General features: G+C 57.0%; 50 protein-coding genes and 1 riboswitch (1 of these 51 running past the window's edge). Of the genes, 14 read left to right on the top strand and 36 right to left on the bottom strand.

Annotation, left to right across the window (positions count from 1 at the left end; genetic code table 11):
• The 5 genes from FD37_RS05550 to FD37_RS05530 form a co-directional block, all read right to left on the bottom strand.
• On the bottom strand, positions 1 to 331 hold the 5' portion of the coding sequence (locus FD37_RS05550) for a DUF1634 domain-containing protein (RefSeq protein WP_045807475.1). 47 nt of this gene lie to the left of the window's left edge; the window shows 331 of its 378 coding nt (coding positions 1-331); its start codon is at positions 329 to 331; its stop codon lies beyond the left edge, outside the window.
• A complete protein-coding gene (locus tag FD37_RS05545) occupies positions 331 to 1179 on the bottom strand; it encodes a sulfite exporter TauE/SafE family protein (RefSeq protein WP_045807476.1) in 849 nt (282 codons plus the stop codon). The genes FD37_RS05550 and FD37_RS05545 overlap by 1 nt, the downstream gene beginning before the upstream one ends.
• A 335-nt stretch (positions 1180 to 1514) precedes the next feature.
• A complete protein-coding gene (locus FD37_RS05540; RefSeq protein WP_056964032.1) occupies positions 1515 to 2372 on the bottom strand; it encodes a LysR family transcriptional regulator in 858 nt (285 codons plus the stop codon).
• A gap of 11 nt (positions 2373 to 2383) precedes the next feature.
• Positions 2384 to 3274, bottom strand: coding sequence for an alpha/beta hydrolase (locus FD37_RS05535; protein WP_056964029.1), 891 nt, complete (start codon positions 3272 to 3274; stop codon positions 2384 to 2386).
• Positions 3264 to 4556, bottom strand: coding sequence for a PTS transporter subunit EIIC (locus FD37_RS05530; RefSeq protein WP_056964026.1), 1293 nt, complete (start codon positions 4554 to 4556; stop codon positions 3264 to 3266). The genes FD37_RS05535 and FD37_RS05530 overlap by 11 nt, the downstream gene beginning before the upstream one ends.
• Positions 4557 to 5863: 1307 nt before the next feature.
• Between FD37_RS05530 and yicI the strand changes: the two genes are divergently transcribed.
• Positions 5864 to 8155, top strand: coding sequence for an alpha-xylosidase (yicI, locus tag FD37_RS05520; RefSeq protein WP_045807481.1), 2292 nt, complete (start codon positions 5864 to 5866; stop codon positions 8153 to 8155).
• A gap of 82 nt (positions 8156 to 8237) precedes the next feature.
• On the opposite strand, the gene FD37_RS05515 is transcribed toward yicI, so the two are convergent.
• The 3 genes from FD37_RS05515 to FD37_RS05505 all read right to left on the bottom strand — a co-directional run bounded on the left by FD37_RS05515 (position 8238) and on the right by FD37_RS05505 (position 11351).
• The gene (locus tag FD37_RS05515) at positions 8238 to 9329 is read right to left on the bottom strand and encodes a hypothetical protein (RefSeq protein WP_056964023.1); all 1092 of its coding nucleotides are present in this window, start codon (positions 9327 to 9329) and stop codon (positions 8238 to 8240) included.
• A gap of 232 nt (positions 9330 to 9561) precedes the next feature.
• Positions 9562 to 10668, bottom strand: a complete 1107-nt coding sequence (locus FD37_RS05510; RefSeq protein ID WP_056964021.1) for a hypothetical protein — start codon at positions 10666 to 10668, stop codon at positions 9562 to 9564.
• Positions 10669 to 10877: 209 nt separating this feature from the next.
• The gene (locus FD37_RS05505) at positions 10878 to 11351 is read right to left on the bottom strand and encodes an S-ribosylhomocysteine lyase (RefSeq protein WP_045807484.1); all 474 of its coding nucleotides are present in this window, start codon (positions 11349 to 11351) and stop codon (positions 10878 to 10880) included.
• 198 nt (positions 11352 to 11549) lie between these two features.
• Between FD37_RS05505 and FD37_RS05500 the strand changes: the two genes are divergently transcribed.
• Positions 11550 to 12557, top strand: a complete 1008-nt coding sequence (locus FD37_RS05500) for an LCP family protein (protein WP_045807485.1) — start codon at positions 11550 to 11552, stop codon at positions 12555 to 12557.
• Positions 12558 to 12762: 205 nt separating this feature from the next.
• Here the strand turns inward: FD37_RS05500 and FD37_RS05495 are convergent, their stop codons facing one another.
• From FD37_RS05495 to FD37_RS05470, 6 genes are all read right to left on the bottom strand, one after another.
• Complete coding sequence (locus FD37_RS05495; RefSeq protein ID WP_056964019.1) at positions 12763 to 13605, bottom strand: DUF1129 domain-containing protein; 843 nt, start codon at positions 13603 to 13605, stop codon at positions 12763 to 12765.
• 861 nt (positions 13606 to 14466) lie between these two features.
• Entirely contained in the window at positions 14467 to 14730 is a 264-nt protein-coding gene (locus FD37_RS05490) for a metal-sensitive transcriptional regulator (protein ID WP_045807487.1), read from the bottom strand.
• Entirely contained in the window at positions 14730 to 15056 is a 327-nt protein-coding gene (gene trxA, locus FD37_RS05485; protein ID WP_056964017.1) for a thioredoxin, read from the bottom strand. The genes FD37_RS05490 and trxA overlap by 1 nt, the downstream gene beginning before the upstream one ends.
• Before the next feature lie 127 nt (positions 15057 to 15183).
• Positions 15184 to 16596: an FAD-dependent oxidoreductase gene (locus FD37_RS05480; protein ID WP_045807489.1), complete on the bottom strand. Its 1413-nt coding sequence runs from the start codon at positions 16594 to 16596 to the stop codon at positions 15184 to 15186.
• 548 nt (positions 16597 to 17144) lie between these two features.
• Positions 17145 to 18032 (bottom strand): alpha/beta hydrolase, encoded by an 888-nt coding sequence (locus tag FD37_RS05475; RefSeq protein WP_045807490.1) that lies wholly within the window; start codon positions 18030 to 18032, stop codon positions 17145 to 17147.
• Between the two features lie 666 nt (positions 18033 to 18698).
• On the bottom strand, positions 18699 to 19553 hold the full coding sequence (locus tag FD37_RS05470; RefSeq protein WP_056964015.1) for a DegV family protein: 855 nt from the start codon (positions 19551 to 19553) through the stop codon (positions 18699 to 18701).
• Positions 19554 to 19973: 420 nt separating this feature from the next.
• Between FD37_RS05470 and FD37_RS05465 the strand changes: the two genes are divergently transcribed.
• On the top strand, positions 19974 to 21350 hold the full coding sequence (locus FD37_RS05465) for an Nramp family divalent metal transporter (protein WP_045807492.1): 1377 nt from the start codon (positions 19974 to 19976) through the stop codon (positions 21348 to 21350).
• Between the two features lie 757 nt (positions 21351 to 22107).
• Here the strand turns inward: FD37_RS05465 and FD37_RS05460 are convergent.
• The 4 genes from FD37_RS05460 to FD37_RS05445 form a co-directional block, all read right to left on the bottom strand.
• Positions 22108 to 22857, bottom strand: coding sequence for a glucose 1-dehydrogenase (locus FD37_RS05460; RefSeq protein WP_045807757.1), 750 nt, complete (start codon positions 22855 to 22857; stop codon positions 22108 to 22110).
• A 246-nt stretch (positions 22858 to 23103) separates the two neighbouring features.
• Complete coding sequence (locus FD37_RS05455) at positions 23104 to 24528, bottom strand: NAD-dependent succinate-semialdehyde dehydrogenase (protein ID WP_056964013.1); 1425 nt, start codon at positions 24526 to 24528, stop codon at positions 23104 to 23106.
• 288 nt (positions 24529 to 24816) lie between these two features.
• Positions 24817 to 25383: a TetR/AcrR family transcriptional regulator C-terminal domain-containing protein gene (locus tag FD37_RS05450; protein ID WP_045807494.1), complete on the bottom strand. Its 567-nt coding sequence runs from the start codon at positions 25381 to 25383 to the stop codon at positions 24817 to 24819.
• 483 nt (positions 25384 to 25866) lie between these two features.
• A complete protein-coding gene (locus FD37_RS05445; RefSeq protein WP_056964011.1) occupies positions 25867 to 27069 on the bottom strand; it encodes an NAD(P)/FAD-dependent oxidoreductase in 1203 nt (400 codons plus the stop codon).
• Between the two features lie 381 nt (positions 27070 to 27450).
• On the opposite strand from FD37_RS05445, the gene FD37_RS05440 reads away from it, so the two are divergent.
• Positions 27451 to 28110 carry an SDR family oxidoreductase gene (locus FD37_RS05440; protein WP_056964010.1) on the top strand — a complete coding sequence of 220 codons (660 nt, stop codon included), beginning with the start codon at positions 27451 to 27453 and terminating at the stop codon, positions 28108 to 28110.
• A 384-nt stretch (positions 28111 to 28494) separates the two neighbouring features.
• Here the strand turns inward: FD37_RS05440 and FD37_RS05435 are convergent, their stop codons facing one another.
• Positions 28495 to 28782, bottom strand: coding sequence for a hypothetical protein (locus tag FD37_RS05435; RefSeq protein WP_045807497.1), 288 nt, complete (start codon positions 28780 to 28782; stop codon positions 28495 to 28497).
• A gap of 232 nt (positions 28783 to 29014) precedes the next feature.
• On the opposite strand from FD37_RS05435, the gene FD37_RS05430 reads away from it, so the two are divergent.
• The 3 genes from FD37_RS05430 to FD37_RS05420 all read left to right on the top strand — a co-directional run bounded on the left by FD37_RS05430 (position 29015) and on the right by FD37_RS05420 (position 31410).
• Positions 29015 to 29710 carry a response regulator transcription factor gene (locus FD37_RS05430; protein ID WP_045807758.1) on the top strand — a complete coding sequence of 232 codons (696 nt, stop codon included), beginning with the start codon at positions 29015 to 29017 and terminating at the stop codon, positions 29708 to 29710.
• A complete protein-coding gene (locus tag FD37_RS05425; RefSeq protein ID WP_056964007.1) occupies positions 29707 to 31071 on the top strand; it encodes a sensor histidine kinase in 1365 nt (454 codons plus the stop codon). Before FD37_RS05430 ends, FD37_RS05425 begins: the two co-directional genes overlap by 4 nt.
• A gap of 90 nt (positions 31072 to 31161) precedes the next feature.
• Positions 31162 to 31410, top strand: coding sequence for a hypothetical protein (locus tag FD37_RS05420; protein WP_045807499.1), 249 nt, complete (start codon positions 31162 to 31164; stop codon positions 31408 to 31410).
• A 137-nt stretch (positions 31411 to 31547) separates the two neighbouring features.
• Here the strand turns inward: FD37_RS05420 and FD37_RS05415 are convergent, their stop codons facing one another.
• Positions 31548 to 31892 (bottom strand): hypothetical protein, encoded by a 345-nt coding sequence (locus FD37_RS05415; RefSeq protein ID WP_235807854.1) that lies wholly within the window; start codon positions 31890 to 31892, stop codon positions 31548 to 31550.
• 439 nt (positions 31893 to 32331) lie between these two features.
• Here FD37_RS05415 and FD37_RS12785 point away from each other — a divergent pair, with 439 nt between their 5' ends.
• Positions 32332 to 33507 (top strand): hypothetical protein, encoded by a 1176-nt coding sequence (locus FD37_RS12785; RefSeq protein ID WP_156652727.1) that lies wholly within the window; start codon positions 32332 to 32334, stop codon positions 33505 to 33507.
• Positions 33508 to 33574: 67 nt separating this feature from the next.
• Here FD37_RS12785 and FD37_RS05405 read toward each other — a convergent pair whose 3' ends face one another.
• The 8 genes from FD37_RS05405 to FD37_RS05370 all read right to left on the bottom strand — a co-directional run bounded on the left by FD37_RS05405 (position 33575) and on the right by FD37_RS05370 (position 42765).
• Entirely contained in the window at positions 33575 to 33997 is a 423-nt protein-coding gene (locus FD37_RS05405) for a hypothetical protein (protein WP_045807502.1), read from the bottom strand.
• A 105-nt stretch (positions 33998 to 34102) separates the two neighbouring features.
• Positions 34103 to 35503, bottom strand: a complete 1401-nt coding sequence (locus tag FD37_RS05400) for a DHA2 family efflux MFS transporter permease subunit (protein ID WP_056964003.1) — start codon at positions 35501 to 35503, stop codon at positions 34103 to 34105.
• Positions 35504 to 35517: 14 nt separating this feature from the next.
• Entirely contained in the window at positions 35518 to 35931 is a 414-nt protein-coding gene (locus FD37_RS05395; protein ID WP_045807759.1) for a MarR family winged helix-turn-helix transcriptional regulator, read from the bottom strand.
• A gap of 482 nt (positions 35932 to 36413) precedes the next feature.
• Positions 36414 to 37331, bottom strand: coding sequence for a magnesium transporter CorA family protein (locus tag FD37_RS05390; RefSeq protein ID WP_056963999.1), 918 nt, complete (start codon positions 37329 to 37331; stop codon positions 36414 to 36416).
• 234 nt (positions 37332 to 37565) lie between these two features.
• On the bottom strand, positions 37566 to 38321 hold the full coding sequence (gene pnuC / locus FD37_RS05385; protein ID WP_045807504.1) for a nicotinamide riboside transporter PnuC: 756 nt from the start codon (positions 38319 to 38321) through the stop codon (positions 37566 to 37568).
• Between the two features lie 347 nt (positions 38322 to 38668).
• Positions 38669 to 39142 (bottom strand): MarR family winged helix-turn-helix transcriptional regulator, encoded by a 474-nt coding sequence (locus FD37_RS05380; protein WP_045807505.1) that lies wholly within the window; start codon positions 39140 to 39142, stop codon positions 38669 to 38671.
• Positions 39143 to 39373: 231 nt separating this feature from the next.
• Positions 39374 to 41014 (bottom strand): alpha-glucosidase, encoded by a 1641-nt coding sequence (locus FD37_RS05375; protein WP_056963997.1) that lies wholly within the window; start codon positions 41012 to 41014, stop codon positions 39374 to 39376.
• Between the two features lie 356 nt (positions 41015 to 41370).
• Positions 41371 to 42765 carry an FAD-binding oxidoreductase gene (locus FD37_RS05370; protein WP_056963995.1) on the bottom strand — a complete coding sequence of 465 codons (1395 nt, stop codon included), beginning with the start codon at positions 42763 to 42765 and terminating at the stop codon, positions 41371 to 41373.
• Between the two features lie 152 nt (positions 42766 to 42917).
• On the opposite strand from FD37_RS05370, the gene FD37_RS05365 reads away from it, so the two are divergent.
• Positions 42918 to 43397, top strand: coding sequence for a pyridoxamine 5'-phosphate oxidase family protein (locus FD37_RS05365; RefSeq protein ID WP_056963992.1), 480 nt, complete (start codon positions 42918 to 42920; stop codon positions 43395 to 43397).
• 195 nt (positions 43398 to 43592) lie between these two features.
• On the opposite strand, the gene FD37_RS05360 is transcribed toward FD37_RS05365, so the two are convergent.
• The 3 genes from FD37_RS05360 to thiE all read right to left on the bottom strand — a co-directional run bounded on the left by FD37_RS05360 (position 43593) and on the right by thiE (position 46622).
• Positions 43593 to 44252 (bottom strand): ABC transporter ATP-binding protein, encoded by a 660-nt coding sequence (locus FD37_RS05360; RefSeq protein WP_056963990.1) that lies wholly within the window; start codon positions 44250 to 44252, stop codon positions 43593 to 43595.
• 12 nt (positions 44253 to 44264) lie between these two features.
• Entirely contained in the window at positions 44265 to 45731 is a 1467-nt protein-coding gene (locus FD37_RS05355; protein ID WP_056963988.1) for an ABC transporter permease, read from the bottom strand.
• A 258-nt stretch (positions 45732 to 45989) separates the two neighbouring features.
• A complete protein-coding gene (thiE, locus tag FD37_RS05350; RefSeq protein WP_056963986.1) occupies positions 45990 to 46622 on the bottom strand; it encodes a thiamine phosphate synthase in 633 nt (210 codons plus the stop codon).
• Between the two features lie 151 nt (positions 46623 to 46773).
• Positions 46774 to 46864, top strand: a riboswitch (TPP riboswitch).
• Positions 46865 to 46958: 94 nt separating this feature from the next.
• On the opposite strand from thiE, the gene thiS reads away from it, so the two are divergent.
• From thiS to FD37_RS05325, 5 genes are read left to right on the top strand one after another with little or no spacing between them, the layout of a single operon-like run.
• A complete protein-coding gene (thiS, locus tag FD37_RS05345) occupies positions 46959 to 47159 on the top strand; it encodes a sulfur carrier protein ThiS (protein WP_045807511.1) in 201 nt (66 codons plus the stop codon).
• An 11-nt stretch (positions 47160 to 47170) separates the two neighbouring features.
• The gene (gene thiF, locus FD37_RS05340) at positions 47171 to 47818 is read left to right on the top strand and encodes a sulfur carrier protein ThiS adenylyltransferase ThiF (protein ID WP_056963984.1); all 648 of its coding nucleotides are present in this window, start codon (positions 47171 to 47173) and stop codon (positions 47816 to 47818) included.
• Positions 47819 to 47839: 21 nt separating this feature from the next.
• Complete coding sequence (locus FD37_RS05335; protein WP_056964138.1) at positions 47840 to 48613, top strand: thiazole synthase; 774 nt, start codon at positions 47840 to 47842, stop codon at positions 48611 to 48613.
• Between the two features lie 32 nt (positions 48614 to 48645).
• Positions 48646 to 49851 carry a M20 family metallo-hydrolase gene (locus FD37_RS05330; protein WP_225436334.1) on the top strand — a complete coding sequence of 402 codons (1206 nt, stop codon included), beginning with the start codon at positions 48646 to 48648 and terminating at the stop codon, positions 49849 to 49851.
• The gene (locus tag FD37_RS05325; protein ID WP_045807514.1) at positions 49848 to 51104 is read left to right on the top strand and encodes a dicarboxylate/amino acid:cation symporter; all 1257 of its coding nucleotides are present in this window, start codon (positions 49848 to 49850) and stop codon (positions 51102 to 51104) included. The genes FD37_RS05330 and FD37_RS05325 overlap by 4 nt, the downstream gene beginning before the upstream one ends.
• 66 nt (positions 51105 to 51170) lie before the next feature.
• On the opposite strand, the gene FD37_RS05320 is transcribed toward FD37_RS05325, so the two are convergent.
• The 5 genes from FD37_RS05320 to FD37_RS12590 all read right to left on the bottom strand — a co-directional run bounded on the left by FD37_RS05320 (position 51171) and on the right by FD37_RS12590 (position 57025).
• Positions 51171 to 52364 (bottom strand): AI-2E family transporter, encoded by a 1194-nt coding sequence (locus tag FD37_RS05320; protein ID WP_056963979.1) that lies wholly within the window; start codon positions 52362 to 52364, stop codon positions 51171 to 51173.
• A 132-nt stretch (positions 52365 to 52496) separates the two neighbouring features.
• A complete protein-coding gene (locus FD37_RS05315) occupies positions 52497 to 53138 on the bottom strand; it encodes a hypothetical protein (protein ID WP_056963977.1) in 642 nt (213 codons plus the stop codon).
• 12 nt (positions 53139 to 53150) lie between these two features.
• Complete coding sequence (locus FD37_RS05310; protein ID WP_056963975.1) at positions 53151 to 54515, bottom strand: GH25 family lysozyme; 1365 nt, start codon at positions 54513 to 54515, stop codon at positions 53151 to 53153.
• A 581-nt stretch (positions 54516 to 55096) separates the two neighbouring features.
• Entirely contained in the window at positions 55097 to 55756 is a 660-nt protein-coding gene (locus FD37_RS05305; protein WP_225436333.1) for a hypothetical protein, read from the bottom strand.
• Between the two features lie 27 nt (positions 55757 to 55783).
• Positions 55784 to 57025 carry a GH25 family lysozyme gene (locus tag FD37_RS12590; RefSeq protein WP_082605132.1) on the bottom strand — a complete coding sequence of 414 codons (1242 nt, stop codon included), beginning with the start codon at positions 57023 to 57025 and terminating at the stop codon, positions 55784 to 55786.
• Positions 57026 to 57671: the final 646 nt, after the last annotated feature.

Genomic DNA, 57671 nt, shown 5'->3' with positions numbered 1-57671 from the left:
CCGTCGTGGTAATCCAGACGTAGAGGTGATCACGCTCCTTGTAGAACGCGTAAATGGACACGATGACCCGCAGGACCGGCGTCAAGATCAGGCAGTACGTCCCCAACATCATGATGGCGTACGGCTTGAACTGCAGGGTGCCCAACAGGATGGCCCCCATCCGCAGCGGAATCGTGGTGCCCGGATACCCGGACGTCCCGGTGACCAGGAACAACACAAGTCCGATGGTCATGATGATGGCGGACACGATGACCCCGACTTGAAGAATGCGACCAATAATGGTCTCGACTTCGGCCATTTCACGGGCCGTTGCTGGTTGTTTATCTGCCATTATAAGAAGTGAACCCCCAATCCCTTAAAGAGCATCTGTAACCCAATGTATAAAATAATGGGAATAAAGACGATTCGAATCCACCGTGCGGGCAGGACCTGCATGATCCGTGACCCGATGACGGCCCCCACCAGAATCCCAAGCGCCATTGGCACGGCGATGCTTGGCAGGATCGACCCGTTGAAGAAGTACACGGTGGCACTGGCCGCCGCGGTGACCCCCATCATCAGGTTTGACGTGGAGCTCGACGGCTTCAGCGGCATCTTCATGAAGGTGTCCATGGCCATGACCTTGAAGGCCCCGGAACCGATTCCCAGCAGGCCACTGGCCACCCCGGCACCGTACATCACGGCGAACCCCGCGGGCACGTTTTCCACCTGGTAATCGACGTCCTTCATTTCCGCCTTGTCGAAATAACTGCCGTTTAGCTTCAGCTTGGTGGCAATCTTATCGGGCTCGACCCGTTGAAGGACTTCCTGACCCCGCCGCAGCTTGCGGTACATGTTCCAGCCGGAGAAGACCAGCAGCGCGCCGAACAACAGGTACAGGTACTTCGGGTCCAGAACCCCGGTCAGCAGGGCCCCGGAAATGGCCCCGATGGTCGTCGCGATTTCCAGAAACATGGCGACCCGTAAGTTCAGGACGTTGTCCCGTAAATAGGCGATGGTCGAGCCGGAACTCGTGGCGATCACGGCGATGATACTGGCACCAATTGCATACTTGATGTCTAACCCCATTCCCAGGGTCAGAATGGGCGTGATGATCATCCCGCCACCGATTCCCAGGATGGACCCGGCAATTCCGGCAAAGATACCCACGCCTAACATAATTAAGGCTGTTTGAACCATAAGTGCAACATTCCTCCGATTCCTTTAATCTACGACAATGATTATCATCCATTCGGGGAACGGGGGCAAGTGTCTGGCTTAGTCATTAAAACACTAATTTATAATATTTTCACAATCAGCAATACTATCATATCACCTTTTTTAGTATCTATTTTGATTCTTTGAGAATAAATAAACTTAATCGTAATTTTCTCCCATCAGTCCTTACGCGGCCCGCCAGCCCACAGAAAGCCCCCCGTCATCGCAAAGAAATCGTTCTCATTCGAAAACGGGATTGCCATATTTAAAAAGTATGGCAATCCCGTTTAACTTGTATTTAGCATATATTAGGAGTCTCAGTAACTATCAATGAAGCGTTGGAGGAGCGGACTGGGCGTGATCTGTTCCGGCCAGACCAGCTTCAGCGTGGTCCGCCACGGCTGGTAGCGAATCGGGCGCAGGTTGGTCTCCGGCCCGCTGGCCTGTTCGGCGACCGATTGGGGCACCACCGCCACCCCCATCCGAGCCTCGGCCCACTGGACCGCGGTCCGCGCGTCGTCACAGGTGCAGGCGATGAACGGCGCCATGTGTTTCTCGTGAAAGGTCGCCTCAAAGAGGTGCTCGAAGCGCCGGTACACGATCAGTGGTACCGTCGCCAAGTCCTCGACGCGCAGGGTCGCCCCCCGGAAGTGGTCGTACTTCTTGGGAACCACCGCCACCATCGACTCGGTCTTGAGGTCCTTACTGGCCAGGCGGGGCGCGGTGAACGGCGTGCGCACGATGGCCACGTCGATCAAGTGCTTCTCCAGCCGGTCGATCAGGCCATAGGTGTTGTCCTCGAACAGGCGGATCTGGACCTTCGGGTAGTGCCGGGTCAGCGTGCGCAGCTTGGCGTTGGGCGTGGCCCCGATCGACGAGGAGATGACCCCGACCGACAGCACGCCGGCGAGCCCCTGCCCCAGGGAACGGACCTGGCTATCGGCGCGGTCCCGCAAGTCCAGCAACTGCTGGGCGTAGTCGCGTAGCAGGACCCCGGCCGGCGTCAGCGAGGTCCCGTTCGACGTTCGGTGCAGGAGCTGCACCCCCAGTTCCTCTTCCAGCTGTTTCAGTTGGTAGCTCAAGGGCGGCTGGGCCATGTGCAGCTGCTGGGCGGCGGCCGTGATCTGACCGGCGTTGGCGACCGCTAAAAAGTATTCTAGTTGACGAAAGTTCACTGCGTCTCCTCCTAAGGTTCGTCGGGTTCCCCGTCTTCACTGCGGGACAACCGTGGTTGATTTTGATACCGGTCCTTGCTGGGCAGGGTTTCCTGGAGCAGGTACTGCCGGATCAGCAGGACGATCTGCTTGTTCTGCGGCAGATCCGAATGCGTCGTGTTGTCCCCGGTCACCGTGATCTGCGTGTAGTGCGCGACCTGGTTCTGGAAGACGTACTTCCCCTGTGCCACGCTGTTGGCCGGCACCGTGCCGTCACTGGAATAGTTTTCCGTGCCGGCGACCGAGTAGACCGTCAGCTTCTTCGGCAGGCGTTTCCGGCCCGCGACCAGCTCGTTCAAGATGGCCGTCCGGCTGGTGGTGCTGTTGGACTCCATGTTGTACGGCGTGGCGATGGTCATCAGCCGGTCGATCGTGACGTTCTTGGTCTCGGCAAAGTACTTTTCCAGAAACACGCTCAGAATCAGGCCGCCGTTGGAGTGGCCCAGCGCGTTGAAATGGTTAAAATGATACGTTTTGACCAGGTCCTTGAAGGCAAGGTTCAGCCACTGGGCCTGTTTATTAATATTGTCATATCCGTCGTGGTTGTTTTCAAAGGCGACCACGATGAACGGCTGGTTGTCACCCCGCCGAATACTACCGGTATAGGACAGCTGGCCGTTGGTCGCGACCTTGACCTTCAGGACGCTGTGCGCCGTCTTGGTCTCCTTGCGCAACTGGGTGATCAGCGCGTCGAAGCGGTCCTGACTGGCACTCGACCCCGGCACTAGGATGGTCGGGTTCAGGGGCGTCCGGTAGTTCGACCGGTAATGGGTCACCCGTCCGTGCATCCAGGCCGTGCTGGGGAAGAAGATCCCCAGGGTCACAACCAGTGCGATGATTCCCCAAAGCCATTTACGCCGCATGGTCGTCACGCTCCTCTTCTTCGGGCTGCGGGTCCTGATTCAATAACCGCACGAACGGCAGGTAGATCAGCACGGACACCGCCAGGCACACGATGCTCAGTGCCAGCGCGCGCCAGTCGCCCCCGGTCCCCATGTAGGCCATCAACGGCCCCGGCGTCGTCCGCGGCATCGGGTAGGCCATCGGCGGTACCCATTTCCAGGTGATCGCACACCAGGCCAACAGGATGTTGACGGTCGGCGCGGCGATGAACGGAATCAAGAGAATGGGATTGTACAGGACCGGCAATCCCAGCAGGGTCGCCTCGTTCAGGTTCACCAGGTTTGGCAAGAACGTCTGGTTGGCGATGCGGCGGTAATGCGCGTGGGTCGACCCCAGCCAGATGGCGATGATCAACGCCAGCGTCATGCCGGCCCCGCCGAAGTTGGCGTAGGCGTCCCCCAGGGTGTGCAGGGTGATCGGGTGTGGCAGGTTCCACACGGAATCGTGCTGGACCGCGGTCGCCAGGTTCTGCAAAGCGGTCACGGAGCTGTTGCCCGCTAGGCTGACCGGTCCGATCAGCCCCAGCCACCAGAGCAGGTTGTTAAAGGCCGTCACGGCCAGAATCATCACACCTTGGTGCCCGGGATTACTGATCATGGCCCGCGTGGCCTGGTAGACCAGGCCGTTCAGCCCGCCGGTGGTCAGCCAGCTCATGCCGTAGCCAATCGCCACGGTCAGGACCATCACGACCACCAAGAGCCACGCGACCCGGCCGGTCAGGGTAAACTGCATGAACCAGTGCCAGCCCGCCAGGCGTTTGAGTAGCCAGCTGGCCAGCCAGCCGATGAACAGGCCGACCAAGATGCCCAGGAAGATTCCCTGCGGCCCCAGGTTGTTCTCAACGAACTGCCCCCCGCTGCGCCGGGTCTGATCCAGCATGTCGTAGTTTACGTTTAACGTCAGAAAGGCCAGCGCACTGAGCAGCCCAACCGCCAGACCGTTCCGGTGATAGGCCCGCGCCAAAAAGTAGGCGGTGGTGAAGGCAATCATCACAGCCACGACATTGTTAACCACCAACCCCATTACCTGAAAGGCCTGGCGCCACAGCGTCAATCCCGGTAACCAGGCGCCGATGTGGTAGATGCGAAAGAAAAAGCCGTTCGCCGCCAGACAACTCTGGCCGATGGCGCTGATCAGCGTCATCACCAGGATAAAGGGGTAGGCCACCTGAAGGGCCTGGCGAATGACGCGCATGGCCCGCCATTGCCCGATTCGCTGGTTGATTCGCCACAATCCTTGCATGCAAGTTCCTCCTCCGTGAAGCTTCTACCTTCCATTATACGAACTTCCGGAATCCCCGGCAGGTAGACGCCTTATAAATTTATTTATATCGAATCAGTATTGTGCTCGTTGAGATTAGTAGAAGCTGTCGATTGCTTCCGCTCAGCTGGGCCGTGACGACCGTGGGCACGACTTCGAGCCACGGGAAAGCCCCCCGTGTCTTGAAGCTCGGCCTTGTGGTAAGTCAGCTGAGAAACGCTGACCAACCACAATTTCACGGTCTGGGCCCATCTGAGCTCCAGCAATCTTGACGGTGGTGGGAAAAAATACCCTTTAGTCTTAATTGCCGCCATGGTAGCATCAGTGTTTTTCCCATATTCAGCATGGGAAGCGCACCCCGTCAGAACGTCCATTCAATGCCACCACCGCTTTCTAATCAACTGACACGACACGTCTATCGCCATTCCCAACTCATAGGTGAAGATTGTCGATAACTGCGCTCCACGCCGGCGAGCAAGATGGTCGTGGTGGGCACGACCATCAAGTCGCCTCTGTTGCGCTCACATGGCTAATAATGGCGGCATCACGCGTTTCACCAATACCACGTTGCTGCGGTGAAGGTTGGGATAAATGGTGAGAATCCCATGGCTATCAAGATTACTGGTCCCGGGCCATGAAGTTTATGGAGAGCAGCGATTTTCAGCGACTGGCCACAAGGTCATCCTTCAAAAGCTGGTCATCACGGTCATCTGAGTTACAGCAATTTTATGCTGGTCTCTCCTTCGTAAAAATGCTTTGTCTTACTGGCGCGGGCTAGATGTGCGCGACCAATCGGCAGTGCTTCGTCAGGGTGACCCCACCCTATCAGCAGCACAGAGGCGGCTTACTCGCCGGCGTGGCGCGTTGGCTAGCTACACCAGTGACTGGAAACCAGTTGAGTTAGTCCCAGGATAAAACATCTGACGCGCCAGCACCACCCTCATTTGCGAAAAGGGGTCCCTGGCACCGCGCGGATCAAAACCGACCGGCCTGGGGCGGTGAAACCATTGAAAAGTCACTTTTCGATTGTTCCAATAATTTGGAGCAAAAGGAAAGTGACTTTAAGAAAGTTTTCAGTTTAAATCCCGTTATAACACCATCCCTATCAGAACAGGCTTTTGCTCTCCCCGGATAAATTCTTTTAATGAAAAGTTCACTTTACTATTGTATGCGTTTTCAAAACATGTTAATATGTTGCTGTAAACAACCAACCAATATCGATTGGTTTGGCCATTACATAACTAACACAATGTCTTCGTTTTTAAAAAAATTAAGAGGAAGTGGCTATTTTGAAGTTTACGAATGGTTATTGGCTGACTCGCGACGAATACGACGTTAACTCACCAGCTGAAGCATTCTCTGCAAAACAGGACGGTAAGGATTTAACCGTCTACGCACCTTACAAGCGGATCAAGACGCGTGGGGACGAACTCAACTTAGGGATGACGACGATCAAGTTGACCTCCCCCGTTGAAGACGTCATCGGGGTTAAGTTAACCCACTTTGACCAAGACACGCACGGCCCATCCTACAAGCTCAACAACCTGGACCCCGACGTCCAAATCGATGTGACCGACAAAAAGGCCTCATTGAAGAGCGGTAAGTTGGCCGTTACCCTGCCATTGCGCGATGAATTCGACATGTCCTTCACGGCTGACGGTCGCGAAGTCACCTCATCTCATTTCAAGGCCCAAGGCGAAATCTTGAACCACGACACCGGTGTGCACTACATGCGTGAACAACTCTCCATCGGCGTGGACGAAAAGATCTACGGGTTAGGCGAACGGTTCGGTAACTTCGTCAAGAATGGCCAAGAAGTCCGGACGACCAACCAAGACGGTGGGACCGGTTCCGAACAATCCTACAAGAACATCCCGTTCTACATCAGCAACGAGGGGTACGGGGTCTTCGTTGACCAACCACAAACGGTTGATTATGAAATCGCTTCCGAAAACGTTGACCGGGTTCAATTTAGTGTTGAGGGGCAATCCCTGCAGTACTACGTGATCTACGGCCCAACGCCCCAAGAAATCTTACACAAGTACACCCAACTGACCGGTGGTATCCAATTACCACCAGCTTGGTCCTTCGGTCTCTGGTTGACCACGTCGTTCACCACCGACTACAGTGAAAAGACCGTTATGAAGTTTATCGACGGGATGCAAGAACGTCACATTCCGCTAGACGTCTTCCACTTTGACTGCTTCTGGCAAAAGGGCTTCCAGTGGAGCAACATGGAATGGGACCGCGACGAATTCCCAGACCCAGCCGGCCTGATCAAGCGGATCCACGACAAGGGCATCAAGGTCTGTGTCTGGTTAAACCCTTACATCGCCCAACAAGGCCCAATGTTTGAAGAAGGCAAGAAGAAGGGCTACTTCATCAAGCGTGAAGATGGCACCGTCTGGCAATGGGACCTCTGGCAAGCCGGGAACGCCTTCGTGGACTTTACCAACCCCGACGCTGTTAAGTGGTACCAAAGCAAGTTAAAGGCCCTGCTCGACATGGGTGTGGACTGCTTCAAGACCGACTTTGGTGAACGGATCCCCGTGGACGACGCCGTCTTCTTCGATGGCTCCGATCCAAAGCGCGAACACAACTACTACACGTTACAATACAACCAAGCCGTTTACGACATCATGGCCCAAGAAAAGGGTCAAGAAGAAGCGGTCGTCTTCGCCCGCTCCGCAACGGTCGGCTCCCAGAAGTTCCCTGTTCACTGGGGTGGTGACTGCCTGTCCAACTTCAAGTCCATGTCCGACACCTTGCACGGTGGTCTCTCCTTCCTGAGCTCCGGCTTTGGCTTCTGGAGTCACGATATCGGTGGGTTCGAAGACGGTCCCGACACGCCAACGCCAGACCTGTACAAGCGTTGGTCTCAATTCGGCCTGTTATCTTCCCACAGCCGTTACCACGGCAGTGACGTTTACCGGGTGCCATGGAACTTCGATGACGAAGCCGTGGTCAACACGCGGAAGTACGTCAACTTGAAGCTTTCCCTGATGCCATACCTGTACACCCAAGCGGCGCACGATGCGGCTTACGGGAACCCGCTGATGCGGCCAATGTGGTTCAACTTTACGGACGACTACAACACCCACACCATCGCCAACCAGTACATGTTCGGGAGTCAACTGTTGGTCGCCCCTGTCTTCAACCCTGAAGGCAAGGTGCACTTCTACCTGCCAGCCGGCAAGTGGACCAGCATCATCGACGACAACGAATTCTACGACATCCCTGAAGGCGGCAAGTGGCTCACCAAGACCTACGATGAATTGAGCCTGCCAGTCTTGGCACGGCAAAACACGATTCTGTTACGGAACCCTCAAGCGGTTCACGCCGAATACGACTTCACCAAGGACCTGGACATTCACCTCTTCGACATGGTGGAAGGCTCCACGACCGTGGCTGTCGTTAACGAAAAGGGTCAAGACGCAGGTCACGTCACGGTTGACCGTTCCGGCAACACGCTGACCGTCACGACCGACGGCTTAACCGGCTCAGCTACCATCTACGTTCACGAAAACGGCCAGATCACGAAGACCGCTCTGAACGGAACAACCGCTGAGATCACGCTTTAATTTAAACCACGTTTAACCACTAAACGGCGCGCCAATTTGTGTCAGATTGGCGCGCCGTTTTTGTGTGCTTAAAATGGGACCGTCACCAACTCGTGGTCGTACTTTGCAGGATCTCCGGGTCGTGGTTGGTCAGGAGCGTCGCCCGACCCGCCGCCGTGAAGTTCAGGGCCTCGAACTCCCGGGTGCCGGCAAAGCCGGTCCAACGCACGTCGCTGGCGGTCAAATGCCCGCTGCCCCCGAGCCCGCTGACTGGCAGGCTGGCGATCGAATCGTCCGAGACCAGGTACAGCCGGTCGTTTTGCGGGTTGTAGGCCATGCTCTGCACCCGCGTGCCCGGTCCGTGGTCCAGCACCTGGCTGGTCAGGCGGAAGTGGACCCGTGTGGCCCCGATTGTGCCCTGGTACAGGTAGATCTTCGACGCGGACGGACGGGTCCAGAAGTAGGCTCGACCCTGCTTGTCGAAGGTCAGCACGTGGCCGCCCGGAACGGCGAAGTGGCCGTCGCGCAGCCGGAACCGCAGTTGGCGAACCGGCCGCAACGTTTGCGGACTGATCCGTTGTAGGACCCCCTCTTGGGTGATGGGGACCCGCGGCGCGGATTCGCGGTCCTGCCACATATAAAACTGGTGGTCCCGCCAATTGTAGGCGAGCGACTGGCCGTGCCCGGTGGTGAATGCCGGGCCGATTTTGATGGCCCCGGCGATCGCCGTCTCCCGCGGGTTCCCCGCCATTTTCGCCGCAAAGACTTGCTGGAGCTGGCGCGGTGTCACCCGCAACTGGGCCAACTTGGTCTGGTCAAACCGCACGATGCGGCCGCGGTTCTCCCAGGTGGTCGGGCAGTAAACGATGTAGACGTACCGCCCCACCGTGACCATGCTTTGCGGGTTGCCCCAGGATTCACCGTGATATCCCGGTAGCGGCAACAGGTACTTGGTGGTAAACGTCACCGCCGCCCCCTGATTGGACGCGATGGTCTCGCTTCCGTGCAGATTCGGCGATGGCGCGTAGGACCTGGGCACCGCCTTAAAATGGACCAGATCATCGTTTAAGACCCGGGTCTTGCCCGTGGTCAACGCGCCCGTGGCCTGGTGAACGGTCGCCGCTTGGACCGGCAGCGCCGGGGCCCCCACCAGGCCCACCATCAGAGTCATTGCTAGTAATCGTCGCCAACGCATGACGCCTCACTCCCCCCGTTGAACTGGTCCCAATATACCCCCACCCCACCGATCATCGGCACCGAAAACTTTCAATTAGGGTACTGACCTAACCGCCTTGACGACGCGCCGGCGGGCAGACCGTGGACGCAAAAAAACCAGCCAGGAAATTCTCAACTTCACGAGGATTTTCTGGCTGGTTGCTTTTTATGAACTTTGGGAGCGCCAAGAACCGTTGGTGCGCGGCGGTTCGTTACCACTTGGTCCCCGTGCTCTTTAAGATCTCGGGATTGTGGTTGCTCATCAGGTAGGTCCGGCCGTTCGGCGTGAAGGCCAGCGCCTCGAACTCCCGCCGGGGCGTGAAGCCGGTCCAGCGCACGCGCTTGCCCGTCAGGTGGCCGTGCCCCCGCAGGCTTTTGACCGGCAGACTGGCCACGGAATCATCGGAGACCAGGTACAGCCGCCCGTTGTGTGGGTTGTACCCGATATTTTGTACCCGCGGGCCCGGCGAGTGGCGCAGGACCTGATGGGTCAGCCGAAACGAAACGTGGTGCAGCGTGATCTTGCCCTGGTAGAGGTTGACCCGGTGCGCCGAGGGCCGGGTCCAGAAGTAGGCGCGGCCCTGCTTGTCAAAGGCCAGCACGTGGCCGCCCGGAACGGCCAGGTGACGACTCCGCAAGCGGAAGCGAATCTGGTGGTTGGGCCGCAACGACCGGGCGCTGATCCGGTTGATGTAGCCGTACTGATTGGTCGGGACCCGCGGGGCGGATTCCCGGTCGCACCACATGTAGAGGTGGTGGTCCTTCCAGTTATAGGCCAGCGATTGGCCGTGGCCGGTGATGAAGGCCGGCCCCACCTTGATGGCCCGCCGAATCGCCGCCTCTTGGTGACTGTGTTTGGCCGCCTTGGTGTACGCGCGTTGCAGCTGGCGCGGCGTGGCCTTGAGGGCCGCCAACTTGGTGCGGTCGAAGCGCACGATGCGGCCGCGATTCTTCCAGGCCGTCGGGCAATAAACTACGTAGAGGTACCGGCCGACCAGGGCCATCCCCTGGGGGTTGCCCCACGCCTGGTGCCGGTAACCCGGATTCGGCAACAGGTAGGCCGTCTTAAAGGTGACCGCGCGGCCCTGCGCCCGCTTGATGACGTTTAAGTTGTGGAGGTGCTTCGCGTGGCGGTAGTGCCGTGGTTGCGACCAGGTCTTGACCCGGTAGTCGTTCAACAGCCGCGTGCGGGTCGCAATCAGCCCGGATGAGCGTTGATGAACGACGGGCATCGCGTGCGCCACACCCACCGAGGGCCCCCATAGCCAACCCAGGGTCCCCACCAACAGGACACCCCGCCAAAACTTTCGCCAACACATTAAAAATCCACTCCCTATATCTTTTTCTCCATTATGTATCCTACCCGATTCGGGCGCCCTTGCCTAGCCCAAGTTGTCAAGGTCAACGGCGTAACCGTGCTGGAGCGTTGGTCCCCCACATCGCCGACCAATCGGCAACGACCCCACCACAAAAAAGCGGGCCGCCATCGCTGGCCGCTCGCTTCGGTAGGTTTTGGGTGGGGCGTCTGTTAGATGACTTCGCGGGTGAACGGGTCCTTTGAGATTCCCTTGTCGAGGATGTCCTTGCACCATTCCTTCGCGGAGAAGAGGCTGTGGTCCTTGTAGTTCCCACAACTGTACTTGTCGGTTCCTTGAACGTCTTTCCATTCCGTGTCGTACGCGATCCGGTGGAGGGACGCCTTGAGGGCCTTGGCCACTTCTTCAGTGGATTGTTCGCCCCAAGTGATCAAGTGGAACCCGGTCCGACAACCGAACGGTGAGCAGTCGATGACGCCGCTCATCTCGTCCCGTAAGTAACCGGCCAATAAATGTTCGATGGTATGTAACCCGGCCGTTGGAATGGCGTTCGTGTTGGGTTGCACGAGCCGTAAATCAAAGTTCGAGATCACGTCACCCTTTTGACCCGTCTCGCGCGTAATCAACCGCACGTATGGGGCCTTCACTGCCGTATGATCGAGCGTAAAGCTTTCTACTTTTGCCATATGTTTGCCAACTCCCTTTAACATTTCTAGTGGTGGTACTCCTCTACTGTACACCATTCGGGGGGCCCTCGCTAATTATTTTCAACTTACTAAAGACTCCTAAGAAAGGACAAAGATTGTCCGAATCGCGCGTTCAAATCATCTCATTGTTTTCCGGAATGCTTATACTGGAGTTGAATCGTCAGAGGGGGGATTTACATGAATGAAACGCCAGAAGAACCATTACCACCACGGGAGGAAGCGCGGCACGTCAACCACTCACGCAAGTTGAAGTGGCTGATTGCGCTGCTGTGTTTACTGTTACTAGCCGGCGGTCTGTACGCTTGGTTTGCCTACCACAACGCGAAAAACACGTTCTCGCAAACCTACCGGGCCCTGCCCACCAAGCCGAGTGACACGGCGTTGACCAGCGGCAAACCCTTCGCGGTCCTGCTGCTGGGAACCGACACCGGGGCCCTGGGGCGGCACGACGTCGGACGGACCGACACCATGATCGTCGCCACGATCAATCCGAAGAAGCAGACTGCTAAACTGACCAGTATTCCGCGGGATACCCTGGTCAACATCTACGGTAGTCAACAAGATGATGAAAAGATCAACGCCGCCTTTCCACTGTACGGGCCGGAAACGACCATCAAGACGGTCGAGCACCTGGTCAACATCCCCATCCACTACTACGTCCTGCTCAACATGGGCGGCCTGGAAAAGATGATCGATGCCGTGGGCGGGGTCACCGTCACGCCACCGCTGACGTTCCATTACCAACAGGCCAACGTGGTGAAGGGCAAGTCCATTCACCTGAACGGGGCCAGCGCGCTGGCTTACTCGCGGATGCGGGACCAAGACCCGCTGGGCGACTACGGCCGGCAACAGCGGCAACGCCAGATCATCAAGGCGTTGGTCCTGAAGGAAGCCAGTCTCAAGTCCTTACCACGGTACCAAAACGTGCTGAGCTCGCTGAAGAATAACCTGCAGACCAACATGACCTTCCAGGACCTGCTGTGGATTCGCACCAAGTACGGCCACACCAGCCGGCACGTGCAATCCCAGACCCTGCAGGGCAAGCCGGCCGTGATTAACGGCATCGACTACCAGATCGCGCCGCAAGCCACGATTGACCAGGTCTCCAAGGGCTTACGGGCCGACCTCGACCTGCCGGCGGTGAACACCTTCACCACCGATGCCTTGGAGCCAGCCGGGTTCTGACCGAAAACAACTGAAATGCTGGAGTGGGCGTTTAACTAGCTCACCTAACCCAATAAAAAGAGTCTGAGACATGCTTAAAGTCCCAGACTCTTTTGTGTTCTCCAACTATTATCTCGTGTCGAAACGCGCGCCAAAAGGCAGCTGGTTCCGCTTAACACCGTTCATGCTCGCCAGTTAACCGCCTTTTGTCCCACTCTATTTCCGGTTAATCATCAGAATGGTGGGTCATCCGGAGCGCCTGTCGCTGCCGCCAGATGTGCCAGCCACTGACCAGGATGCTGACGTCGCCCACCAGGGTCCCGGCGCCAATCATCAAGGTCCCCGTCGAGGTCGCCATCAGCCCCGCCGTCGGGGCCATCCGGGCCAACAGCCCCAGCACCGTCATGATCCACAGCGCGGCGATCAGCGCCGGCAGCCAGGAATCCGGGTGCCGCCGTTGGTCCCAGAGGATTAGGCCGGTCAGCACCACGGCGAACAGGAGCAAGAAGATGCTGCCGCCCTTGCGCGTGATGTACACCAGCCCCACCGCGGGTAAGGACCGGCCGACCAGGTTCAGGGCGACCAGAAGCGCCACGACGATGACGCCCCAGCCAATCGCCCGGCCCCGTGGCCCCAGGTTCGGCGTCAGCCAGATGCCCAGTGCGAGGGCCACCACCAGCAAGACCAGTTGGACGCCGACCGCTAAGAGTTGGAGCGGGACGGCGGGCAGGATGATGGTCGGCAGGACCAGCCCGACGACGAAGAGCCCTAGTGGGAACCACAGGTCGTGCGTCCACCACCAGGGACGGCGTTTGGGCCCCTTCATCAGCCGCTGGGCGGCGGCGATGGGGTCGCCATGGTAATAGGCTGCGGCGGTCTGTCCCTGCTTCTGCGCCGCCACCAGCGCCGTTAATTGCGTGTTTAAATATTCCTGAAGCGTCTCTTCATCCTGCAGGCGCGGGTCTTGCCGTAAGAGGGGCTCCAGCTGGTCCCAAAACTGCAGGTTCTCCGGGGTCAACTGGGTCCGCAAGGCCGTATTTTCTTGAACAATGACTGAGGTTTCTGGCACACCAGTCACACTCCTTTCGTGGGGTCCGGGGACGTCCGCCCCGGCCGCATCGTTTCTTCTTCTATGATAGAAAACTCCCCGCCGAATTGCCACCCATTTTACAGAATCGGCCGGAATCTAAAATGATACAGTGTTGTTAACAACCGCTTCACGCCGGCGAGCAAGATGGTCGCAGGTACGTTGCCGAGGCCAGCGCCTACCGGTCGGTCAGCCTGGGGCTGGAACGTAGCCGACACGACTTTTAGCCTTAGGAAGAACACCTAAGTCTAAAAGCTCGGTCTTTCTGTAATCCGGGCAACCCACCCGGATAACAGAAACGAGGCTACTGAGCCCCATTCTGATCTCCCTCTCGGCTAACAACGGCGTGCCTGGTCATCGTGATGAAGTGGCAATATCCCAGACAGTATAGGCGTCAGCTACCTGCTTACCCCCCTCAGATAACCAGGTTAACGCGGTGAGATGTTTCCATTATCCTAGGTTCTACCCGTTGTGCTGAAGGAGACTCCCCCCGTCACGGTTATCGTGCGAGCTAATGGTGGTGGCCCCACCAGACGACTTTAGAGAGTCACCACGATAGCTGCCAGCTCATCTCGTTAATGATGGGTATTCCACCATGTGAGCGGAACAGAGGCGACTTGATGGTCGTGGTGAAATTGATGTTATCTGGCGTCTTGGGCCAGGTTACATCAAGGCCGAGTTCCGGAGACCCGTGGGTTTCGGGGCTTCGGAATCGTGCCCACCACGATCATCTTGCTCGCCGGCGTGGAGCGGCTGGCCTCATCCTCTGATGGGTCAACGCAAAAAGGTTGCCTCCCCTCAAGGAGCACAACCTTCTCATGACTCAATCAAAATGAACGTGGATTAATGGTTCTTAATCACCAATTCCAGGGCCGTGGCCAATTGTTCCTGTTGCTGGTCGCTCAACTGGTCTTCGTCCACGCACTGCTTCACGTTTTCGGCGACCACGACGCCCATGATGCGTTCCACACCCGAGCGGACCGCGGCCAGTTGCGTCAGGATGTCCTGGCAGTCGCGCCCCTCGTCGACCATCTTCAGGATACCCTGCAGCTGGCCGTCCGTGCGGCGGAGCCGGTTTTTAAGCTTGGTGGCCGTCGTCTGTGCCATTAGGCCGTCGCCTCCGCCAACTTACCGTCGAGGTACTTCTTCAGCGCCGCCTTCGGGTGGAACCCGACCACCTTTTCGGTCGGCTTGCCGTTCTTGAAGACCACCAGCGACGGGATGCTCATGATGCCGAGCGACTGGGCCAGTTCCTGGTTCTGGTCCACGTCCAGCGACGCGAACTTCACCTGGCCAGCGTAGTCCTGGTCGAGCTGCTCGAGGACCGGCGTCTGCATCTTACAAGGGCCACACCAGGTCGCCCAGAAATCGACGACGGTCAACGCTGTGTCGTCGCCCACGTGTTCAAAGTCTTTTGCCGTAATTGCTTGCATTTGTGAGTCCTCCCATAAAATGAATAAACCCATTATACCCTAGGGGGTATTTAAACACAACCTTCTTCACTCAGCGCAGAAAAAACCGGCCCCGCCGTAAAGGCAGTGCCGGTCAGTTTATCGTTCCTTATTTTTCGTCGGCGGTATCGGGCACCATGTTGGCGGGTGCGGTCAACCGGGGATGGTTGTTGCCCCGTTCGATTTCCTTTTCCACGGCCATCTGAGCGACTAGGTTCAGGTAGTTGAAAGGATCGTCGAAGTTTGGCTGGAACAGCATGTCCACGAAAGCCAGATCGTCGATGGTGTTGCGGTTTTGAATCGCGATCGACAGCGCGTTGGCGGACTGGGCCACCTCGTGCTTACTGTAGAGTTGCGCCCCTAAGATCAGGCGGCTCTGGGTATCGTAGACCAGGTTGATCGACAGCTTATCCGTGGACGGCATGTATTCCGGCCGCCAAGTCCCCTCGAAGGTCACCATGTCGGCGTGTTCGAAACCAGACTTCTTGGCGTGTTCCAGGGTCAGCCCGGTGGAGGCCAGCGTGTAGCCAAAGATGTTCATGGCGGACGTAGCCTGGGTGCCCATGTACTGTTGGACGTTGCCGAAGACGTTCATCCCGGCCAGCATCCCCTGCCGCACGGCGTTGGTGGCCAACGGCGTGTAGGCCGGCTTGCCGGTTGGGTTGAAGTTAACCACGCAGGCGTCCCCACAAGCGTAGATATCGGGGTTCGACGACTGAACGTAGTCGTTGATGATGATGGCCCCATGCTTGTCCATGTCGACTTGGCCGCGCAAAAGCTCCGTGTTCGGCACGAACCCGGTGCAGACGATGGCCAGGTCGGCGGTGAAGTCGCCATCGGTGGTTTCGATGATCAGCTGGCCGTCATCGTCCCCGGTAAAGGACGTGACGCGCCGGTTCATGTAGACCTTGACGCCCTTGTCTTCCAGCATATCCACGATGCGGTCGGAGAAGTTCTTGTCCACATAGTGATTCAAGATAATGTCCCGGGACTGGAAGAGTTGCACGTCGTGATCCGTCCGGGCGTAGCTTTCGGCCAGCTCCGTGCCGACGTACCCGGCCCCGATGATGGCGATGCGTTTGTTGGTCTTCGCCGTTTCGTAAATGGCCTTGGCTTGGTCGTAGTTCTTGCAGAGCAGGACCTTGTCTTCGTCGATCCCAAAGATTGGCGGAACTGTCACGGTCGAACCCGTTGCCATGATTAACTTATCGTAAGTATCGTTGACTAAATCGCCGGAATCCATGTTCACAGCTTCCAGAGTCTTGGCTTCAGCGTCAATCTTCAACACGTTGTAGCGCGTCTTGATAGTGGCCCCCAGCTTGGTCAGTTGCTCTGGTGAGGAATAAAACATGTCTTCTAGATGCTTAACTTGTCCGTCCAGGAACAATGAAATCCCACAAGACAAGAAAGAAACGTTTGTATGCCGCTCATAAATAGTGACATCCGTATCCGGGTGATCACGCAAAATTTGTAACGCCGCATTCGTTCCAGCGTGTGTACTCCCAACAATGATGACTTTCATGTTTACCCTCCTACAAATCGAAAAAAGATTCTACGGCTAGTCTACTTGAAAGTTAGCGAAAGATAAACGACTTGGCTCGTAAAATGATTAAATTTATACCCAAAATCTCACACATCCTAAAAAGTGACGGGAGCATGTGCAGAATGCACACTTACAGTTTGAGCAATCCCACCCCCGCCCTTCTCGAATCCCGGCGAATGCCCCAAGGGGTGATATAAATCCATTTATACCCAAACCCATCAGGCCCAATCGCCGTTTAACCAGCGGACGGTTATCGTTCAGCAGCGACCCGAACCCAAGACCGTGGCACCAAGGGAACCGGACCACCCTCTAACCAGTTCAGCGTAGGCGTCACAATTCGCTTGCGAAAGTCGCGCAAACCCGCTATGATACCCGTAGTTAGTTCGTGATACGTTCTGACCTTAAGCACTGTGAATAACCTAGGAATCAGAGTTTTTAGATGCACTCCCCCCAAAACAAGTGATTTATTAGCAGATTCCTAATGAGAAAAACCCCCGAACGATCCGCATGTCGTTCGAGGGTTTTTATTATCGATTTTTTAATGGCGCGGCCGCGGGTTTGAACAGGAAGTCGAAGACCAACTGCTGGACCCGCGGGTTGTCGTGCAGACGACTGTGCTCGGCGCTGGCGCCCAGGAAGCCGACCTCCCGGAAGCTGGCCGGGATGTTCCGCAACAGGTAACGCAGCGAGCGGGCCGAGGCCGTCGAGATGTAGCGGTCCGAGTGGGTGCCGTCGTTGAGGTCGCCGTAAATGTTCAGGACCGCGGCGTCTTGGGGGAAGTCCTGCCGGTGCTGGTAGAGGTCCGCGTAGCTGGGCAGCCAGAAGTTCTTGGGATAGACCACCTTGGGCCGCCCGTCGGCCAACAGGAAGTTGGTGTTGTGACTCTCGTTCATGCCGATGACCCCGTTGAAGGGACCGGCAATCGTCACCAGCTTACGCAACCGCGGTAACCACGCATCCTGGCTGTACGCCTCAGCGTACGCGACCAGGGCCACGCTGCCCGCCGAATGGCCGACCGCGTTATAGGCCTGGACCCCGTGTTGGCCGCGCAGGTAGATCATGACCTCGTGTAGCCAGCGCACCTGAAAGGGCAAGCGGGCCTGGTTGTTGCCAAAGGTGATCTGAATCAACGGGTGGACCACCGTGTCGTCCCACCGGCCCCGGATCTTGAGTTTGCCGGCGTGCGTGATGTGAATGGTCAGCATCTGGTGGTACCCCGTCTGGACCGCAGCCTGTAACATCGCTGCCATGGTTTTGGAGCTCCCCCGCAGGCCGTGCACGAAGATCGTGGGGACCTGCGGCGTGATCTGTGGCCGTTGTCGCTGCCACCGGGCCAGTTTGCGGTGGGTCCGTAACCGCCCTAGCGCACTGGTCGCGCCCGAAATCATCGCTAATTCTACTAAACTTAAGTCCATTAACTCGTTGTCCTCCTGAAGCCGGTGTTCTTCACCAGGCCGCTGCCTGATGGTTACGGTGGGGGCCGTGGCGCCGTTCACGCCGATAATGGGACGCTGCTTACGTCCCCTCACCGTGGCTGACCCACTAGTGACCCACATTGTTATTTATCCTAACTATCGTGCTTTCTCCATTATACGGCCAATTTCGGGTTTGTCAGGTGTTTTTTCACAAAATAATTGGTGACCCGGGGGCCGTCAGAGCGTGACGCAACCGCAAACCGCGGGTTTCACCACCGCCAACTGGTTAAATCAAGCCTAATATGAACCACTCAGGCTGTCAAATAATGGTCATTTATTATTAATATATTTATTGAACCAATTGATTGCGCCGCAACCCTACCTGGGTTACACTACAGTCAGGTCAGCAAGGAACGCTTGCCGACTCGCAGCAAATTCTTATTATTCTTACGCGAGCAGAACTTAGCACTCCCCCAAAGTCTTAAATTCCTGCTCGTACCCCCCTCAAGCCATGATAGCCTCGTTGCCGTCGTGGCCTTTTTTGTCGTTTCACAAGTGACAGTTCATTCTACGATTCATGAAGGGTGACACCCATCGGCGCCTGTAACGGCGATGCGAGATTTCGCAACCGTTACAGGTGCTTTTTTCAGCTTCAGGTAGCCGTCATCAGTCGCGCACCTGGACCCCGACGCCAATCAGACCAGGCCCCGTGTGGACGCCCAGCGCGGGCGATACGTCGCCGCTGTACCACTGGCTGACTTGGGGGAACTTGGCCTTGAGTTGCGCCAAGACGTCCTCGCGCAGGTCGGGATTGACCCCGTCGACCACGGACACGCTCACGTGTTGGCCGTCCCCGATGGCGTCGCCGACCAGACTGATCAGCTTGGCAATCGTCCGTTTTTCACCGCGCACCTTCGCAATCGGGTAATAGACCCCCTCGTCATCACAGGAGATGATGGGCTTCACGTTCAGCAGGGTCCCGGCTAAGCCCGCGACCCGGCCGATCCGGCCCCCGGCCTGCAGATACTTCAGGCTGGGCACATAAAAGAAGACCTTGGTCTGGTTGGTGACCCGTTCGACCTCGGCCACGATCTGGTCAAAGCTGCGGCCTTGGTCGCGGAGCTCCGCCGCGTAGATGGCCGCGAAACCGCTACCGATGCCGACACTGCGGGTGTTGACCACGTGGACCACCAACGGCGAATCTTCGGCCAACAGTTTTAGTTCTTGGTAGGTCCCCGACAGCTTGGCCGAAATGCTGACGGCAATCACGTGGGTGTACCCCGACGCTTCAATTTGATGGTAGGCTTCTACGACCCGTTTTCCGGTCGGACTGGACGTCGTGGCCGGTTCGGTCGCTTGCCGGCGATAGAATTCAGCCGGTGTAATCGTGATGCGGTCCTCGTAGACGCGGTCGCGAAAGATCACGTTCATCGGGACCAACGCCATATCGGCCGCCTGCAGGACGGGCGTGGGCACGTCCGAACAGGAGTCGACTAAAATCGCAATTTTCTCGGTTTGCATACTGGTTCCTCATTTCTACTAGTTTCGAATGCGCACTGGTCAAAAACATTATAACGCAATCAGCTAGTATTTAAAACTAGATGATTAAATATCAGGGTATAGGTTTACTAATGATGCATTGAAATGGTTCGTCATCGAAATTTTTTCTCGTGCCACCTCAAAATTAATATTTAACCCATGAAATCGTCACCAACTGTTCATTATCTAGCAAAAATCGCGTCACCGCCGGGGTCCCTAAGCCCGTAAACGGTTGACTTTACCCGGATTTAGCCTATACTTACAGTTGAAATTTTGCGGGCTACGTGTGGGTTAAAACGATTTAGCACTTATTCGATCACCCACCGACGGCCGTAAGATTCAGAAAGGCAGAAGTCATGCGACTACCTGAATTTCTAGACAGATAGAAAAGAGGGGTTTTATATGAAGAAACATGAAACCGATGCAACGACCAAGCACCACATGCTCGAATCGACCGGCAGCGACCAGAAGAGTCTGGACGAGGTCAATGGGAGCGTCGACGTGCCCCAAAACGCGGGATTCTGGCGAACCCTGGCCGCCTACACCGGCCCCGGGGCCCTAATTGCCGTGGGGTATATGGACCCCGGTAACTGGATCACCTCCATCGCCGGGGGGGCCCAGTATAAATACACGCTGTTGACGGTCGTCCTGATGTCCAGCTTGATTGCGATGCTTCTCCAGGCCATGTCGGCCCGACTAGGAATCGTGACCGGGAAGGACCTGGCTCAACTGACGCGGGAGCGTACCGGTAAATTTACCGGGATTCTCCTCTGGATCATCACCGAGCTGGCCATCGTGGCGACCGACGTGGCGGAAATCATCGGGTCCGGGATTGCGTTAAAGCTCTTGTTCGGCTTCCCCCTGCTAGTGGGGATCCTGATCACCGCCGCCGACGTCTTACTCCTGTTGGTCCTGATGAAGTTGGGCTTCCGGAAGATCGAAGCCATCGTGGCGACCCTGGTGGCCGTGATCCTCTTCGTGTTCCTGTACGAAGTGATCCTTTCCCAGCCCCACATGGGTGAGGTCGTCAAGGGCTACCTCCCATCGAGTCACGTGGTCACCAACCAAGGGATGCTGTACCTATCCTTGGGAATCGTGGGGGCAACGGTGATGCCCCATGACTTGTACCTGGGGTCATCAATTTCGCAAACGCGGAACTTCGACCGGAACAACCGCAAGAGTGTGGCTCAGGCCATCAAGTTCACGACCATCGACTCCAACATCCAATTGACGCTGGCCTTCGTGGTCAACAGTCTGTTACTGATCTTGGGAGCGGCCCTGTTCTTCGGGACCGACAGTGACCTTGGCCGGTTCGTCGACCTGTACAACGCCTTAAGCAACAGTCAAATCGTTGGCGCGATTGCCAGTCCGATTCTGAGTATGCTGTTTGCCCTGGCGCTGTTAGCCTCCGGGCAAAGTTCCACCATTACCGGGACGCTGGCCGGGCAGATCATCATGGAGGGGTTCATCAACCTGAAGATGCCGCTCTGGGCACAACGGTTGCTGACCCGGCTGATCTCCGTGACGCCCGTGGTCATCTTCGCCCTGTACTACCACGATAACGAAGCTAAGATTGAAAAACTGCTGACGTTCTCGCAAGTCTTCCTGAGTATCGCGTTACCGTTCGCGATGATTCCGCTGGTGATCTTCACCAGTAACCACAAGCTGATGGGTGAGTTCGCCAACCGTACCTGGATCAAGGTGCTGGCGTGGATCATCACCGTCATCCTGATTATCTTAAACGTTTACCTGATTCTCAACACCTTAGGCCTCGCCTAAACGCCAAAACGGTCACCGGAATTCCGGTGACCGTTTTTTTATGCAACGAATTGGGTAATAGCCAGCGCTCCACGCCGGCGAGCAAGCTGGTCGTGGTGGGCACGATTCCGAAGCCCTGCAAGAATCGCAGGTCTCCGGAGCTCGGCCTTGATGTAACCTGGCCTAAAACGCCAGGTAACATCAATTTCACCACGACCATCAAGTCGCCTCTGTTGCGCTCACCCAGCGGGGATTGCCTAAATAACGGGAAAGGCTGGCTACGAAGCGGAGACGCCCACGTTGAGAGCCGCCAGCTATTGCCTCGCCATCGTCAAGACCGCTGGTGCTCGGATAGACTCAACCCGTGAAATCGTGGTTGCTCAGTGTTCCCCTCAGTCGGTTGACTATCATGCCGCAATTCAAATCATCGGTTCCTTAACTCACGGCCACCACGACAACTTAAAAACGACCACCGATTCAGCATCGGTGGTCGTTTTCTTGATATCACAAGACCAATTGTCAGTTTCATGTGTTCGATAAGCTCGCTGCTAGTGGGAGCCGGAATGTTGCGGATAGGACCGGGTGTTGTGAAGCTGGTTTAGGACTTCCACGCCGATCCGTGATCAAACCATCTTTTGACGTTCCTGGTTTGGAATACGATTGCCATCATAGCACGCCCAGCAGGCATTTGCAATCCCCTGGACTATTCATCTTGATGATGAGTCATTGACGAACTGGTTCAGTCAGCGACCACTAGCAGGGTCCGCGCCGCGAATGACTAAGCGCGTTGACCACCATCGACGGTGAATTCCGCCCCGTTGGCGAAGCCCGATTCATCGCTGCCCAGGTAAACGCAGACCTCACCGATATCCTGCGGCTTGCCCATGTGGCCGACCGGAATCGTCTTGATCAGCTGTTCCTTCGCGGCAGCTGGGACGATCGACGTGTCGATCCAGCCCGGGTGCACGGAGTTGACCCGGATGTCCAGGCCCCGTTGTGCCAGGTTCAGGGCCGTGGCGTGTGTCAATAGCCGCGTGCCCCCCTTGCTAGCGGAGTAGGCCGGTGCCGTTGGCAGGCCTACCAGGCCAGCCACGGAGGAAACGTTGATGATGGAACCCTTGGCATCGTTGTGGGCCTTCATCGCGTTGATGGCGGCCTTTTCACCCAAGAAGTTCGCGGTCAGGTTGATGTCGATGACCTTTTGCCAGTCGGCCAGTGAGACGTCTTCAATGACCGGCATCATCGGGCCGATACCGGCGTTGTTGACCAGAATATCCAGCTTGCCGAACTTGGCGATGGTCGCGTCGATGACCTTCTGCCAGTCGGCTTCCTGTGCAACGTCCTGTTGTACAAACAGACTAACGTCTTCGCCGAACCGCTTAACAGCGGCGGCCCCGCCGTCAACGTTGTGGTTAGCGGTCAGGACGACCTTGGCCCCCTCACGCACGTAGCACTCCGCGATTCCCAGGCCGATGCCGGCAACCCCACCAGTAATAATGGCAACTTTATCCTTTAAACGATCTGACATGAACATGCACCCTTTCCAGTTCTTTTTTCTTTGTTCAGAGTATCACACTCACCCCGAAAAATAAATTAATTTCACGGGACAACGGTTAAGCGCATCATCACAACCTGGCGAGGGACAAGCGACCATTCGGCGACGCCAAGAAGCCCTGACTCCAAATAAAAAGGACCTCCCGAAAAATCGGAAGGTTCCTTCCTGCTTTTGAAAGTAATGACGATTTTGAACACTTCAATCTAGTCAGTCACCGTTTTACAAATCGTGGTAGTGAGCCGGGGCGACCAGACCCCCAAATTCGTTGTCGTTCGGAGCGTCACGCTTGACCACGAGCTCCTGGTTTACGAAGCTCATAATCCCGTTGTGGCCCAATTCACGGCCGAAGCCGGACTTCTTGACCCCACCAAATTCCAGTTCAGGCAAGGAACTGAAGAAGGTGTTGACGAAGACCTGACCGGTTTCCATCCGGGAAGCTAACTGTGCCCCGTACTCGCCGGTGCCGGCAAAGACGATGCCGCCCAGCCCCAGGTCCGTATCGTTGGCCAGTTCGACGGCTTCATCGTCATCCTTGACCTTGTAGACCTGCGCCACGGGTCCGAACATTTCCTTACCGTAAGCCGGGTTGTCCTTGGCGATGTCCGTTAAGATGGTTGGCGGGAAGAATTGCCCGTCATCTTCGGCCGGTTCGTGGACGAAGTAGGCCGTGGCCCCGCCCTGTAAGGCGGCGTCGACCTGTTCTTGGAGCTTCTCCTTAGCCCGCTTCGAGTTCATCGGTGCTAAGGTCGTGGCTGGGTCCATCGGATCGCCCATCTTGACGGCGGCAAAGGACTTCTTCAAATTTTCGAGGAATTCATCGTAGTGGTTCTCGGTCACGATGAACCGCTTGGACGACGTGCAGACTTGACCGGCGTTGTAGAGCCGGGCCCGCGGTGCAATCGCGTTGACCTGCTCCATGTTGGCGTCGTGGGCCACGATGAACGCGTCGGCCCCACCCAATTCCATGGTACTCTTCTTGAGGTGCTTCCCGGCGGCTTCCGCCACGGCGGTCCCGCCCCGTTCGGATCCGGTCAGAGCAACTCCCTGGACCCGAGAATCTGCGATGACGTCTCCCACTTGGGCGTAAGACAGGAAGAGGTTGGTCAACGAGCCGTCCGGCGCCCCCGCGCGCTTAACGGCGTCTTCGAACGCTAACGCTGAGGCCGGGGTGTTGGCCGCGTGTTTGTAAACGATGGGGTCCCCCACCGCAAAGTTCGGGGCGAAGATCCGCATCATCTGATAATACGGGAAGTTCCACGGTTCCACGGCCATCAAGACCCCTAATGGGTGATTTTCCAGTTGGGCCTCACCCGCAATGGAGTCGATCTTCCGGGGCATCAGAAGCTCCTCGGCATGGTCAGCATAGTAGTCGGCAATCGAGGCACACAGCAGGACTTCACCCTGGGCTTCGCTAAACAACTTGCCCATTTCGGTCGTCAGGACCTTGGCCAGGTCGTCCTTTTCGTCCCGGAAAAGTTGGGCCAAACGGTGTAAGACCGGTGTCCGGGTGCCGACAGGGTCGTTACGCCAGCGCTTATAGAGTTGTTGCGCCTGGGCGAGACTGGTTTCGATATCTTCGGTCGTTGCTTCGTCGTAGGTTTGGATCAGTTCATTGGTATATGGATTAATGGTTTGGTAAGCCATGGTTGAGTTCCTCCTAAGTCACACATTCTCGGTTCACAATGTAACCTCTTACATTTATGCATGATACTCGTTATAGCGGCGGAGTACCAGTGGTTTACTTGTGATGATTTATTCAAGTAAAGTTAGTGAAGAATCCCCTGTTGCCGGTAAATCAACCTTTCGTCGAATGTGCAACCGGTTGAAGTGGTCTACCAATTTTTTAAAATTTAGTGGCGGTCGGAGCACCCTCATGGTCGATTGGACCCCATCAAAAAAACGCCCCTCCGCAGAGAAGCGTTTCGCTGTTGCTTAACTCAATTTCCAGCGGTCCAGAATCCCGTTGAACAGCCGGTTGGCCGTCGTCATCTGGTCGAGGACCGTCCGCGGACTGGCCTTGAAGTTATCGTTGGCCCACTTGTTGATGATTCCGATGGCCCCGGCCGCAATGAACTCGGCAGACGTGTCGATCACGTCTTCCTTCAGGTACCGGTACTCGGGCATCGCGTGCAGCAAGATGGATAACCGGGCCGCGACGAACTCGTTCGTCGACTGCCGCCAGACCCCGTCATCGTAGGGGTAGGCATTAAGAAATAACTTCGAGTGATCCGCAATTCGTTCCAAGAGCTGAATCGTTTCGGGGCGCCAGTTTTCCAGCGTAATCGTCACTGGCTTATCGTGCCGCGGGGCAGCGACGATGAACTGCTGGTACACAAATGCCAGGAGCTCATACTTATCCGCAAAGTAATAATAAAACGTCTTACGGTGTACTTCCGCTTCGTCCGCAATTTCCCGAACCGTTATCTTGTCAAACGTATTGTGGTTCAACAACGAAGCCAAGGACTCCGCAATTCGTTCCTTAGTTTCTGATGCCGCCATCGTGATACCTCCAATCATCCACGTAGTTTTTTATAAACCTCAAATTTTTAAGTGTTGGATCGTTCGTTCACTGACCCTACTGACTTTATCAGCAGACTACGTGTCGTTACTCGACGACTGTGCTTCCCCGGCAAACCGTTCACCCGGTGCGCAGTCGGTATGTAAATAAATAGCGTGGTTGCACGCCATTGAATAGGCCTAATTATAGCATAACTCCCGTTCTATTGTACGACACTTTTGCGCACAATGAACCTGTAAATCGTCCCTTTCAGCTAAAATTTTATCCAAAATACGTCAAACGTGCGGCTTTAACCGTTTACTCTATCGTATTTTGGTAAATTCGCCAAATGAGAGATGGCCGCCGGTTTCTCACCAACCATTCACGTCAAAAAGAAGCCAGTTCGGCATTGTGACCGTTTTACCTATTTTAGCATGAGAAAAGCGGGTAGGCTACTCCGCCCACCCGCTTTTTCTTAAAAACTTTTAATGATAGAGGTCGAACCGCCCCTTGGCAAAGACGGTGCTCAGATGCGCGCTTTCCATCAACGAACGGTCCGTGATGATCTTCTTCAAGGCGGAGGCGACGTACCCCTTGACCTTCCGGTTACCACTGCCGATCTCGCCGATCCCGTCGCGGTCACTCAGCGATGCCACGGTTCCGCTAGACTTGTAGACGAACTTGCGCGTCTCGTGGCCACGTAACTGCAGGCCAATGTTCTTGGCCGCTTGGGTCCCGGCCGCCAACGCAATTTGCGCGGTCGTCGGGTAAGGGCGGTTGCTGTCCGGATCCATGACCGCGGCCACGTCACCCACGATGTAAACTTCCGGATGATCCTTCAGGGACAGGTCGTCGTTGACCACGACCCGGTTCCGCCGTTGCTCAAAGCCGGAATCCGCAATGACCTGCGACCCGCTGACCCCCACGGTCCAGACGATGGTGTTGGCCTGAACCTCGTGTTCCTGGTCGTCACCATCCGTGTACAGTACCGCGTTGGGCTTGATTTCCGTGATGCTGGAACCCAGCCGCATGTCGACGTTGTGCTTGTCCAAAAAGCGCATCGCGTAGTCGCCCAGCGACTTATCGAACATCGGCAGGATACTGGTCATCCGTTCCAAGCAGACCAGCTTGATAGCCGGTGTGTTGTACTTCGTTTGCAACTTCGGCAGAGATTGCGTCAGTTCCCCCAGCAGCTCGATACCCGTGAACCCGGCACCACAAACGGCGACGGTCAGGTCGTTCGGGTCTTTGGACTCCGCGTAACCCTTGATGGTCTTCTCCAGGTGCTGGTAAACGGCTTCCGACGTGGCCAGGTCGTCCATCGGTAACGCGTTTTCGGTCGCGCCCTTCAGGCCGAAGGTTTCGGACTGGAAGCCCAACGCCAGGATCAGGTAATCGTACGTGATCGGTTGGTGGTCCGCCAGCGTCACCTGCTTCTGGTCCACGTCCACGTTCGTGACCGTGTCGCGAATGAAGGTGACCCGGTTGCCAATGATGTCGTTGATCTCGTACGTGATCTTCTCGGGTGCGATGGTCCCAGCCGCGACCTCGTGCAGGTTGGTCTTTTCGGTATGGGTCCCCGACTTGTCAACTAAGATGATTTGATTGTCGCTGGGAACTTCCCGCTGTAAGAATTTAATGGCCCGCATGCCCGCGTAGCCACCGCCTAGAACTAAAATCGTTGCCATAATTAACGACTCCTTTTCTGATAAGTTCACCCACCGATAGTTAGCCGTGATACTGGCCTAAATTAAACCGTTTTCAATTTGGCGTTTATCGCCCGTCCCCCCATCGGAACTGCGACAACCTAGCTATCTGGGATCTTTGAATCCATTATACGGCTTATCACTTGAAAAACCAGCCAAAACGGTTCGCAATCTACTTCACAAATCGTTGAGGGCCTTCGCGACCATCGAAAGTTGCTTCAGAGTCACATTAGCTGACAAGTGCCCGCAAAACCTTTAAGGTGAACATTAGTTAAGTTAACAAGATGTGGGCCTCCCCGATTCGTTTCGAACGTGACGGATGCCGGCATGGCGTTAACCACCATCTAAGGAGGTTCTTTTTTCATGACAACACTTGTGATTGGCGCCCACGGCCAAGTGGGCCAACGCATCGTCCAGCAGCTCGCCGCAACGGGGGAGACCGTCTTCGGTGGCATTCGGAATGCCGAACAGGCGGCCACCATTGATAAACTGGGCGGTCAGGCCCGCATGTTCGACCTGATGGGCTCGGCCGACGCCATGGTTCCCGCCATGCACGGCATCGACACAGTCGTTTTCTCGGCCGGTTCCGGCGGCAGCACCGGCGACGACATGACCCTGAACATCGACCTCGACGGGGCCATTAAAGCGATTACCGCGACCGAAGAGGCCCACATTCAGCGCTTCATTATCGTCAGCGCCATGGGGACCGACGACCGCGAATTCTGGGCCAACTCCAGCATTCGGCCCTACTACGTGGCGAAGTACTACGCTGACCAGTGGCTCCAACACCGGACCAACCTGGCCTACACCATCGTCCGGCCGGGCATCCTGACCGATGACGAGCCCACGGGCAAAATTGCGTTGAATCCCGAAAAGACGGACAACACGCGCATCACCCGCGCCGACGTGGCCGCCACGGTCACCGCGGTAGTACGGCACCCGTTGCCCCACCAGATCATCACGCTGGTCAACGGCGAAACGCCGATCGAAACGGCCGTTCAACAGGCCGCCGCGCTGCAATAGGATCAGCCACCACGTCACTACCAGCGCTCCGCAGTTATTGAGACTGTGGGGCGTTTTTGGATGGTCGTCCCTCCTTGAATTGACGCGAGCGGTGGGGCTGTCTACCACTTACGCCATCATTCCGGTACACTAAAGGTCAGCCGAATTGGAGGCGGCATTCCATGCTAGAAATCCTTAAAGAAATTTTCGTTGGCCTGGTCCTGCTCGGCATGCTCTGGGCCCCGCTCTCCCTGTTCAACGACTTCTTCAACCACAAGTCGTAAGCGAACGGGGACTCAAAAAGCCCCACCGCGGTCTCTCAACGTGGTGGGGCTTTTTGGCTTCTATTCTGCTGATGAGGCAGACTTTTTTGCGAAACGTTTGGGGGAAGAATGGGTCACTTCATTATTTCAGCTGTTGGTCGCGGTGTTGTTGGTCAAGGTTCAGGGCACTGGCATCCACGGTCGTTTGGACCTGGTTGGCGATGGCCTTGGTGCTGGTCCGCTTCAGGTGGATCCGGTTAAATTGCATCGTGGCCACTGGCCGTTGATCCAGTGTCACCGTGGCCTGGACGGGTTCTGCCGTAACCGTGGTCCGGGTGGCCGCCGAAGCACCGGCGGAAGTTGCCATCAAAGTCGTTACCGTCATCGTTCCCAATAAAACCTTTTTGAATACGTTGTTTAATTTCGTCATATCTACCACTCCTCAATGGATTCATATCAGCTTTGCGCTTTCGATGTATTAGTTATACCATGCATTTAGCGGCTAAATCTTGAACCTTACTTAAGGTTAAAATATGAATTTCTTATTTTTGACTTAGCCCCGTATGCTACTATACGGGTAACCCCGAAAGAATCTCAGTCGAAACGCGGCGGTACCGGGTTTTTCCCCCGTCACGTTTCACCCTAAGGAGACTGTTCGTATGATGAAAAATACTATTCTATTAGTTGAAGACGAAGAGGGCCTGGCCAGTTACGTGGCCAAGGAACTCACCTTTGAAGACTTTACCGTTCTGACTGCGGCCGACGGCGAGGCCGCGTGGGACATGTACCAGGAACACCGTGACGAGCTGCTACTGGTTCTGCTCGACTGGATGCTGCCTAAGATCGATGGCATGGCCGTTTTACGTCGGATTCGAAAACACGACGACCTGCCCGTGATCATGATGACCGCGCGTGACTACCTAGGTGATAAGGTCACCGGCCTCGATAACGGCGCCGACGACTACATCACGAAGCCCTTTGAAATCGAGGAGCTATTGGCCCGCATCCGGGTCATCCAGCGCCGGGCCGCGCACCAAAGCGGCCTGGACCAGACCTACCGGATCGCCGACCTGACGTTGGTGACCAAGACCCGGCAGGTCACTCGCGGTGACACCAGCATCCAGCTGACCCAACGAGAATATGATCTGCTCCTCTTCTTAATGCGGCACCCCGGCCAGGTCTTCACCCGTGACGAACTCCTTGATAACGTCTGGGGCGTGGACTTTTTGGGTCAGCAGAACGTGGTCGACGTGTACATCGGCTACCTGCGGAATAAAATCGACACGGCCGACACCCCCAACCTGTTCCACACGATTCGGGGCGTCGGCTACAGTCTGAAAGCGGATGATGATGAATGAAAGCTCCCCAAGCCCCCCGCTCCTACGCGGATATTATTCGCCACTCCTTCACCAGCCTACTCCTGACGATTGGCCTGGTCATTGTCCTGACGGTCTCGATTACCCTGACGGTCGACCAACTTTTCCGGGCCCAGGAACAGGCCGCCCGACTCAGTGCCAACCTGCAGACCACCCAGGTCAGTAATTTTGCCGACTGGCTCACGGTCAACCGGGGGAGCGGTCTGAATTCCCACAACACCTTTATCCTGATCAAGAACGCCGACGGATCGACCACCTCGTTTCTCCCCGGTGCCCGCAAAATCGACACCTCGGGGGCCTGGTCCGTGCCCTTTACCCACCTGATCTATATCAAAAACATGGGGCTGTACTTCTCCGAGACGCTGAAGACTGGGCAGCGGACCTACCTGCTCTATATCGGCATGCACGTACTGCTGGGGAATCTTCACGTGCTGATTGCGGTCCTCATCATCGCCATCGGCCTGAGCCTCCTGATTGGCCTGCTCTTCGTGCGGCGCCTGGCAAACCGTATCAGTAAACCGACCATCGAATTGGCCCAGGCGGCCCAACAGGCGGCGGCGACCCCCGCGGTGACTCAGCCTAAGCTGCCCCAACCGGCCGAACCGGTGGAGATTCACCAATTGGCCGAGGACTTCAACCAGCTATTGGCCGCCCAAAACAACCGACTTCAGCGGGAGCGCCAGTTTATCTCCGACGCCTCCCACGAACTGCGGACGCCCATCGCGACGATTCGGGGCAACCTCAAGCTGATTGAACGGCGCGGGGACCAGCACCCCGAGGTCATCCCCGAGTCCCTGGGGTTCATCGACCAGGAGTCGTTGCGGATGCAACACCTGATTGAAAACCTGCTCCACCTCTCGCGGGCCGACCGGGCCGACGTCGACCTTCAACCGCTCGACGTGGCCAAGCTGGCACGCGGCGTGGTCGCCCACTACCAGCCGCTGGTCAGCCAGCCGCTCAGCCTCGAGGCGCCGGAAACACCCGTGATGGCGCTGGGGGACAGCGACATGCTGCACCAAATTCTGACCGCCCTGCTGGACAACGCGCACAAGTACTCCCCGGCCGACCAGCCCATCGTGGTTCGTCTCATAACGACGGCCCAGACCGTGACGTTGCAGGTCGCGGACCAAGGGGCGGGCATCCCGGCTGAGGACCGCACCTACATCTTTGAACGGTTCTACCGGGTCGACGCCTCCCGCTCCAACCAGATTGAGGGCAGCGGCCTGGGACTGGCCATTGTGTCCCAATTGGTCAAGTTGAACCACGGTCAAATTGCCGTCACCGAAAATCAGCCCCGGGGATCGGTCTTTGCCGTGACCCTGCAGGCCCCTCCAAAATCCTAAGAAATTCTCAGGGAATCCTTAACCAATCGCCAAGACTTCCGCAACCCTTTCACGGTATACTGAGCTCATCAATTGAAAGGAAGCGTTCATATGCTGATTGACAACAACCCGCACATCCACACGATTACGCCCGCTCAGATCACGAAGGTGTTCTACCCCTACGTCATCGCGAAAACGGAGGCTGGCCAGTACATCACGGTCAACCTGAGCGACCAGGAACGAAAGGACCCCCTGTTTTGGGAAACCATGGTCAACATTGCCAAGGCCAAATTGTGGGTTCCCATCGGTGAACGGTTTCACCAGCTGCTCTCTTACGACTGGATGTTCGTCACGAACTAACCCTGCCCCATCCCAATCCTAAAAAACCAACCGCCCGACCACTGACTGGCCGGGCGGTTTTTCTGTGTCCTCATGACAAAAACGGCATGAAAAAAGAGCCCGGGGCGGTTCATCCCAGGCTCTTCATGCTAAGTTCACTAATTTTCTTTGACTAATTCGGCCTTCTTGCGAAGCTCTTGCCGCGTTTGGCCTGGACCCAATTGGGTCGGCCGAACCAAGTGACCGTCGATTGTCCCACCTAAAGCCGCTAAGCTAAAGATGATCAAGCCCCACACGGCACTCGGCCAAGCGGTACTCAGGTTCACGGCGATAATCGTCATCAGGGCTAACCCGCAGCCACTGGCCACGATGTCGAACCCTTGCCGGTCGATTCGGTTGAAGTACGGATAGTTATGGGTAAACAGGGCGTCCACGACCATTAAGGCACCAATGCCCCCAAGGACCAGCTGGATAGACTGTCCCTGGCCCACGAAACTAGCCATGCTGAGTAAAATCATGTAAGTCATTAAAAACCAAAAGGAATGGAACGCATAGCGCCAATCAAAAGTCATCGTGATCACCCCGTCTCTCTAAAGTATCTGTAGTTTAGCACGATTAAGGACCCTTGAAAACGCCCGCGAACCCTATGGTTAAGCTAATAACGCTACCAACCACGTTTTTTGAAAATGGTTTCTTTCCATGTCTAACAACTATGAAACCCATTACGAAAATTTCGTTAAAATTTTTAGATTATTTTTTGATGAGACCCGTTTTGGGACGCAATCCATGCCAGTTTCCACATGCATTTATTATGATAACTATAAATAATCGTTTTCAAAATCAGATAAATATCTTAGCCATCGAACTATTACGCGATATCAACCATTCTTTTACATCGCTTCGTTATCCTATTTACGTACCCAAATTTAAGGAGGTTTTCTCATGAATCAACGTTTAACCCGCATCACCGGATTAGCCATGCTGACCCTGACGCTCGTCACTCTGGCCGCACCGACTGCTCAAGCAGCGGCTATGACCTTCAAAGTGCCTGGGCATACTATCACAGCTATGGTGCCAGAAACAACGGTTACTTCGCCAGACCGCGAGGAGTCACAAACATCCCCGTGGCAAGCTTTACCACACGCGCCAAATACTCAGGGACCAACTACCAATGTGGTCACGCCAGGCTCAGAGAACCCGGCAACCGATGGTCAAACAACGGGTTCAACACCCAGCCCAGTAACACCGGAACCAGACAAACCGACCACCGATAACCAAGCGAACGGCTCTACAACTGGCCAGGCAACGCCAGAACCAAATAAGCCAACTACCGATGGTCAAACTAGCGGCTCCACGGCCGACCAAGCAACGCCAGAGCCAAATAAGCCAACTACCGATGGTCAAACTGACGGCTCCACGACCGGCCAAGCAACGCCAAGCCCAGACAAGCCAACCACCGATGGTCAATCTAACGTCACCGCACCTGACTTAGTCACGTCGGAACCAGACAAACCAACCACCGATAACCAAGCAAACGGATCCACACCCAACCTAGTGACACCAGAACCAGATAAACCATCGACTGATACCCAAGCAAACGGCTCAACGCCGGGCCCAGTATCACCCGAGCCAGATAAACCAGCAACTGATGGCCAAGCAACTGGCTCAACACCTGACCTAGTGACGGCAAAACCCGATAAGCCGACCACTTCTAGCCCAATTACCGGCACCCCGTTCCATCCGAATACGCAGCGGCCAGGAAGCCATCTCCCTCACTTTTCTTTCTCTAATGTCTCTAACTTAATCACGAATGGTATCACACATGTCATTGACAGCGCCGCGCACGCCGTTAGTCCCATCAAGATTGGTAAGCACGCGTCAAATAATTCACACAAAGTCCGCGTAAAGGCAGCGCGCCACTGGTTCCAGGGGAGATTATTCCACCAGGCACAAACCATCACGTCACGTGATGCCAAAAAGACCTACATCGTCACCCGTCAAATCACGCTCGCCACTAATGACCATAAAGATACCTTTGTTGAAGTCACACCCGAACGGTGGGCTTTCGCTCCCATCAAGCATTGGATTCACATCGACAACGTCACCCCCATTAAGTAGCCCCCGCGTCACGCTGTCTACTAAAAAAATCCGGGAAAGCCTCCCGGATTTTTGCACGTGTTTCATTTTAATGAGTAATTTTCTTCAATAACCGTTCCCGGCGAATCAGCTCGCGCCGTGTCTGGGCCGGTTTCAACTCCGTGGGCCGGACCAGGTACCCGTCGATGGTCCCACCGATACTGGCCAGGCAGAAACCGGTGAAGTCCCAGACGATGCTGGGCCAGGTCGGATCAAAGTTGGCGGCTAACAGCGCCACCAGGGCAAACATCGCAATGCTGACTAGAATCGTCGCCCCCTGCCGGTCGACCCGGTTAAAGTACGGGTAGTTGCGCGTGAAGAGCACGTCCACCACGATGAGCGCCACGATGGTCCCCAGGGCCATCCGCAGGGAATGGCCCTGGTCGTTAAAGAAGACCGCCGTACTGGATAAGATTAAATAAGTCATGAGAAACCAAAAAGAATGAAACGCGTACCGCCAATCAAAGCGCATATCGATCACCTCACCTGTATTTCAGGCAAGTGTAGCACCGTCCCCGTCACGAAAGGGGTTTCGCCCGCTTCGCAAGTAAAGGTACTAACGCTACCAACTCGGTGATCAGTCTTGCGTTTGCTGGATTGGCTGGCGTAGGGCCCAGACCATGACGCCCCAGGCCAGAGCACTGGTGACGACCAATACCAGCAGCGCCGTTTGGGACCCCGCCGCCGTTTTCAGCACCGTGGTCGAGCCGGCCACCGCCTGGCGAGCCGCGATGATGGCGGATACCAGGGCCGTGCCCATCGCCCCGGCAAACTGTTGCAGGGAGTTCATCAGCGCGTTTCCGTCGGCCTTAAGCGCGGGCGTCAAGTGCTTCAGGCCGTTGGTCATCATGTTCCCAAAGCCCAGACCGATTCCAATCATGTAAATAACGTACAGTCCTAGGACCCAAGCGGCCCCCATGTGCGGGGCCAAGACGGTCATGCCAATCAAGGCCACCACGGCCAGGCCTAGGCCCAGAAGAATCGGCCGGGGCGCCCCAAAGCGGTCGAGAATCTGACCGCCGACGGGCGCGAAGCAGGCGCCAATCAACGCGCCGGGTAAGACCACCAGCCCCGCCACGAAGGCTGTTTGCCGATCGACCAGCTGCAGGTAGTTTGGTAGGATGAACGACAGCCCCAACGAGGCAATCTGAATCAGGAAAAAGGCCAACAGGTGGCCACTAAACCCGCGACTGCGCAGGGCTTGCAGGTGAATCAACGGATCCGCGATTTTCAGCGACCGCCAGGTGAAGGCGGCCAAGCCCAGGAGTCCCAGGACCAGCGCCCCGCTCACCGACCAGCTCAACCAGGCGTGGGTACTGATGGCACTGAACCCGTAGATCAGCCCGCCAAAGGTCACCCCGACCCCGACCATGCTGGGCCAGTCGAAACGCGCGGCCGTGGTCGGCGTCACCTGCCGAATTGTCTTGATGCCCACGAAGAAGGACACCACCAGAAACGGCACCAGGATCCAGAAGATGTACCGCCAATTCAGGTTGGTGACCAGAATGCCCCCGTACGTGGGGCCAATCGCCGGCCCAATCGCGGTCACCAGCGTGCCGATTCCGGTCATCAAGCCGATACGGCTCAGTGGGACCTGGTCCAGGATGATGTTAAACATCAGGGGTAACGCGATCCCCGTGCCAACCCCCTGAATCGCCCGCCCGGTCAACAACCAGGCGAAGTTCGGGGCCAGCCCGTCGATCACGATCCCACTGATAAATAACAGGTTCGCCGTGACAAAGAGTTGCCGCAACTTGAAGCGGCGTTTCAGGTACGACGAGACCGGCACGATGCAGGCCACGATCAAAAGATACAGCGTGGTCATCCACTGCACGGTCCCGGTGGTGATGTGAAATTGGCGCATCAGGGTCGGAAAGGTGATGTTCATCGCCGTTTCCACGATGACCCCACTCAGCGACATCAGGCCGGTCGCTAACACGGCCCCCACGACCCGGGGCTCAATTTTTTCCGTTGTCATTGAATCATCCTTTCTTACCATTGACTGATCTGTTGCAGCGCCCGGCGGAATCCCGCCGCGGCTTCCGGTGACAGCTGGGCCACCATCTTGGCATCCTGTTGTCGTAAATGGGTCGTGATGATGGGAATCAGCTCGCGGCCCTTGGTCGTCAACTGAAGTTCCCGCTTGCGGCTATCACTCGCCGCCACGACCCGGGTCAACAGCTCGCGCTCCACCATTCGCTTGATGAGCAGCGAAGCGGTCGAGCGTTGAATATGAAATTCGTGTTCGACGTCGACCTGAAAGGTCACCGCCGTTCCGCGGCGACTCAGGTAATCGATGACCGACATCTGCATCCCGGTCATCCCATAGGGCCGGGCAAAGGCGTTCAGCTCAAGGTTCATCTGGTTCGTCGCGTCCCGCAACAGGCCCCCTAATCGTGGTTCCATGATCATCATCCTCTCTTTTTGTTAGCCGGCTAACAATTATAACGCAATTTGATGAAGATTCAACGGGAATTTTCTGGGAAGCCCCTCAGCAAATAGCGGCGGCCACGCAAAAACGGGTCTGGAAGGTTTCCAGACCCGCTGACTTTTGATTCATGCATCATGTTCTCACAAGCAACCCGTTCACTATCCCTGAGTGTATCGAACCTAGGATGATGCGCCCTTGGAGACAACCCAGCATGATCGTCAATGATTGTACCAGACATCAGTGCTGACACTATCGTCCATCCCGCAACGTAGCGTCGGCGTTTCCCCCCGTGGTGAAATGATTGTTAGTCAGCGTTTCTTGCTGGCTTACAATCAGGCCGAGTTCTGGAAACTCGCCGGTTTTTGGCGAGGTTTCAGAATCGTGCCCACCTCGGGGGAATGAAGCCGACCGAACGTTGCGCCAGTTTCCACCAAGTTGCCCATATCGGTCGGCCCTTTTACCAGAAATGCCGGTGGCGCAGGACGTAGGCCACCAGCAGCATGATGCCGACCATGATAGCCACCGTGAAGACCCAGGACAATGGGTCGTTGGCAATCGGCAACTTCACGTTCATACCGTAGAATCCGGTCACAATCGTCGGAATCGTCAAAACCAGCGACCAGATGGTCAAGAACTTCATCGTGTCGTTCAGATTATTGTTCAGCACGTTATTGAAGGTGCTCGAGATGCGGTCCACGACGTCGGCCTCAATCGCGGTCATTTCGGACGTTTGCCGGGCTTCGATGACGGCGTCGGTCAGGTGCTCGCGGTTCTTGTCGGACAGCTGTTTGCCGAAGGGCGTGCTGTTCAGGTTGACCACCATCATGGCGTTGTTGCGGGTAGCACTCACGAAGTAGGCCAGACTTTGTTGCAGGTTGGACAGTGCAATCAGATCCTTGTTGTCCGGCGACTGATTCAGCTGCTTGTCCAGCCGGTTCTGTTCGGCGTTGATCTTCCGAATCGGTGCGATAAACTGGTCGAACAGGATGAAGAAGCTGATCATGACCAATTCGTTGGTGTCGGTGATCTGGTCGAGTTTTAGCCGGTCCATCAGCAGTTGGTTGACCCACTGGGTTCGCGTGGTGGTGATGGACATCACCTGGTGGCCCTTCAGGAGAAAGGTCACCGGGCGAGTAATGTAGCGCTGGGAGACCTCGTCCACCACGACGGGCACGTGCAGGACGAATAGCTGGGTGTTTAGGTACTCGTCACGGTCATAGTGGGCCCGTTCGTTCACATCGGTCACGTAGGTCAAAATCTCGTCGGTCAGGCCATACGTCTTCTGTAAGGCCTCGCGGTCGCTGTCGTCCTCGACCATCGCGGTCACCCAGGTCAGGGCCTGGTCCTCATCGCCCAGGTGGTGTTCAGCAATCATGGTAGTCCCTCCTCTACCCCCCAAATTTCGGTGGTGATTCTTCTAAATCCTAGTGTACCACTTCCACTGACCCAAACCCGGCGGAACGCAAAAATGAGCGTGGGACAAATGGCGAATAGCTGGTGCTCGTTTCAATACCAGCTATTCGGCAAACAAAAAAAGCCTGAGACTTTCGCCCCAGACTCACTGATTTATTTAAAAATAGCAAATACTTGGTTTAAAGGTGCCGCATCCCTACCGATTCTCGTCGGCGAGTTGGCCCGCGTAGGCCGTCTCCTGGGCGATGACCCGTTGCCGTTCCTTTTCGTTGTACCACGGCGAGATGGTGAAGGCCAACACGTCGTTGATCAGGTAAACGGAGCTGTTGATGAACATCGCCAGCGTCGCGGAACCCTGCCGGAAGGAGATGAACCAGAGGACCATCTGGGCCAGTCCGGAGGCGATCCACCAGACGTACTGGTTGTTGAAGCGTAGGAAGCAGATCACCCCGGCGGTCAGGCTGATGGCAAAGCTGATGGCGTCGACCCACGGCCGCGGGTCATCGGTGAAGGCGCCAATCGCCCAACCGGAGATCAGGTAGATCACCACGGTCGAGACCAACGCCACGAACCAACTGCGGCCCGTGAACTTACGAATCTTGGACGCCATGTTGACGTTCCAGTTGGCACTGATCAGAACCGGGATGTCCAGGGTCGCCACGTAGGCAATCTGTTCAAAAATGCTGAGGTAGTTCTTCGCCGCGTACCCTGTGATCACGAAGCAGATGGCGGACAGGATGCCCAGAAACCCGTTCACGGATTTGGCAGCATTGATGGCCAAGACGCACAGAACCCCCAGCGTGGTCCCGATAAACGTCAAAATCGTCAGCGGCGTGATGGTCTGTCCGACCAGCGTCATGACCTGACACCCGAGGCTAAAGAAGAACAGGTAATAGTTCTGTTGTGGCCAGCCCTGTAATTGGTGGGCTAAGAATTTAAAATAATGCTGCATACTAACGCGCTCCCTCATGATTTGATTTCACTACATTTAGTATGCTTTCCGGAAAGTCAGGCTAAATCACTACCATATCTGGTAGTCGTGTTTTGAAACAACGCTTACGAGTATACCATAAAAATAATCATGGCCCAGCCCTAAATTGAAATTTGTTTCATGGCCGTTTTCCCTAAAACAATCGCTTTCATCCCGGTAATTCACTGTGGAACACGGTTCGTTGGGTCAAACAACCTAGCCACTTTCGCCTAATTGTCACCAGCGCACCAAAAAAGCGGGCCTTCGTAAAGAAAGTCACCGCTTATTTATGCATAAGTTTATTCATAAATCGTTTTACTATCTTGTTTTTATGCCTTGTCGGTGGGATTGGTATCGTCCCGCGACGTCAGCGCCGCCAACATCTGGGTCAACTGGCCCATGGTCACCGAGCTGCCTTCGTCACTGAGGGACACCTGACTCATCAGCTTAGCGGACTTCTGGACCAACTTGTAACAGTCGATCTCCAGTTGCTCGCCACTCGCCGTCAGGGACAGTGGCCGGACCCGCCGATCGGTCGTTTCGTAGCTTTGTACGACGTAACCCCGCCGAATCAGCTGGGAAATGCCGCGGGAAACTGCGGCGCGAGAGATGCCCCGACTATCCGCCACGGCAGCCGACGTTAACTTCCCCGGTTGCTCCAAGATTTGGTGCAAAATGGCGTACTGATCAACCGAGATGCCCGTCATTCGTTGAAACCGCGTTGCTGACTTTTCTAATTCCCGCTTGAGTTGCATGTAGGCTTCGAAGAAACTTTCAGCATGAACTGCCTTACTCTCTAACATCGTATCAGATCCTATCTCCGTATATCGGTCAAATCAATCATGGATTCGACCAATCTTCTTTAGAATAATTCACAACCCCATAGAATAATCTATACACTTGATGATAAAGAACATTCATCTGAAATGCAAGGTTAATAATAAATTTTATAGAAAAAACAACCCAATTAATGTTTTTGGCCCGACAATTTTCAAAGGGGGCGCCCACCTCGTCAGGTGAACGCCCCCCGATGCTTATTGCTCAACCTTTCTCAAATGGTATAACCGGGCCTCCCAGGGCTGGATGACCTGATCATCCGAGTCCGCATCAACCCGGAGATTGGTCAGAATCAGCTCGCTGGCCGTCAGGTCGAACTCCTGAGTGGTCGCGACCTGACTGCTCATATTGACCACAACCTGCCAGTTGTCACCATTGAGGGTCCGCCGGTAAACGTATAACTGGTTATCCTGGGTGTCGATCAGCTCATACCGGCCGGATTGCAGCGCCGGAATCGCCTTTTTGAATTGAATCAGCTGTTGGTAGAACGTCAGGACCGAATGGGGATCCTGCTGCTCGGTGGCCACGTTGCGGGTGGCCAAGCCCGGCGTCAGTCCGATCCAGGGCTGGTGGGTCGAGAAGCCGCCGTACTCGTCCGGCGTCCAGGGCAGCGGCGTCCGGGCGTTGTCCCGACTCTTGGTCGCGAGCTGCGCCAGAATCGCCGTTTCCGGCACACCGGCCGCCAGCTGACGGTGGTAGTAGTTCAGGCTATCCAGGTCTCGGTAGTCGTCCAGCCGTTTAAAGTGCGCGTTGGGCAACCCCAACTCCTGGCCCTGGTAGATGAAGGGGGTCCCCTTCATCAACATGTACCACATTCCCAGCGCCTGCGCCGAGCGCCGCGGATAGGCCGTGCCGTCGCCGTAGTAGGACACGGCGCGGGGCAAGTCGTGGTTCTCGATGAACAGGGCGTTCCACGCGTAGCCTTCCAAAGCGACCTGCCATTTGGACATATTCGCCCGCAGATCGGCCACCGGCAACTTGGGCTCGGCCGTCTCCCAGAAGTGGACGTGGTCGAACTCGAGTAAGAGGTCGAAGTACCCGTTCTCCGGGTCCAACCACTGCTTAGCGGTGGCCATGTCGATGCCCCCGGCCTCGCCAATGGCGACCAGGTGATTGCGCTGAAGTACGGGCCGTAGGGCGGCCAGGTACGGCCCCACCCCGGCGAGGTCCCGATAGTAGTCCGTCCGCGGATGGGCCACGTCGGCAAAGTCGGCGCACTTCTTGAGGTGGGTCACCCCATCGAACCGAAAACCGTCGACGTGGCGATTGGCCCACCACTGCACGATGTCCGCCATTTCCCGTTGCACGGCCGGATTCTCCCAATTCAGGTCAGGTTGTTCGGGGGCAAAGGAGTGCAGGTAGGCCTCGCCGGTCGCCGGATTCGGCGTCCAAGCGGACGTGCCGAAGACCGACTCCCAGTTGTTGGGCAGCGTCGTGCCGTCGCTGTCCCGCCAGATGTAGTAGTCGTGATAGGCGCTGGTCCGGTCGCGCTGGGCGGCCTGGAACCAGGGGTGCTGAATTGAAGTGTGATTCAGGGCCAGATCGATGACCACCTTGATGTTAACGGCGTGCAGCGCCGTCACCAGGGCATCGAAGTCGGCCAGGGTCCCGAACTGCGGGTCGACGTTGCGGTAGTCGGTGACGTCGTACCCGCTATCCACGTGACCCGAGGGATAAAACGATGCCAGCCACACGAAGTCCACGCCCAGGGACTGCAGGTAGGCAACCTTGCTTTGGATGCCGGGCAGGTCCCCGATGCCATCGTGGTTACTATCAAAAAAGCTTTGGGGGTAGATCTCGTACCCCACGGCCTGACGCCACCATTCTGTTGCGGTCATGTTCTTCTTCCTTTCGTGGCTGGAGTTCAACCGGTTGTTTTCCCGGCAGTCGAAAATTGCATTCGCTTCCAATTGTAACGAAAATCCCGGCGTTTGTCCGCTGAAAACCCAAAGTTTCGGCGGTAAGCCACACAACCGAGCCCTTACCGGTCGCCCGATAAATCCAGCAAAAGCCGTCCGGATGACGCCTAACATATCTAGACCAATCATCACTTAGTCTGACAATTTACCTGTCCATTTTTTTCGTTTTCACCCATTAAAGGCGTCCCACTATTCCGAGCGTTATCAAAAAAAGTGAGCCAACGTTTTTGATAATCGCGTTTACTCACTTTCTATATCAATTTCTGATAAGACGGCTAATCAATCTTTCGCTTCGGGTTCAACAGGTTCATCGGGTCGAACAGCGTCTTAATCTGGTGCTGCAGGTAATCGACGTTGGCCCCCAATTCGGCGTTGTTCCACTGGTTCTTCATCATCCCCACGGCGTGTTCTCCGGAGATGGTGCCGCCCAGCTCCAGCGTCTTACGGAAGGCCTGGCGCAAGGCTTCCAGGACCGCATCCGGGACTTCGGCCTGGTCCTGATTCCAGACGAAGGTCGGGTGGACGTTCCCGTCACCTGCGTGCCCGGCGGTGTAGATTTGCACACCCAGCCGCTGACTTAGGTCCTGCAAGTAGTCCATCATCGGGGCCAATTGTGACAACGGCAGCGCCATGTCCTCCATCAAGTGGTTGCGTCCGGCAAAGACGGCCGGCAACATGTCACGCCGCAACTGCTCCAGCTGCCCCTGTTCCTGCGGGTCCGTGGTGACCTGCACGTTTTGCCCCTGGTACTGCGCCAACAAGTCTTGTAAGACCTGGACGTTCTCATCGCTGCTCCCGTCCAAACGGAAGATTAGCATGGCCCCGCTATTATCGGCGTAGTGCGTCTTTTCGTACCGATCCAACGCCGCCACCGTGTTACCGTCGAGGGCCTCCAACATGGTCGGGTAGACCCCGGACATCCGGATGGCCGCCACGGCCTTGGCCAGTTGCGTCATGTTTTCGAAGAAGGCCAGTCCCATGATCGACTTGCCCAGCGGAATTGGCAACAGCTTGACCGTCACCTCGTACACGATACCCAGCGTCCCCTCGGACCCGATGAACAGTTGTGTCAGGTCGTACCCGAAGGCCTGCTTCAAAGTGCGCCCGCCCAGGGAAATCGTCCGGCCATCCGCCAGCACGGCCTTTAGCCCCAGCACGTTATCCTTGGTGGCGCCATACCGCACGGTACTCATCCCCCCCGCGTTGGTTGAGACGTTGCCCCCAATCGACGAGATGGGCTTAGAACCGGGATCTGGCGCGTAGAACAACCCCTGCTTGCGGGCGGCTTGGTCCAGGTCGCCATTCACGACACCGGGTTGGACCACGGCCAGCGAATCGTCCTTGCTGATCTCTAAGATTCGGTTCAGCTTGCGGGTCGACAAGATGATGGCGCCGTCAATGCCATCGGAGCCCATCACCGTACTGGTCGCCGTGGTCTGAGGGACCACCGCGATATGAAACTTTCGAGCCGTCCGTAAGACCCCCTGAATGTCCGTGACGCTCGCCACCTCGACAAACGCCCGGGCGAGGTGCCCGGCACCCCCCGAAGCATTCGCGTTAAACGACTGTTGCGTCAGCGTTTTCACGTCGGTGCTGACCGTGCCGTCCGGGACCTGTTCGCGCAGGTAAGCCACAATCTCATCATCGGTAAACGCACTAAATACCGTCATGTTTTAACCTTCTTCTATAATTGACTATCGTTCATTTTTCAAAAACTTAGGATTATTATAGCGCGCCCGTTTTTCCCAGACAATTATTTTCACTTCCCGTGGGTCGTCGATAATTGTGAAGCCTATAATGAATTTATAGGGAGGGATTTATCATGCATCAACCACAACAAGCCGTTACCGATCGCACCCAGATTCACCAATTCATCCAGGCGGGACACGTACTTCAGCTCGCCTTAAACGACGGCGTCTACCCGTACGTGGTCCCGGTCAACTATGGCTACGTCTTCGACGAGGCCGACCAACTGCACTTCTACGTCCACGGCGCACCGGTCGGTAAGAAGCGGACCCTGATTGCTGCCGACCCGCACGTGGCCTTCAGCATCGTCGCCGACCGGGCGTTCGAGCACACGGCCAACAGCTGCACCTACTGGTTCAAGAGCGTGCTGGGAACGGGGACCGCGACACTCCTCACCGATCACCAGGAGAAGGCCCAGGCCCTCCAACTCCTACTGCGCCATGAGGCCGGCGACCAGGCGCACCTGGACCTGACCCACAAGGACCTCAGCCACCTGGGCGCCATCCGCATCGACGTGGACCAGCTGACCGCCAAGCAGCACCAACCCGAAGAATAATCATCTACGCGACGTGCCGATTGCTTCCGCTCAGCTGGGCCGTGACGACCGTGGGCACGACTTGAAGCTCCGAAAACCATGCACCCATACAATGCGAAAAGGGTCTGGACAAAAATCCAGGCCCTTTTCGCATTGTATGGTGACACATCATGAGTTCCAAGATTGTTCGAACCGTCTTGGCCCCCTGCTTTTCAATTAAGCTAACTGTTTAAACCGCTTGTTCTCCAGCCGAAACTGGTGGTCACATTGGGCCGCCACGTCCGGTTCGTGGGTCACGATGATGACACACTTGTGTTGCTCGTGGGCGATTTTTTGGAACTGGGCGATGACCGCTCGGGTGTTGTCCTCGTCCAGGTTCCCAGTGGGTTCGTCGGCCACGACCAGCTGGGCGTCGCAGGCCATGGTCCGCGCAATCGCGACCCGTTGCTGCTGGCCCCCGGAGAGGTGTTGAACGTTACGGGTCAACTGGTCGTCCGCGATGCCCAGGTCCTTTAAGATCTGGCGCGCATACGCCTTGTCCCCCGCGTGTTTGGCATTGGTGATGGCCATCGCCGTCAAGAGATTGTCCAGCGGTGACATGTAGGTGAACAGGTTGTAGGCCTGAAAAACGATGGCCACGTCATGCCGGCGGTAGTTGGTCAAGCCAATCTGCTTGAGAGATCGGTCTTCCAACAGGATCTCCCCGGTCTTGGGCTTGTCCAGCCCGGCAATCAGCGACAGAAACGTGGTCTTCCCGGTCCCACTGTGGCCCAGGATGGCGTAGGACTTGCCCACGTCAAAGGTGAGGTTCACGTTTTGAAACAGCGGCTCGTTAGCCGTTTGGTACCAGTAACCCAAATCTTGTGTTTTTAACATGGCAGGTCCTCCTTAGGAAATCAGCACTTTCTTCGGTTCCAGTCGCAGGATCCCGCCCGAGGCGATCATGATCGACAGGAAGGTAATCGCAAGACCAAAGCCGCCCAGTTCCGCCAGGTCGACCGCACTGACCGTGATGGCCAACTTGGTCTTCGCTTGCTGGGTACTGCTGCTACTGGTGCTGCCCGGACCCCCGTGACCCATCTGACCACTCGGTTGGCCGCCGTTTTGGCCGCCGCCACCCGGTTGGTTCGAACTGCTACTGGTGGTCTGGGTGGTCGTCGCCGTCTGCGAGACCAGTTGGGACCCCAGCTGGTTGCCGACGAACTTGCCCCCGGCACCGGCAATCGCCAGAGCGACCACCAGGACCATCACCATTTCGGTGAAGAATTGGGCCACGATCTTCCACCGCGCTTCCCCTAGGGAAAGGAGCACGCCAATTTCGAACCGGCGCTCACGGATCATCAGGATGACGATCAAGGCCAGGATGATGGTACCGGCAATTGCTACCAGCCAAACGATCTTGTTGGCAAAACTTTCGACGCTGGCCATCGACGACTTGACCGTCTGGTAGCTCGAGTCGTCGGTACTCAGCGCGTACTTGCTGGTGTTGATCAGCTTCTTACCAGCAGTCTTCACGCTGCTGACCTTGCTAGGCGTGGTCACGTTAAAGACCACCGAATCCGCGGTACCCTGGTACTTGCTGCCCTTGAAGGTGTTGGCCAGGGTGTACGAGGTGTACATCGTGTTCGCCGGGTCGGTGCTCATCGGGCCCGCGCTGCTGGCGCTGGTCGAGCTGGCCTTGTAGATGCCGACGACCTTCAGGCTGACCGTCGACTTGCTGCCACTGGTCTCCTTGACCTTGATGGTGTCGCCAACGCTCAGGTCGTTTTGGCTCGCCAGGTCCTTTTCGATCACCACGTGGTTGGTGTTCTTATCGGCGGTGGTGATGCCGCGGCCCTTCACGATCTTGCTCTGCTTGTCGCTAAAGTCGCTGGTCAGGCTGGTCGCGGAGACCCCGGTGATGGCGGTGTCGCCGGAACTGGTCGTCGACTTCATGCCGCCGGGACCCCCACTATTGCCGCTGCCCATCCCGGTACTGGTCGACACGGTGTCGTAGGACTTCGCGTTGACCGAGGTGCTACTGGTCACGTTGTAGCTGCCAACGTTGCTCAGCGCCGCAATCTTGGTCGCGTCGCTCAATTTGACCGGCGTCAGCGTCATCTTCGGCCGGCTGCTCTTCGATGACGAGCTGCTACTGCTGCTCTGCATCTTCTTAAAAGCCGCCTGCCGGTTGGCCGACAGGGTCACGGTCGCGCCAACGTCGGCCTTGGCCTGGTCGGTCGCCTTGATGGCCGCACTGCGGATCAACAGCCCCGCGAGCACGAACATCAAAATGGCCGCCGACACCAAAATTAACAGAATCGAACGGCCCTTCTTCGCCCAGACGTTTAACCAGGCGCGTTTACAAAAATTCATGAGGTCGCCTCCATTTTTCGTGTGCTTGACAAAATCCGTCTAAAGCCATGAATCGGTTATACCAAACCCGGCTTATCGAAAACTAAAGGGCCCCTTATCCGTTAACCTGACGTTAAGCTTGGTCACAAAATAGCACATGGGCTGCTACTCAACGGCGAAAAAAAAGCAGGCAGCCAATTCTCCAAAGTAGAGAACTGTCTGCCTGCTTGCCCCGTTGTCTCTCAAAATGGTCGGTCCTCACCCATCGGCCTGACCCCGTCACCCAATCACCGTTAACACCCGTTGACGCAACGCCCGGGCGGCCGCTTCGGGATTCGCCGCCTTCATAATGGCCGAGACCACGGCCACCCCCGCCACGCCCGCGGGCGCCACGGCGGCCACGTTGGTGGCGTTCAAGCCGCCGATCGCGTAGACCGGAATCGGCACGGCCTGGCGAATGGCCGTCAACGTCGCCACGCTGGTGTGGACGGTCTGAACGTGGGTGGTGGTCGGGAAAATCGCCCCCACGCCTAGATAGTCGGCGCCTTGGGCCACCGCTGCTTGGGCCTGTTCCAGGGTCTTGGCCGTGGCGCCAATCAGCTTATCCGGTCCCAGGATCCGCCGGGCCACCGCCACCGGGAGGTCCGTCTGCCCCAGGTGAACCCCCGCCGCATCGACGGCTTGGGCCACGTCTAAGCGATCATCGATTAGTAAGGGCCGTTGGTAACGGTCAGTAATTTCTTTCACACTTTTAGCCAGTTTATAATACTCGCGACTGCTAACGGTTTTCTCCCGTAATTGAATCAGGTCCACCCCACCCCGACAGGCGGCGTCGATTTGGCGCAAAAATTCCGCGGGGGTGTTATCTAAGCGGTCGGTGACTAGGTACAACGGTCGGCTGGTCATGGTCATGAGTCGTCTCCTCCAGATCCTGTTTCCCAATTTTCTCCAGATTAGCAGAGGACCGGCGTTTCGTCCAGCCGATGCTTTTGCTTGACATTCCACACAGAGTTGACTATAAATAATGTGACGGGTCAGTTTGACCCCATCATATCGCAACAAATAAGTTCGTCTGGGGTGCCATTTGGCTGAGAATAGACCCATCGAACCTGATGTAGTTCGCACTACCGAAGGAAGCACGTTCTGAAAAATCGAAGGTCTGAGGTCGTTGAGCCCATTAACCAGCGACCGGGCTTTCGGTCCCATTTTGGACCCCTTTCTTCGGCCATCCAGAAAGGGGCCCTTTTTTTGATTTCAGTTAACGGCGAATCCGTCGCCAATCAAGCCGGTCAGACCATTCTGGCCTTACTCACCCAGCGTCACGCACCCATCGATAACCTAGTCGTCGAGCTCAACGGCCAGATTATCCACCGTCCCGCCTTTGCCACGACCACCCTGCACACCGACGACCGCGTCGAACTCATCTCGTTCGTCGGCGGCGGTCGTTAGGGGGCCCGCACATGACCCCCACTCATTTACAAGGTCTCGCCCTGGACACGGTCTACGCCAACATGAAGGACCGCAACGTTGCCGACAGCACCACCGCGTTGGCGGCGGCCCACGTCATCATCGCCGGCGCCGGGGGCTTGGGCTCCAACGTGGCCATTGCCCTGGCCCGCATCGGCGTGGGCGAGCTGACCCTGATTGACTTTGACAGCGTCGAGCTCAGCAACCTCAACCGCCAGCAGTACAAGTTAAGCCAGGTCGGTATGCCCAAGGTCACGGCCCTCAAGCAAAACCTCCAGGAGTTCAATCCCTTCGTGACGGTTCACGCCGTCATCGCCAAGATCACCCCCGCCAATGTCGCCGACCTCTTCGCCGGGGCCACCGTCATCTGTGAGGCCTTCGACGATCCTGCCGCCAAGGCCATGCTCCTCGACACCCTGAGCGGCGTCTACCCGCAGGTCCCACTGGTCATGGCGACCGGCATGGCCGGCGTCCACAGCGCCAACACCATCGTCACCAAGCGCGTGCGCGAGCACCTCTACATCGCGGGCGACGGTACGTCTACCGGTGCCGAGGGCCTCATGGCGCCCCGGGTGATGATTGCCGCGGGCCACGAGGCCAACATGGTCACCCGTTTGATTCTTGGTCAATCCACGATTTAGACAAAGGAGATATTTACGATGATGAACAACGCAACAGATGCCTTAACGATTGGTGGTCACACCTTCACGTCCCGCTTCATCCTGGGATCCGGCAAGTATTCCTACGACCTGATCGACGCCGCCGTGAAGAACGCCCACGCCCAGATCATCACCATGGCCTTACGCCACACCACCAACGCCGAGGACAACATCCTGAACTTCATTCCCGAAGGCGTCACGATCCTGCCGAACACCTCGGGTTCCGCCACGGCCGAGGAGGCCATCCGGACCGCACGGCTGGCCCGCGAGCTTAGCGGCAGCGACTTCATCAAGTTGGAGGTCGTCCCCGATAAAAAGTACTTAATGCCGGATAACCAGGCCACCCTGCAGGCCACGGAAGTCCTGGCCAACGAAGGCTTCATCGTCATGCCGTACATCTTACCCGACCTGAACGTTGCCAAGCAGCTAGTCGACGCCGGCGCCGCCACGGTCATGCCACTGGCCGCCCCCATCGGCACCAACCAGGGACTGGCCACTAAGTCGCTGATTCAACTGCTCATCGACGAGATCGACGTGCCGGTGATCATCGACGCCGGCATCGGTCGGCCGAGTCAGGCCGCCGAAGCCATGGAAATGGGCGCGGACGCCATCATGGCCAACACCTCGATGGCCACGGCCGCCAACATTCCCCTGATGGCCGACGCCTTCCGCCTCGCCGTCGAGGCTGGACGCAAGGCCCACCTCGCCGGACCGGGCCGGGTCATCACCCAGGGCGCCGTCGCCTCGTCACCCCTGACCGGCATCAGCAAGGCCTAACCATGAAACCAATATCCTTTGGAGAAACCCTCGTGACGATTACCGCCCTGGCTGGCAGCCAGCCGGGGCAAAACCGGTTGGTTTACACTCCCGCCTGGGTGCGTGCCCAGACCGCCCTGATCCGTTGGGGCCAGGACGCCGGCCTCCAAGCGACCGTGGACGACTTTGGGACCGTCTACCTAGATTTAATTGGCCGCGACCCGAGCACCGTGATTGCCACCGGTTCCCACATGGACACCGTGGTCGACGGCGGCCGGTTCGACGGGCTGTACGGCGTGTTGGGCGGGTTTCAGGCTCTCACCACGCTTCAGCAGCGATCCGGCCAACCCGACCACACCCTCCGGCTGATTTCCTTTAGCGAAGAGGAGGGTAGTCGTTTCCCCGTCACCTTTAGCGGCTCCAAACACTACACCCACCAAGCCGTCGACGGGACCTTGACCGACGCCACGGGCACAACCTTGGCGACCGCCCAACATGCGGCGGTCACCCAATTACTGGCGCTGCCCAACGTGCACCACGCGCGACCGGCCCTGCCCCAGTCCTTCACGGAACTGCACATCGAACAGGGCCCCCGCTTGGAACAAGCCCGGCGTCAAATCGGGCTGGTCACCGGGTTGGTCGGCCAGCGGCGCCTGACCATCACGCTTCAGGGCGTTGCCAACCACGCTGGCACCACCCCGATGGCCCAGCGCCACGACGCCCTGCAGGCCGCCGTTTGGCTGATCAACCGGCTCCGCACACTGGCTGCCACGTTAAGTCCCGACCTGACGTTTACCGTGGGACGGCTCGACGTGACCCCCAACACCCCCAACGTGATTCCCGGCCGCGTCAGCTTCACCGTGGACTTTCGCCACGCGGATAACGAGGTGCTGACCCGGTTTGAAGACCTGATTCACCAGGAGGCTCACCAGGTGCCCGACGCCACCCTGACCCTGGCCATCAACCGCTGGGTCCAGGACGACCCGGTCGTGTTCGATTCCGCCTTGCTGGCCACGAACCAGCGACTGGCCGACCGACTCGGCCTCACCAGCCAACAGCTGGTCAGCGGTGCCGGTCACGACAGTGGCATCATGAGCCGGGTGACCCCCACGGCCATGATCTTCGTGCCCAGCGTGGCCGGCATCAGTCACGCCCCGGCCGAGTTCACCGCCCCGGCTGACCTGGAAGCCGGCATCCACCTGCTGACCGCGAGCCTGCAGGCGCAGGCCTACGTGACCCAGGAGGTGACCGTCCGATGAAACGCCTGAGTCTCACCAGTCAAATCATGCTGGGCATGGTCGGCGGCATCCTGATTGGCCTGCTCTTCGGTCCCCAAATTGCCGGGATCAAAATTCTGGGCGACATCTTCTTACGGTTGATTCAGATGACCGTGGTGCTCTTGATCTTCGGCGCCGTCATCGAGGCCATCGCCGGGTTGGAAAGCCAAGCCCTGGGCAAGCTGGGGCTCAAGACCGCGCTGTGGTTCCTGATCACCACGGTGATTGCCGCCGTGATCGGGTTGGTCATGGGGCAGGTCTTTCGCCCCGGTGCCGGAATCACCCTGGCAACGGTCCAGCACCAGGCGGCGACCGTGAAGACGCCCCCCGACCTGACGACCACGATTCTGAACTTCTTCCCACAGAACATCTTTGCGGCGTTGAGTGCAGGAAACGTGATTCAGGTCATCGTCTTCGCCATCCTCTTCGGCATCGTCCTGAACCGGGCGAACCAGGATCACGAATTCGACAACGTCCTGCTGCTGATTCGCCAAATCAACCAGCTAGCGACTAAGCTGGTCATGTTCATCATGCGCCTGGCCCCCGTGGGCATCGGTGCCTTGATGGTGGGCGTGGTCGCCAACAGCGGGGCCGCGGCGTTACTGCCATTGCTCAAGTTTCTGATTGTTTACGGGTTCAGCACGGTCCTCTTCTTGGCGGTGCTTTTCCTATTGATCAGCTGGTACGCCAAGGTGCCGTTGGGCGGCCTGCTGCACGGGTTCTCCCGCATCATGCTGGTCGCGCTGACCACCACCTCATCGGCCGTCAGTCTGCCCATCGAGATGCAGGACGCCCACGAACGCCTCGGCGTCAGTCACCGCATCAATCAATTGGTGCTGCCCCTGGGCATGGCGCTCAACAGTAACGGCCTGGCCATGTACCTCGCCCTCGTCTGCGCCATGGTCACGCAGCTCTACAACATCCAGCTGTCGCTGGGACTGATGGTCCAAATCGTCAGCCTGGCGGTCTTGGCCTGCCTGGGGACCGTGGTCGTCCCCGGCGGCGGTCTGGTGGCCCTGGCCATCATCATCCCCACCCTAGGACTTCCGACCGAAAGCATCGCCCTGCTAGCCGGCATCGACTGGTTCTCCGGGATGTTCCGGACGGTGGCCAACGTGGTGGGCGATACCACCACGGCGATTGCCATCGCCAGCGACGAGGACGAACTGAACCGGCAGCCCTACCTGCTGGCCAGTCCCCGGCGGTGGCGCAAGCACTCCGCCTCATCTAAATAAACCGCGTTCTTTTCAAAAAGGGAGCAAGCCGTCATGGCGACGACTTGCTCCCTTTGGCGTTGATGATTAGATTTCCACGTGACCCTCACCCGGTTTTTCTAGCGCCTCATCCGGCAGGACGTCGGGGTACAGGGCGGAGTATTCCTGGTACCAGTGGAAGATGGTCGTGACGAAGACCTTCAACACGGCGAATCCGGGGACCCCCAGGACCACCCCGGTCAGGCCGAACATCTTGCCAGCTGCCAGCAGGACGAAAACGATGGTGATGGGGTGCATTTCCAGGCTGTTCCCCATGATCAGCGGTGACAGGACCTGCGTTTCCAGGACCCACTCGATCAGGTACACGATGACAACCCCCAGCAACATGGACGGGCTGGTGATGGCCCCGATGATCAGGGCGGGCAGCAGGGCGATGGCGGACCCGAAGTACGGGATCAGGTTCAATGGCCCCGCGATGACCCCCAGCAACAGCGCGTACTTCAAGCCGATGATAGAGTACCCGGTGGTGAAGATGATCAGCACGCACAGCGCCACGGTCAGTTGGCCGCGGATGTAGGAGCTGACCTTGACGTTCATCTGGTCCAGCATCACGATGAACCGGTCACGGTACCCCGTCGGCACGACCTTACTCAGGTACTTGGGGAAGCGGCTGCCGTCCTTCAGCATGAAGAACAGGACCAGCGGTGCGGTGATTAGCGTGATGATCCAGTCGCTCACGGTGGTCACCACGTTGCTCAGCGAGCTCAGCGTTCCGGTCAACAGGTTCCAACCCCGCTTCGAGAAGTAGGTGCTGACCCGCTGATTGATGGTGTTCAGGTTATCGTTCGACAGCCAGTGGTGCTGCTGGTTCGCGGCGTTCAGTTTGTGGATGACGTCGTTGGAGAACTGCGGTAGCGACCCGATGATCCCCGCCGTTTGCTTGGTTAGAAACGGAATCAGGTTCAAGAAGATCAGAACCAAAATGGCCACGGTGACCACCATGGCAATCGCGATGGCGATGCTCTCCTTAATATGTAGGCGCCGCTCCATCCAGTGCACCAACGGATCCAGGACGTAGTAGAGGATGCCGGCCACGATGATGGCGGGCGCCGCGATGCCGATGAACTTCCAGATGGGGTCCAGGAGCCCGGCGTTTTGCACGACCTCGTTGACCACTAATAGGAACAAAAAGACGTTTAATAAAAGAATGGTAATGTGATTATTTAAAAAGCGTTGATAGAACCAGGAAAATCCCGATTCGGATTGACGCAACTTATTCAAGGTTCATTCCCCCTACAAGTTTCAGTACCCCTAGTGTACGGCGTTTCCACCGCCCTGACTAGCTCTCCCGTCATTTTGGGTATAAAAAAAGTTATTCCGCGGTTAAACGGAATAACTTCTTGACGCATCCTGCTAGTTGTCGCTGTTTTGCGCCAACTTGACGGTGCTGGCCGCCGTTTGGCCGCTGACCGTGTAGAGCTGCTTGCCGGACTGCCACTTGACCGTGTTGGTCTGGTTGGCGTCATCCCCGCTGTACACGGTGATGGCCCCGGTCTTGGCATCGCTCGGCAGGTCGGCCTTGGCCAGTTGGCGGTTGATCTGCTTGGCAAATTGCGTCGGGTTCCCAGCCTGGTCGGCGTTATCGGTGATTGCCGTGACCGACCACTTACCGGTGTTCCAGTGGACGTAGGTGTGCCCCATGACCCCCTGGGTCACCGCCGTGGTCTTGCCGGTCAGCTTCACGGTCGCTCCCTGGGTGGTGCTGCCCACGTAGTCGACCTCGTCCTTGGCCGTCGCGGTCGTCCCCACCGTTTGTTTCCGGTAGGTCGCCTGTTGATCCGTGGTCTTGTCGCGGTACTTGACCGTGTAGTTCTGCTTGGTGCCGCTGGCGCTGGTGGCGGTCAGCTTCGTGCTGTCAGCCGTGGCCGTGGTCGGCGCGGTCGTTTGGCTGACCGAACTAACGTCGTTGGCCGCGTGCATGGTCAAAAACGTGCCGGACCCCAGGACCGCCAGACTCGTGGCCAGGGTCACCATTAATTTCTTTGGTCGTTGCATGTCGATTCCTCCCTATTCTTGAACGTAGCTTTGCAGTGCCGTGACGTATTTCCCGTTACTCAAAACGAAGTAACGTGAGCCGGTCGACCGCTTCTTGACCGCCGTGACCGTTAACTTCTTACCTTTAGCGACCGCCGTCGAACGTTGCGACTTCTTAAAGCTGGTCCCAGTGTACTGGTAAAGCTTCTTCTTGGTGGTTATCTGCTTGTTACTGTTCAAGGACTCGTAGTAGGCGTGGTCGGAGAACTGGGTGTTCGCCGAGATGTACCCGATGCTGGTCTTGATCCGGTAGGACTTGCCACTCGGCGCCTTGACGACCTTGCCGGCCACGGTGTCCCCACTGACGTAGTAGGCGCCGGTCTTCTTGGTCAGGGCCGCGTCCGAGTAGACGTAGAGCTTGCGGTTCAGGGTAAACGACCCGTGTTGACCGTACCAGTAGCCGGTCCCGTCCTGTGACAGGACCCACTTCCCCAGGGCGCTGATGTACAGGGCCTGTTTGGATTTCGACTGGGTCAGGCTCTTGACCTTATCGATCTTGTAAAACTTCTGCCGGTCGGCACTGGCGATTGCCGTCCCATCCACGTACTTCGAGGCATTTTTATGTAGATAAATGTGCTGCCCCTTGCGATAACTGCTGTAGGCGTAAGTCGTGGTGGCCGTGGTGTGGTCCAGGGCCGTCGTGACGCTGTCGGTCCACCAGGAGATCGGGTGAACGGACGTCTCGGCCTTACTGTTGTCGGTGTACTCGCCGAGCGCGGACAGGTAGTTGCTATCGGTGTACTGCCACAGGGCAAACGAAATGGTCGGCGTAGAGGAATAGTTGGCAATCCACTGGGCGTCGAAGTTCTTCCGCGCCGTGTTGGCGTAAGACGTGGCGAAACTTTGATACGAGTAGAAGACCAGGTTCTTACTGGTCAGTGACCGCATCTCATCGTACCAGGCCTTGACCGCGGCGTTGGTGGTGCCCGACGTCACGTCGTTTTCTTCAAAGTCGAGGGCGTAAAACTTGGCGTTCTTATTCGACCGGTTATAAAAGTCCTTGGCCTCCTGCTTGGCGCTGGCCACGCTGGTGAAGCGGGCGTAGTCGTACTCCCCAAACGGGATTCCGTACTTCACGTACAGCGCGGTGTTGTTGGTCGCGTACAGGTCCTGGTAGGACGACCCGTACTGCCGCCGGTTGATGACGAAGGAAACTTGACTTTTCAAGTTTGAGACCTGGCTCGCCGACAATTTCCCCTGCCACTCGGAAATGTCCGGAATGGCCAGGGTACTGGCGTGGGCCACGGTTTGACCGCCCCAGGCCAACCCCGCCATGGCGCCCAGGACTGCGAGCGCCTGGGTCAGCTTGCGGGTAAGATGTTGTTGTGCAATGAACATGTGATGGCACTTCCTAACTTTAATGACTGAATTTTCCCCACTCCACGTTCCAGTGATACCGTGCGCTCATCCCCGTGCACGGTGCTCCCCATCACGGTCACCTCCAAACCGAAATCATTCTTACTGTAACTTATTCAGGTGTGCATCCCGTAACAAGTCAGTTGCAATTGCGTTACCCAAAGTTACAGTTTGGTTGGCCATCGGTCAGACTATCAACCGGGGAGCGGCCGGACGATTGAGGCCCCGAACCGCTCTTGAATCGGCGATCAGCTGGCGATCTTGTGGGGACTGGCACCACGTTCGATCGGCGTATTCCCCCGATGTGGGCCACGGGAAAAAGCCGACACGCCGTTGCGGAATGGCTGATTGTCCCCCTTAAACAAAGCCAGGCACCCGTGTCAAAATCATGGCTACCCGCTTTTTACCGATTTAACCAATGACCCGTTTGGTGACATCGCTTGTCCTTCCATCCCCTTCGCACAAAAAAGGCGCCACCGATATTGTCTCGGTGACGCCTCAATGAGGATGAACCACTTCCGGGGGGAAAGGGTCCTGTGATGCTGGTTAACGCCGTGCAGCCGCTAATGGTCGCTGTTTTGCGCTAACTTGACGGTGCTGGCCGCCGTTTGGCCGCTGACTGTGTAAAGCTGCTTACCGGACTGCCACTTGACCGTGTTGGTCTGGGCACCGCCCGCATCGTCGTTGGTCGAACTATAGACCGTGACCGCACCGGTCGTGGCGTTGCTCGGCAAGTCCTGTTGCGTCAATTGCTGGTTGACCTGCTTAGCAAACTGGGTCGGCGTCCCGGTCTGGTCGGCGTTGTTGGTGACCGCCGTGACCGACCATTTGCCGGTGTTCCAGTGAACGTAGGTGTGCCCCATGACGCCCTGGACCACGGCTTTCGTCCCGTGATTCAGGCTCACCGTGGATCCCTGCGTGCCACGCCCGACGTAGTTGACCTCGTCAGCCGCGGTCCCGGCACTGCCCAGGGTCCGCTTCTGAAAGGTGGCACTTTGGCCGGCTCCCCGGTAATCAACCGTGTAGTTCTGCCGGGTGCCACTCGTGCTGGCCGCGGTCAGCTTCGTCCCCGCGGTGGTCGCCGTTGTCGGAGCCGCCGTCTGGCCGACGGAACTGACGTCGTTGGCCGCGTGGGTCGCCAGCAAGGTGCCGGACCCCAGGGCCGCCAGCAACGCTAAACTCGTGGTGGCCGTAACAACTAATTTCTTCGTTCGTTTCATCATGATGTTTGTTGGTCTCCTTCACTGACGTTACTTCACAACTGTGGCGTACTTGGTATTGGCCGTGACGTACCCGTAGTAGGTCTTGATCCGGTAGGCGTGGCCGTTCGGCGCCTTGACAATCTTGCCATGGACCGTATCGCCCGCCACGTAATAACTTCGCGTCTTGTGCGTCAGGCTGGCGTTACTGTAGACGTTGAGCCGATGATTCAGGCGATAGCCCGCGTGGTTGCCGATCCAGTAGCCGGTCCCGTCCTGCGCGTAGATCCACTTGCCCAGCGCCCCCAGGTACAGGGCCTGTTGGGAACTGCCGTGGTTGACGGTCTTGACCCGGCTGATGCGGTAGAACCGTTGCCGAACCGACCGTGGAATCCGCGTCCCGTCGGTGTAGGTGCTGGCACCCTTATGCAGGTAAACGTGCTGGCCAACCTTGAACTGGCTGTAAGCCGTCGAAATGGCCGCCGACTGACTTGTGGTGGTCGTCGGGGCACTACTGCTGCTAGCGCTCGCGCTGCTCGATGACGTGCTGGCCACGCTGGCGTCACTCGCAGTCCCTGTGTGCGTCAGGGCCAGCGAGACGCTGTCGGTCCACCAGGAGACCGGGTGCACGTTGGTCATGGCCTTGCTGTTATCCGTGTATTCGTTTAGCGCGGAGAGGTAGTGGCTGTCGGTGTACTGCCACAGGGCAAATGAAATCGTGGGCGTGTAGGAGTAGTTGGCGATCCACTGGGCATCAAAGCTCTGGCGCGCCGAGTTGGCGTAGCTGGTGGCGAAGCTTTGGTAGGAATAGAAGACCAGGTGCTTGCCGGTCAGGGAGCGCATCTCGTTATACCACGCCTTGACGGCCGCGTTGGTGCTCCCCGAGGTCACGTCGTCCTCTTCGAAGTCGAGGACGTAGAACTGGGCGTTCTTGTTGGAGCGGTCATAGAAGTCCTGCGCCTCGCGTTTGGCGCTGGCCGCACTGGTGAACCGGGCGTAGTCGTATTCCCCGAACGGAATTCCGTACTTCACGTATAAACTGGTATTATTGGTGGCGTACTTATCCTGGTAGCCGGACCCGTACTGCCGCCGGTTGATGACGAAGGAGACCTGATTTTTCAGGTTAGCGACTTGGCTGGCGGACAGACGCCCCTGCCACTCGGAAATGTCCGGAATGGCGGGCGTGCTGGCGTGGGCCACGGTCTGATTGGCCCAGGCAAAACCCGCCACGGCACTCACCAGAGCGGCCGTTTGGGCCAACCGGTGTGTCCATTGATGATGCTGCTTTAACATATAATTCCAACTTCCCCTCTAAAATCCACACGTGCGGTGGTTCCCTGGAAGTTTGGCCGTCCCCGCGGGCGTTGCTTCTAGTCATGCCGTTGCGTGCCTGTCATGTTCGTTCACCCTCTACTGTAGTCCGCGTTCCTTAACTTTGGTGACAGTTCCGTGTCATTTTAGTTACCGATGGTTACAGAACCGTGATAGCTGGGAGTTGCTAAACTGATTGGTGGGGAATGTATTCCGAGCAAAACAATTTGTTCGTGCGCAACCTTCGCTCCACGCCGGCGAGCAAGCTGGTCGTACAGGTGGGACGATGCTGAAGCTTCGCAAAAAACGCGAATCTCCAGAACTCGGCCTTGATGTAACCTGGCCAAAAACGCCAGGTAACATCAATTTCACCACGACCATCAAGTCGCCTCTGTTCCGTTCACATTGGCGAGTTTCCTTCATGAACCAGATAACTCGACAGCTTTTACCATCATCCGCTAAGGTCATCTAACGGATGATGGCGGCATTACATGACTGTCCACTGCTTATACCTGTTGCGGTGCGGGAATGCTGACAGAATCCATGGTCCGCCATGGTAATTGGCAAATACCGGCTTTAGCGCTGGCTGCGATTCTACTCCATCCCGCAACGTGGCGTCGGCGTTTTT

This window comes from Levilactobacillus spicheri DSM 15429 (genome assembly GCF_001435095.1).
GTDB lineage: Bacteria > Bacillota > Bacilli > Lactobacillales > Lactobacillaceae > Levilactobacillus > Levilactobacillus spicheri.
Note: the sequence above shows the minus strand (reverse complement) of the source record. Positions and strands in the feature narration are given on the sequence as shown.

What these genes read in the sequence shown, in the direction of transcription:
- FD37_RS05545 (WP_045807476.1), bottom strand. Translation starts at nt 1,179, where the DNA reads ATGGTTCAAACAGCCTTAATTATGTTAGGCGTGGGTATCTTTGCCGGA.
- FD37_RS05535 (WP_056964029.1), bottom strand. Translation starts at nt 3,274, where the DNA reads ATGCGGCGTAAATGGCTTTGGGGAATCATCGCACTGGTTGTGACCCTG.
- FD37_RS05530 (WP_056964026.1), bottom strand. Translation starts at nt 4,556, where the DNA reads ATGCAAGGATTGTGGCGAATCAACCAGCGAATCGGGCAATGGCGGGCC.
- FD37_RS05515 (WP_056964023.1), bottom strand. Translation starts at nt 9,329, where the DNA reads ATGCGTTGGCGACGATTACTAGCAATGACTCTGATGGTGGGCCTGGTG.
- FD37_RS05510 (WP_056964021.1), bottom strand. Translation starts at nt 10,668, where the DNA reads ATGTGTTGGCGAAAGTTTTGGCGGGGTGTCCTGTTGGTGGGGACCCTG.
- FD37_RS05505 (WP_045807484.1), bottom strand. Translation starts at nt 11,351, where the DNA reads ATGGCAAAAGTAGAAAGCTTTACGCTCGATCATACGGCAGTGAAGGCC.
- FD37_RS05500 (WP_045807485.1), top strand. Translation starts at nt 11,550, where the DNA reads ATGAATGAAACGCCAGAAGAACCATTACCACCACGGGAGGAAGCGCGG.
- FD37_RS05490 (WP_045807487.1), bottom strand. Translation starts at nt 14,730, where the DNA reads ATGGCACAGACGACGGCCACCAAGCTTAAAAACCGGCTCCGCCGCACG.
- trxA (WP_056964017.1), bottom strand. Translation starts at nt 15,056, where the DNA reads ATGCAAGCAATTACGGCAAAAGACTTTGAACACGTGGGCGACGACACA.
- FD37_RS05480 (WP_045807489.1), bottom strand. Translation starts at nt 16,596, where the DNA reads ATGAAAGTCATCATTGTTGGGAGTACACACGCTGGAACGAATGCGGCG.
- FD37_RS05475 (WP_045807490.1), bottom strand. Translation starts at nt 18,032, where the DNA reads ATGGACTTAAGTTTAGTAGAATTAGCGATGATTTCGGGCGCGACCAGT.
- FD37_RS05470 (WP_056964015.1), bottom strand. Translation starts at nt 19,553, where the DNA reads ATGCAAACCGAGAAAATTGCGATTTTAGTCGACTCCTGTTCGGACGTG.
- FD37_RS05465 (WP_045807492.1), top strand. Translation starts at nt 19,974, where the DNA reads ATGAAGAAACATGAAACCGATGCAACGACCAAGCACCACATGCTCGAA.
- FD37_RS05460 (WP_045807757.1), bottom strand. Translation starts at nt 22,857, where the DNA reads ATGTCAGATCGTTTAAAGGATAAAGTTGCCATTATTACTGGTGGGGTT.
- FD37_RS05455 (WP_056964013.1), bottom strand. Translation starts at nt 24,528, where the DNA reads ATGGCTTACCAAACCATTAATCCATATACCAATGAACTGATCCAAACC.
- FD37_RS05450 (WP_045807494.1), bottom strand. Translation starts at nt 25,383, where the DNA reads ATGGCGGCATCAGAAACTAAGGAACGAATTGCGGAGTCCTTGGCTTCG.
- FD37_RS05445 (WP_056964011.1), bottom strand. Translation starts at nt 27,069, where the DNA reads ATGGCAACGATTTTAGTTCTAGGCGGTGGCTACGCGGGCATGCGGGCC.
- FD37_RS05440 (WP_056964010.1), top strand. Translation starts at nt 27,451, where the DNA reads ATGACAACACTTGTGATTGGCGCCCACGGCCAAGTGGGCCAACGCATC.
- FD37_RS05435 (WP_045807497.1), bottom strand. Translation starts at nt 28,782, where the DNA reads ATGACGAAATTAAACAACGTATTCAAAAAGGTTTTATTGGGAACGATG.
- FD37_RS05430 (WP_045807758.1), top strand. Translation starts at nt 29,015, where the DNA reads ATGAAAAATACTATTCTATTAGTTGAAGACGAAGAGGGCCTGGCCAGT.
- FD37_RS05425 (WP_056964007.1), top strand. Translation starts at nt 29,707, where the DNA reads ATGAAAGCTCCCCAAGCCCCCCGCTCCTACGCGGATATTATTCGCCAC.
- FD37_RS05420 (WP_045807499.1), top strand. Translation starts at nt 31,162, where the DNA reads ATGCTGATTGACAACAACCCGCACATCCACACGATTACGCCCGCTCAG.
- FD37_RS05415 (WP_235807854.1), bottom strand. Translation starts at nt 31,892, where the DNA reads ATGGCTAGTTTCGTGGGCCAGGGACAGTCTATCCAGCTGGTCCTTGGG.
- FD37_RS12785 (WP_156652727.1), top strand. Translation starts at nt 32,332, where the DNA reads ATGAATCAACGTTTAACCCGCATCACCGGATTAGCCATGCTGACCCTG.
- FD37_RS05405 (WP_045807502.1), bottom strand. Translation starts at nt 33,997, where the DNA reads ATGCGCTTTGATTGGCGGTACGCGTTTCATTCTTTTTGGTTTCTCATG.
- FD37_RS05400 (WP_056964003.1), bottom strand. Translation starts at nt 35,503, where the DNA reads ATGACAACGGAAAAAATTGAGCCCCGGGTCGTGGGGGCCGTGTTAGCG.
- FD37_RS05395 (WP_045807759.1), bottom strand. Translation starts at nt 35,931, where the DNA reads ATGGAACCACGATTAGGGGGCCTGTTGCGGGACGCGACGAACCAGATG.
- FD37_RS05390 (WP_056963999.1), bottom strand. Translation starts at nt 37,331, where the DNA reads ATGATTGCTGAACACCACCTGGGCGATGAGGACCAGGCCCTGACCTGG.
- pnuC (WP_045807504.1), bottom strand. Translation starts at nt 38,321, where the DNA reads ATGCAGCATTATTTTAAATTCTTAGCCCACCAATTACAGGGCTGGCCA.
- FD37_RS05380 (WP_045807505.1), bottom strand. Translation starts at nt 39,142, where the DNA reads ATGTTAGAGAGTAAGGCAGTTCATGCTGAAAGTTTCTTCGAAGCCTAC.
- FD37_RS05375 (WP_056963997.1), bottom strand. Translation starts at nt 41,014, where the DNA reads ATGACCGCAACAGAATGGTGGCGTCAGGCCGTGGGGTACGAGATCTAC.
- FD37_RS05370 (WP_056963995.1), bottom strand. Translation starts at nt 42,765, where the DNA reads ATGACGGTATTTAGTGCGTTTACCGATGATGAGATTGTGGCTTACCTG.
- FD37_RS05365 (WP_056963992.1), top strand. Translation starts at nt 42,918, where the DNA reads ATGCATCAACCACAACAAGCCGTTACCGATCGCACCCAGATTCACCAA.
- FD37_RS05360 (WP_056963990.1), bottom strand. Translation starts at nt 44,252, where the DNA reads ATGTTAAAAACACAAGATTTGGGTTACTGGTACCAAACGGCTAACGAG.
- FD37_RS05355 (WP_056963988.1), bottom strand. Translation starts at nt 45,731, where the DNA reads ATGAATTTTTGTAAACGCGCCTGGTTAAACGTCTGGGCGAAGAAGGGC.
- thiE (WP_056963986.1), bottom strand. Translation starts at nt 46,622, where the DNA reads ATGACCATGACCAGCCGACCGTTGTACCTAGTCACCGACCGCTTAGAT.
- thiF (WP_056963984.1), top strand. Translation starts at nt 47,171, where the DNA reads ATGACCCCCACTCATTTACAAGGTCTCGCCCTGGACACGGTCTACGCC.
- FD37_RS05335 (WP_056964138.1), top strand. Translation starts at nt 47,840, where the DNA reads ATGAACAACGCAACAGATGCCTTAACGATTGGTGGTCACACCTTCACG.
- FD37_RS05325 (WP_045807514.1), top strand. Translation starts at nt 49,848, where the DNA reads ATGAAACGCCTGAGTCTCACCAGTCAAATCATGCTGGGCATGGTCGGC.
- FD37_RS05315 (WP_056963977.1), bottom strand. Translation starts at nt 53,138, where the DNA reads ATGCAACGACCAAAGAAATTAATGGTGACCCTGGCCACGAGTCTGGCG.
- FD37_RS05310 (WP_056963975.1), bottom strand. Translation starts at nt 54,515, where the DNA reads ATGTTCATTGCACAACAACATCTTACCCGCAAGCTGACCCAGGCGCTC.
- FD37_RS05305 (WP_225436333.1), bottom strand. Translation starts at nt 55,756, where the DNA reads ATGATGAAACGAACGAAGAAATTAGTTGTTACGGCCACCACGAGTTTA.
- FD37_RS12590 (WP_082605132.1), bottom strand. Translation starts at nt 57,025, where the DNA reads ATGTTAAAGCAGCATCATCAATGGACACACCGGTTGGCCCAAACGGCC.